At 73.8% G+C, this 55,031-nt stretch carries 54 protein-coding genes (2 of these 54 only partly in view); 37 read left to right on the forward strand and 17 right to left on the reverse strand.

Translation table 11 applies throughout. The annotated features are described in order from the left end of the window. On the reverse strand, positions 1-616 hold the 5' portion of the coding sequence (locus ACIBQ8_RS05290; RefSeq protein ID WP_397191199.1) for an NAD(P)H-binding protein. The gene continues 209 nt to the left of window position 1, outside the view; 616 of the gene's 825 nt are visible here — the first part of the coding sequence; the start codon lies at positions 614-616; the stop codon falls past the left edge of the window. 130 nt (positions 617-746) lie between these two features. On the opposite strand from ACIBQ8_RS05290, the gene ACIBQ8_RS05295 reads away from it, so the two are divergent. After that, positions 747-1,211 (forward strand): MarR family winged helix-turn-helix transcriptional regulator, encoded by a 465-nt coding sequence (locus tag ACIBQ8_RS05295; protein WP_397191200.1) that lies wholly within the window; start codon positions 747-749, stop codon positions 1,209-1,211. Between the two features lie 171 nt (positions 1,212-1,382). After that, a complete protein-coding gene (locus ACIBQ8_RS05300; RefSeq protein WP_397191201.1) occupies positions 1,383-2,369 on the forward strand; it encodes an MBL fold metallo-hydrolase in 987 nt (328 codons plus the stop codon). Positions 2,370-2,418: 49 nt separating this feature from the next. Here the strand turns inward: ACIBQ8_RS05300 and ACIBQ8_RS05305 are convergent, their stop codons facing one another. Both ACIBQ8_RS05305 and ACIBQ8_RS05310 read right to left on the reverse strand, forming a co-directional pair. Then, a complete protein-coding gene (locus ACIBQ8_RS05305) occupies positions 2,419-3,252 on the reverse strand; it encodes an MBL fold metallo-hydrolase (RefSeq protein WP_397177602.1) in 834 nt (277 codons plus the stop codon). Then, a complete protein-coding gene (locus ACIBQ8_RS05310; protein WP_397191202.1) occupies positions 3,246-3,842 on the reverse strand; it encodes a dihydrofolate reductase family protein in 597 nt (198 codons plus the stop codon). Before ACIBQ8_RS05310 ends, ACIBQ8_RS05305 begins: the two co-directional genes overlap by 7 nt. 81 nt (positions 3,843-3,923) lie before the next feature. On the opposite strand from ACIBQ8_RS05310, the gene ACIBQ8_RS05315 reads away from it, so the two are divergent. The 7 genes from ACIBQ8_RS05315 (at position 3,924) to ACIBQ8_RS05345 (ending at position 9,646) form a co-directional block, all read left to right on the forward strand. Next, entirely contained in the window at positions 3,924-4,406 is a 483-nt protein-coding gene (locus tag ACIBQ8_RS05315) for a winged helix-turn-helix transcriptional regulator (RefSeq protein ID WP_397177606.1), read from the forward strand. A 111-nt stretch (positions 4,407-4,517) separates the two neighbouring features. Beyond that, positions 4,518-4,874, forward strand: coding sequence for a hypothetical protein (locus ACIBQ8_RS05320; RefSeq protein WP_397177608.1), 357 nt, complete (start codon positions 4,518-4,520; stop codon positions 4,872-4,874). 165 nt (positions 4,875-5,039) lie between these two features. Further along, entirely contained in the window at positions 5,040-5,369 is a 330-nt protein-coding gene (locus tag ACIBQ8_RS05325) for a hypothetical protein (RefSeq protein ID WP_397191203.1), read from the forward strand. Then, a complete protein-coding gene (locus ACIBQ8_RS05330; RefSeq protein WP_397177611.1) occupies positions 5,366-5,878 on the forward strand; it encodes a DUF402 domain-containing protein in 513 nt (170 codons plus the stop codon). Before ACIBQ8_RS05325 ends, ACIBQ8_RS05330 begins: the two co-directional genes overlap by 4 nt. Before the next feature lie 87 nt (positions 5,879-5,965). Continuing rightward, on the forward strand, positions 5,966-7,489 hold the full coding sequence (locus tag ACIBQ8_RS05335; protein ID WP_397177613.1) for an ABC transporter transmembrane domain-containing protein: 1,524 nt from the start codon (positions 5,966-5,968) through the stop codon (positions 7,487-7,489). Further along, positions 7,486-9,213, forward strand: coding sequence for an ABC transporter ATP-binding protein (locus ACIBQ8_RS05340; RefSeq protein ID WP_397191204.1), 1,728 nt, complete (start codon positions 7,486-7,488; stop codon positions 9,211-9,213). Before ACIBQ8_RS05335 ends, ACIBQ8_RS05340 begins: the two co-directional genes overlap by 4 nt. A 61-nt stretch (positions 9,214-9,274) precedes the next feature. Continuing rightward, positions 9,275-9,646 (forward strand): class I SAM-dependent methyltransferase, encoded by a 372-nt coding sequence (locus ACIBQ8_RS05345; RefSeq protein ID WP_397177617.1) that lies wholly within the window; start codon positions 9,275-9,277, stop codon positions 9,644-9,646. Between the two features lie 15 nt (positions 9,647-9,661). On the opposite strand, the gene ACIBQ8_RS05350 is transcribed toward ACIBQ8_RS05345, so the two are convergent. The 3 genes from ACIBQ8_RS05350 to ACIBQ8_RS05360 all read right to left on the reverse strand — a co-directional run bounded on the left by ACIBQ8_RS05350 (position 9,662) and on the right by ACIBQ8_RS05360 (position 12,461). Then, a complete protein-coding gene (locus tag ACIBQ8_RS05350) occupies positions 9,662-10,159 on the reverse strand; it encodes a flavin reductase family protein (RefSeq protein ID WP_397191205.1) in 498 nt (165 codons plus the stop codon). Then, positions 10,156-11,379, reverse strand: coding sequence for a styrene monooxygenase/indole monooxygenase family protein (locus ACIBQ8_RS05355; RefSeq protein ID WP_397191206.1), 1,224 nt, complete (start codon positions 11,377-11,379; stop codon positions 10,156-10,158). Before ACIBQ8_RS05355 ends, ACIBQ8_RS05350 begins: the two co-directional genes overlap by 4 nt. 98 nt (positions 11,380-11,477) lie before the next feature. Beyond that, on the reverse strand, positions 11,478-12,461 hold the full coding sequence (locus ACIBQ8_RS05360; protein WP_397177622.1) for an AraC family transcriptional regulator: 984 nt from the start codon (positions 12,459-12,461) through the stop codon (positions 11,478-11,480). A 148-nt stretch (positions 12,462-12,609) separates the two neighbouring features. On the opposite strand from ACIBQ8_RS05360, the gene ACIBQ8_RS05365 reads away from it, so the two are divergent. The 3 genes from ACIBQ8_RS05365 to ACIBQ8_RS05375 are packed head-to-tail and all read left to right on the forward strand — an operon-like array spanning position 12,610 to position 14,398. Further along, positions 12,610-12,798, forward strand: coding sequence for a hypothetical protein (locus ACIBQ8_RS05365; protein WP_397191207.1), 189 nt, complete (start codon positions 12,610-12,612; stop codon positions 12,796-12,798). A gap of 41 nt (positions 12,799-12,839) precedes the next feature. Next, positions 12,840-13,163 carry a YciI family protein gene (locus ACIBQ8_RS05370; RefSeq protein WP_397177623.1) on the forward strand — a complete coding sequence of 108 codons (324 nt, stop codon included), beginning with the start codon at positions 12,840-12,842 and terminating at the stop codon, positions 13,161-13,163. Further along, complete coding sequence (locus tag ACIBQ8_RS05375) at positions 13,160-14,398, forward strand: RNA polymerase sigma factor (protein ID WP_397191208.1); 1,239 nt, start codon at positions 13,160-13,162, stop codon at positions 14,396-14,398. The genes ACIBQ8_RS05370 and ACIBQ8_RS05375 overlap by 4 nt, the downstream gene beginning before the upstream one ends. On the opposite strand, the gene ACIBQ8_RS05380 is transcribed toward ACIBQ8_RS05375, so the two are convergent. The 4 genes from ACIBQ8_RS05380 to rsgA all read right to left on the reverse strand — a co-directional run bounded on the left by ACIBQ8_RS05380 (position 14,399) and on the right by rsgA (position 19,088). After that, entirely contained in the window at positions 14,399-15,730 is a 1,332-nt protein-coding gene (locus ACIBQ8_RS05380; RefSeq protein WP_397191209.1) for a tetratricopeptide repeat protein, read from the reverse strand. It lies immediately after the preceding gene. A gap of 772 nt (positions 15,731-16,502) precedes the next feature. Next, the gene (locus ACIBQ8_RS05385) at positions 16,503-17,246 is read right to left on the reverse strand and encodes an SDR family oxidoreductase (protein WP_397191210.1); all 744 of its coding nucleotides are present in this window, start codon (positions 17,244-17,246) and stop codon (positions 16,503-16,505) included. A gap of 163 nt (positions 17,247-17,409) precedes the next feature. Beyond that, positions 17,410-17,922: a GNAT family N-acetyltransferase gene (locus ACIBQ8_RS05390; protein WP_397177633.1), complete on the reverse strand. Its 513-nt coding sequence runs from the start codon at positions 17,920-17,922 to the stop codon at positions 17,410-17,412. An 89-nt stretch (positions 17,923-18,011) separates the two neighbouring features. Continuing rightward, entirely contained in the window at positions 18,012-19,088 is a 1,077-nt protein-coding gene (rsgA, locus tag ACIBQ8_RS05395; protein ID WP_397191211.1) for a ribosome small subunit-dependent GTPase A, read from the reverse strand. Positions 19,089-19,426: 338 nt separating this feature from the next. On the opposite strand from rsgA, the gene ACIBQ8_RS05400 reads away from it, so the two are divergent. Continuing rightward, complete coding sequence (locus ACIBQ8_RS05400; RefSeq protein ID WP_397191212.1) at positions 19,427-20,920, forward strand: FAD-dependent monooxygenase; 1,494 nt, start codon at positions 19,427-19,429, stop codon at positions 20,918-20,920. Here ACIBQ8_RS05400 and ACIBQ8_RS05405 read toward each other — a convergent pair. Both ACIBQ8_RS05405 and ACIBQ8_RS05410 read right to left on the reverse strand, forming a co-directional pair. Next, on the reverse strand, positions 20,865-22,175 hold the full coding sequence (locus ACIBQ8_RS05405; protein ID WP_397191213.1) for an MFS transporter: 1,311 nt from the start codon (positions 22,173-22,175) through the stop codon (positions 20,865-20,867). The genes ACIBQ8_RS05400 and ACIBQ8_RS05405 overlap by 56 nt on opposite strands. 60 nt (positions 22,176-22,235) lie before the next feature. Next, positions 22,236-23,024, reverse strand: a complete 789-nt coding sequence (locus ACIBQ8_RS05410; RefSeq protein WP_397177639.1) for an MBL fold metallo-hydrolase — start codon at positions 23,022-23,024, stop codon at positions 22,236-22,238. A gap of 86 nt (positions 23,025-23,110) precedes the next feature. Between ACIBQ8_RS05410 and ACIBQ8_RS05415 the strand changes: the two genes are divergently transcribed. Further along, positions 23,111-23,710: a CGNR zinc finger domain-containing protein gene (locus tag ACIBQ8_RS05415; RefSeq protein WP_397177641.1), complete on the forward strand. Its 600-nt coding sequence runs from the start codon at positions 23,111-23,113 to the stop codon at positions 23,708-23,710. 99 nt (positions 23,711-23,809) lie between these two features. Beyond that, positions 23,810-24,283, forward strand: a complete 474-nt coding sequence (locus tag ACIBQ8_RS05420; protein ID WP_397177643.1) for a carboxymuconolactone decarboxylase family protein — start codon at positions 23,810-23,812, stop codon at positions 24,281-24,283. A 69-nt stretch (positions 24,284-24,352) separates the two neighbouring features. Here ACIBQ8_RS05420 and ACIBQ8_RS05425 read toward each other — a convergent pair whose 3' ends face one another. Further along, positions 24,353-24,748 carry a RidA family protein gene (locus tag ACIBQ8_RS05425; RefSeq protein WP_397191626.1) on the reverse strand — a complete coding sequence of 132 codons (396 nt, stop codon included), beginning with the start codon at positions 24,746-24,748 and terminating at the stop codon, positions 24,353-24,355. 103 nt (positions 24,749-24,851) lie between these two features. Between ACIBQ8_RS05425 and ACIBQ8_RS05430 the strand changes: the two genes are divergently transcribed. The 12 genes from ACIBQ8_RS05430 (at position 24,852) to ACIBQ8_RS05485 (ending at position 40,400) form a co-directional block, all read left to right on the forward strand. Next, a complete protein-coding gene (locus ACIBQ8_RS05430) occupies positions 24,852-25,859 on the forward strand; it encodes a helix-turn-helix transcriptional regulator (protein WP_397191214.1) in 1,008 nt (335 codons plus the stop codon). Between the two features lie 182 nt (positions 25,860-26,041). Next, positions 26,042-27,496: an FAD-dependent monooxygenase gene (locus ACIBQ8_RS05435; protein WP_397191215.1), complete on the forward strand. Its 1,455-nt coding sequence runs from the start codon at positions 26,042-26,044 to the stop codon at positions 27,494-27,496. A 305-nt stretch (positions 27,497-27,801) separates the two neighbouring features. Further along, positions 27,802-28,308, forward strand: coding sequence for a pyridoxamine 5'-phosphate oxidase family protein (locus tag ACIBQ8_RS05440; protein ID WP_397191216.1), 507 nt, complete (start codon positions 27,802-27,804; stop codon positions 28,306-28,308). 101 nt (positions 28,309-28,409) lie between these two features. Continuing rightward, positions 28,410-30,257, forward strand: coding sequence for a S9 family peptidase (locus tag ACIBQ8_RS05445; protein WP_397191217.1), 1,848 nt, complete (start codon positions 28,410-28,412; stop codon positions 30,255-30,257). Continuing rightward, positions 30,221-31,534, forward strand: a complete 1,314-nt coding sequence (locus tag ACIBQ8_RS05450) for a serine hydrolase domain-containing protein (protein ID WP_397191218.1) — start codon at positions 30,221-30,223, stop codon at positions 31,532-31,534. Before ACIBQ8_RS05445 ends, ACIBQ8_RS05450 begins: the two co-directional genes overlap by 37 nt. A 9-nt stretch (positions 31,535-31,543) precedes the next feature. Continuing rightward, positions 31,544-32,863, forward strand: a complete 1,320-nt coding sequence (locus ACIBQ8_RS05455) for a serine hydrolase domain-containing protein (protein ID WP_397191219.1) — start codon at positions 31,544-31,546, stop codon at positions 32,861-32,863. Then, positions 32,856-33,710, forward strand: a complete 855-nt coding sequence (locus tag ACIBQ8_RS05460) for a serine hydrolase (protein WP_397191220.1) — start codon at positions 32,856-32,858, stop codon at positions 33,708-33,710. The genes ACIBQ8_RS05455 and ACIBQ8_RS05460 overlap by 8 nt, the downstream gene beginning before the upstream one ends. Before the next feature lie 29 nt (positions 33,711-33,739). Then, complete coding sequence (locus tag ACIBQ8_RS05465) at positions 33,740-35,323, forward strand: PucR family transcriptional regulator (protein WP_397177655.1); 1,584 nt, start codon at positions 33,740-33,742, stop codon at positions 35,321-35,323. 96 nt (positions 35,324-35,419) lie between these two features. After that, a complete protein-coding gene (locus ACIBQ8_RS05470; RefSeq protein WP_397191221.1) occupies positions 35,420-36,997 on the forward strand; it encodes an ABC transporter substrate-binding protein in 1,578 nt (525 codons plus the stop codon). Continuing rightward, positions 36,998-37,927, forward strand: a complete 930-nt coding sequence (locus tag ACIBQ8_RS05475; RefSeq protein ID WP_397191222.1) for an ABC transporter permease — start codon at positions 36,998-37,000, stop codon at positions 37,925-37,927. Beyond that, positions 37,927-39,726 carry a dipeptide/oligopeptide/nickel ABC transporter permease/ATP-binding protein gene (locus ACIBQ8_RS05480; RefSeq protein WP_397191223.1) on the forward strand — a complete coding sequence of 600 codons (1,800 nt, stop codon included), beginning with the start codon at positions 37,927-37,929 and terminating at the stop codon, positions 39,724-39,726. The genes ACIBQ8_RS05475 and ACIBQ8_RS05480 overlap by 1 nt, the downstream gene beginning before the upstream one ends. Further along, positions 39,726-40,400 (forward strand): ABC transporter ATP-binding protein, encoded by a 675-nt coding sequence (locus tag ACIBQ8_RS05485; protein WP_397191224.1) that lies wholly within the window; start codon positions 39,726-39,728, stop codon positions 40,398-40,400. Before ACIBQ8_RS05480 ends, ACIBQ8_RS05485 begins: the two co-directional genes overlap by 1 nt. On the opposite strand, the gene ACIBQ8_RS05490 is transcribed toward ACIBQ8_RS05485, so the two are convergent. The 3 genes from ACIBQ8_RS05490 to ACIBQ8_RS05500 all read right to left on the reverse strand — a co-directional run bounded on the left by ACIBQ8_RS05490 (position 40,346) and on the right by ACIBQ8_RS05500 (position 43,564). After that, entirely contained in the window at positions 40,346-41,170 is an 825-nt protein-coding gene (locus ACIBQ8_RS05490) for a GNAT family N-acetyltransferase (protein WP_397191225.1), read from the reverse strand. The genes ACIBQ8_RS05485 and ACIBQ8_RS05490 overlap by 55 nt on opposite strands. 101 nt (positions 41,171-41,271) lie before the next feature. Next, positions 41,272-42,090, reverse strand: a complete 819-nt coding sequence (locus ACIBQ8_RS05495) for an SDR family NAD(P)-dependent oxidoreductase (RefSeq protein ID WP_397177665.1) — start codon at positions 42,088-42,090, stop codon at positions 41,272-41,274. A 253-nt stretch (positions 42,091-42,343) separates the two neighbouring features. After that, positions 42,344-43,564, reverse strand: a complete 1,221-nt coding sequence (locus ACIBQ8_RS05500) for a glycosyltransferase (RefSeq protein WP_397191226.1) — start codon at positions 43,562-43,564, stop codon at positions 42,344-42,346. Between the two features lie 73 nt (positions 43,565-43,637). Between ACIBQ8_RS05500 and ACIBQ8_RS05505 the strand changes: the two genes are divergently transcribed. The 9 genes from ACIBQ8_RS05505 (at position 43,638) to ACIBQ8_RS05545 (ending at position 53,476) form a co-directional block, all read left to right on the forward strand. Beyond that, positions 43,638-44,249: a TetR/AcrR family transcriptional regulator gene (locus tag ACIBQ8_RS05505; protein ID WP_397191227.1), complete on the forward strand. Its 612-nt coding sequence runs from the start codon at positions 43,638-43,640 to the stop codon at positions 44,247-44,249. 528 nt (positions 44,250-44,777) lie between these two features. Then, positions 44,778-46,160, forward strand: a complete 1,383-nt coding sequence (locus tag ACIBQ8_RS05510; protein ID WP_397191228.1) for an exopolysaccharide biosynthesis polyprenyl glycosylphosphotransferase — start codon at positions 44,778-44,780, stop codon at positions 46,158-46,160. After that, a complete protein-coding gene (locus tag ACIBQ8_RS05515) occupies positions 46,142-47,446 on the forward strand; it encodes an O-antigen ligase family protein (RefSeq protein WP_397191229.1) in 1,305 nt (434 codons plus the stop codon). The genes ACIBQ8_RS05510 and ACIBQ8_RS05515 overlap by 19 nt, the downstream gene beginning before the upstream one ends. Next, entirely contained in the window at positions 47,440-48,774 is a 1,335-nt protein-coding gene (locus ACIBQ8_RS05520) for a lipid II flippase MurJ (protein ID WP_397191230.1), read from the forward strand. Before ACIBQ8_RS05515 ends, ACIBQ8_RS05520 begins: the two co-directional genes overlap by 7 nt. After that, positions 48,771-49,484 carry a polysaccharide deacetylase family protein gene (locus ACIBQ8_RS05525; RefSeq protein ID WP_397191231.1) on the forward strand — a complete coding sequence of 238 codons (714 nt, stop codon included), beginning with the start codon at positions 48,771-48,773 and terminating at the stop codon, positions 49,482-49,484. Before ACIBQ8_RS05520 ends, ACIBQ8_RS05525 begins: the two co-directional genes overlap by 4 nt. Beyond that, entirely contained in the window at positions 49,481-50,581 is a 1,101-nt protein-coding gene (locus tag ACIBQ8_RS05530) for a glycosyltransferase (protein ID WP_397191232.1), read from the forward strand. The genes ACIBQ8_RS05525 and ACIBQ8_RS05530 overlap by 4 nt, the downstream gene beginning before the upstream one ends. Then, the gene (locus tag ACIBQ8_RS05535; protein WP_397191233.1) at positions 50,578-51,192 is read left to right on the forward strand and encodes a hypothetical protein; all 615 of its coding nucleotides are present in this window, start codon (positions 50,578-50,580) and stop codon (positions 51,190-51,192) included. The genes ACIBQ8_RS05530 and ACIBQ8_RS05535 overlap by 4 nt, the downstream gene beginning before the upstream one ends. Further along, complete coding sequence (locus ACIBQ8_RS05540) at positions 51,189-52,307, forward strand: GNAT family N-acetyltransferase (protein ID WP_397191234.1); 1,119 nt, start codon at positions 51,189-51,191, stop codon at positions 52,305-52,307. Before ACIBQ8_RS05535 ends, ACIBQ8_RS05540 begins: the two co-directional genes overlap by 4 nt. After that, a complete protein-coding gene (locus tag ACIBQ8_RS05545) occupies positions 52,304-53,476 on the forward strand; it encodes a glycosyltransferase (RefSeq protein WP_397191235.1) in 1,173 nt (390 codons plus the stop codon). Before ACIBQ8_RS05540 ends, ACIBQ8_RS05545 begins: the two co-directional genes overlap by 4 nt. Here ACIBQ8_RS05545 and ACIBQ8_RS05550 read toward each other — a convergent pair. Further along, a complete protein-coding gene (locus tag ACIBQ8_RS05550; RefSeq protein ID WP_397191236.1) occupies positions 53,422-54,591 on the reverse strand; it encodes a glycoside hydrolase family 26 protein in 1,170 nt (389 codons plus the stop codon). The two genes, ACIBQ8_RS05545 and ACIBQ8_RS05550, sit on opposite strands and share 55 nt — an antisense overlap. Positions 54,592-55,002: 411 nt before the next feature. Between ACIBQ8_RS05550 and ACIBQ8_RS05555 the strand changes: the two genes are divergently transcribed. Beyond that, on the forward strand, positions 55,003-55,031 hold the 5' end (the start) of the coding sequence (locus tag ACIBQ8_RS05555) for a DUF1062 domain-containing protein (protein ID WP_397191237.1). 499 nt of this gene lie beyond the right edge of the window; only the first 29 of its 528 coding nucleotides appear in the window; its start codon is at positions 55,003-55,005; its stop codon lies beyond the right edge, outside the window.

The following is a 55,031-nucleotide window of genomic DNA, read 5'->3' on the forward strand; positions in this document are numbered from 1 at the left end:
CGATGTCCCGCCCGGTGACGCGGGAGAGGATCTCGACCTGCTCGGAGAAGGTGAGCGACTGCGGCCCGGTCAGTGTGTACGCTCTGCCGCCGAGGGCGGGGTCGGCCAGCACGGCGGCCGCCACCGCCGCGATGTCCGCTTCGTGGATGGCGTCCACGTGCGCGTGCGGGTAGGGCAGGCTGATCGGCGTCCCCGACTTGATCGCCCATGACCACGCCATCGCGTTGCCGCAGAAGGTGCCGGGCCGCAGCACGGTGCTCGGCACGGACGAGGCGGCCAGGGCGCGTTCCGGTGCGAGATGCGCGGCGGCCAGAGGGCTGCTGTCCGGATCGGGCATGAGCACGGCGGCCGAGGACAGCAGCACGACCTGCTCGACCCCGGCCGCCTCGGCCGCCGCGGCGAACTCCTGCGCGTGCGACGGGTCGGCGTACAGGAACACCGAGGTCACGCCTTCGAGCGCAGGGCCGAAGGTGGACGGGTCGCCCAGGTCGCACCTGACGACGGACGGGTCGGCGGGGGCCTTGGAGGCCGGCTGTACGGGCAGGCCCCGCTCGCGCAGGAGGCCGATGAGGGCGGTCGCGACGGCGCCGCGAGCGCCCGTGACAAGAGTGGTCATGTCGGTGCAGATCCCTTCGCAGGCTCTTCGCGACGTGAGCGCGACGCCTGTCGATAGAATGAAAGCGCGACACAGAAGTTGCGCCACGCAAATATTGCGTGACGACATTATGAGGAGTACGGAGCCGCACGTGTCAAATCGAGCCGAGATGCTCAAGCGCATCAGCGACGAGAGTCAGCGCCACTACGCGGCCTACACTCTGTTCAACCAGGCCATGGCCGACCGGCTCGGCCTCCACCCCACCGACCTGCAGTGCGTGGCCCTGCTCGATCTGGAGCAGGGGCCGATCAGCACCGGCGAGATCGCCCGCCTGGCCGGGCTCACCCCGGGATCGGCCACCCGGCTGGTCGACCGCCTGGACAAGGCCGGTCTGGTCGTCCGGCATGCCGATCCGGCCGACCGCAGGCGCGCCCTGGTCGCCCTGACCCCGGAGGCCCGCGCCCGGATCGGCGCGGCTTGGGACGTTCCAGGCAAGGCGTTCGTCGAGATGCTCGACCACTACGACGACGACGCGCTCGCCCTGATCGCCGACTATCTGGAGCGGGCCGCCTCGGTCGGCCGCGCACAGGCGCAGCGCCTCACGACGTCCGCCTAGAGCGTGCGTTGAGCCCGCCGGACCAGCGGCGATATCCACATCGCCATCGCCCGGCCTGCCATACCGGTATTGGACGCCACAAGATCTGTTCTGATCTGCTGGACCGGCATCGACGTCCCGCCGGGCCGCTCGGATCAGGATCCGTGCCCGGGAAAGAGCAGGTGGCCGACCATGTCCCTCGGGCAGTCCGTACCGTCCCGCCGTGCGCTGCTGGCCGCCGCGGCTCTCCTGCCGCTGGCCGGCCGCCCGGCCTCGGCCGTCACCGCCCCCAGTCGTGCTCGGCGCTACTACGACCGCGCCGCCGCGCTGGCGGGCGACGATCCGGTGCTGCGGGCCCTGGTCAAGGCGCTCGCGCCCGGCCTCACGATGCCGGAGCCGAAGCCGCTCGGGCCGTTGCGCGTCTTCGACGACGTGGCGGTGCTGGGCACCACCTTCGTGCAGGCCACAGCGCTGTTCACGTCCGGCGGCATCGTCCTCCTCGACGCGATGGGATCCCCGGACGACGCCGAGAAGATCATCGTCCCGGGGCTGCGCGCCGTGGGCGCGGACCCCGCACAGATCAAGTACGTGGTGGTCGCCCACGGCCACGCCGATCACTTCGGCGGCGCCCGGTTCCTCGCCGACCGCTACGGCGCCCGCGTCATGATGAGCCGGAAGGACTGGGACCTCATCGCCGCCGAACGTCCGGCGAACGCGCCCGAACGTGACCTGGAGATCGCCGACGGCCGGAAGCTCACCGTCGGCGGCACCACCATCGCCTTCCACCACACGCCGGGGCACACGCCCGGCACCGTATCGTCGATCTTCCCCGTCCACTGGAAGGGACGGCGGCACACCGCGATGTTCTGGGGCGGCACCAACCCGCCCGTCGCGACCGCCGACAAGCGCACCACCCTGGCCTCGGTGCTCGCCTTCGCCGCCACGATGCGGCGCGCGGGGGTGGAGGTCGAGCTGACCAACCACGGCGGCGTCGACGACGGCCTGACCCGCATCGAGCGGCTGCGTGCCGGAACGACGGGCGCGGCCAACCCGTTCGTCATCGGCCGGGCCAGGACGCAGCGCTTCATGAAGGTCATGGAGGTCATGATGCGCGGCCGCATCGCCCAGGACGAGGAGACGTCCGCCGCCCGCGCCCGACCGGCACCCGCCTGCTGCTGACCGGCGCCCGCCCGCACGGATCCCGGGCCGGCGGCTCGCGGGCATCTCGCTAGCGGGACGTCCCGTCGCGTCCGCTCCTGCGGGCGAGGCTTTCCAGCTGCCCTTCGTGCACGCTGCTCACCCACTCCCAGCCCGGCTGGGCCGACGGGCCGATCCGCGGATCGGCGGAGACGTGGCCGCTGCGCAACCCGAGCACGTACGCCCGGTCCTGCTCGATCCGCGCCTTCACCTGGCCCGGCCCGCCGACGGAACCGTGACCGGGGACGACGACGTCCACGCCGTCCGCCACCTCCTCCAGCAGCCGCAGGGCGGTGAGGTAGTCCTCGATCGGGTCGGCGGCGTCCAGGTCGAGCATCGGGACCAGGACGTCGGACAGCATGTCGCCGGCGACGAGCACCCCGCGTTCCTCGATCAGCAACGCCGCGTGGCCCGGGGCATGTGCCCGGTGCTCGATGATCCGGATCTCGGGGCCGTCCCAGGGGATCCGCGTGGTCCCGTCGGGCAGGCCGGTGATGAGGCCGAGCAGGTCCAGCGGCACCTGGCCGGCGATCTCCGTCTCCAGCAGGTGGTCGGCGACGCGGGCCTTCGCGTCCTCGTCCGGCAGTTGCTCGCGGACGGTGGCCGCGCAGCGCGCCGTGCCGTAACGGGGCGCCTCGCCGAGGTCGGCGTGCCAGAGCAGGTGATCCCAGTCCGGATGGGTGGAAAATCCCGCCACCACGGGCTGATTTGACTCGCCGAGGTCGTGCGCGAGGCAGCCGATCTCGGCGCCGGTCACCCCGGGGTCGATGAGCAGCACACCGGCCCGTCCCCGCACCGCAACGGCGTTGCTCTGCACGAACCCGCTCTCGTGGACCCACACGCCCTCCGCGACCTGCCTCAGCACGAGCCCGCCTCCTTCACGTCCCGGACGGCGTAGCGATGCATCGTGACGCCCTGTTGGAACGTCCGCTGCTCCAGCAGGTCGAGATCGATCGGCAGGTCGTAGTCGTCGAACAGCGGCCTGCCGAAGCCGAGGATCGCGGGGTGGGTGAAGAGCAGCAACTCGTCCAGCAGCCCTGCCCGGAGCAGCTGCGTCGCGAGCGTCGCGCCGCCCACGCCGATGCTGCCGCCGGTCGCGGCGCGCAGGGCGGCGAGCTGCTCGATCGCGTCGTCGCCGCCGATGATCCGGGTGTTGTGCGCGGCGCTGCGGCGGGTGCGGGAGACGAGCACCTTGGGCTTGGCGGTCCACATCTCGCCGTACTCACGCATGTAGTCCGGCAGCGACGCGTCCTCGCCCGCCCGTGGCCAGTACTCCTCCATGACCTCGTAGTGGACCCGGCCGTGGACCATGAGCGCGAGCGCCCGCATCTGCGCGTTGGCCTCGCGGTGCAGTTCCTCGTCGACACGCAGCCATTCGCCGGCGCCGGCGTCCCCCGGAACCTGTTCGATCCGCAGGTCGAGGGACACCTGCATCGAGTAGACGAAGCGACCCATCGGCTTCTCCTCGTGAAAAAGTGCTTGCAATTTGCAACTACTATAGGGGGAGCGAGAACCCCGTCAAGGAGGAGAGGAATCGTGGAACCACGGTCCGGATGCCCGATCAACGCCGCCGTCGAGGTGCTCGGAGATCGCTGGACGCTGATCGTGCTGCGCGACGTCATCTTCGGCGACCGCCGCCATTTCCGGGCGCTGCTCACCGGGTCGATCGAGGGCATCGCCTCGAACATCCTCGCCGACCGCCTCGTGCGGCTCGTCGAGGCGGGGATCCTCACCCGCGGCACCGCCGCGCGGGGGCAGCGCGCCCGCTACAGCCTCACCGAAGCCGGCATCCGGACCCTTCCGGTCATCTACGCCCTCGGCAACTGGGGTCTCGACTGGCGTCCGGGCAGCGACGAGCTCCGGAGCCGGCAGCAGGCCATGCGTGACGAGGGCCCGGCGTTCATCGAGGAGCTCATGGACGAGCTGCGCGTCCGCCACCTCGGCGCCCCGCCGAAACCGCACGACGGCCCAGGCCCCTTCGAACGCCTCGCCGCCGCCACCCCGCAAGATCACCTGTGACGGCCCCCGGCAGCCACGTTCTCCGGCGGAGGACAAGATCAGCCGTTCGGTCGAGAGGTTGGGGACCCGTGGCCGATGCCGGCACCGTGCCGGAACCGCAGGATCAGCCCCATGGCACCCGCCATCCCCCGCCCGCCGCGGAGAAGGCCCGTCCTCGTGGCCGCCGTGGCGGGGCTGCTCGCCCTCACGGCCTCCCTCGCCGGGACGCCCGCCGCCGCCGCGCCCGGTACGCCGTCTCTCCCGGAGCCGACCGGCCCGCACGGGGTCGGCACGACGTCCCTGCACCTGGCCGACGCCTCCCGTCCCGATCCGTGGGTCCCCGCGGCCAGGACGAGGGAGCTCATGGTCTCCCTGTGGTACCCGACGGCGGCGCAGGCCGGACGGCGGGCACCGTACGTCACCCCCAAGGAGTCGGAGCTGCTGCTCAAGGGATCAAGGAACTGGAGAACTTCCCGCCGGACGGGCTGAGCCGCACCCGTACGAACGCCCTCCAAGACGCCGAGCCCGCAGGACGGCGGCGCGGCCTGCCGCTCGTGGTGCTGTCGCCCGGCTTCACCTGGCCGCGCAGTTCCCTCACGGGTCTGGCCGAGGACCTGGCGAGCAGGGGGTACGTGGTGGCCGGCATGGCCGTTCATGCTGATGGGCGCCCCCTCGCGCGACGGCACCTGGAAACGCGACCGGGCACGCCTGACCGGGCGGAAACGCTGGCTGGTGGTGAAGGGGGCACTGCACCCGTCGTTCACCGACTACGACATGCCGCTCCAGCAACTCGGCGTCGACCTCGGCAGCGGCCTGAAGGGAACCCGCTCGGTGGACCTCACCCGCGGGTACGTCGCCGCCTTCCTCGACCTGCACCTGCGCGGCCGCCCGCAACCCCTGCTGGACAAGCCCTCCAAGCGCTACCCCGGGGTCCTGTTCTGCGGGCAGGGCCGCGTCCCGGTGCGGTCATACTGCGATTCGTGACTCTCGAAGAGGTACGCGTCCACCACCGCACCGGGCAGTGGTGCTCCGGCGTCCGAACCGGCGACAACATCGTGGCCTACGACGTCGAGATCCTGCCCCCGTGGCGGGTTCCCGGCCGTCCCACGACCGATCGCTGCTTCGTGATCGCCGACGAAGGGGTGCAGATCCGCAGGCCGGTCACCTTCGTGGGCGCGCTCGAAGGCGGCTGGTACATCGACCTGGTCGAGGTGGAGGAGGCGAGCCCGAAGCGGCTGACGGTCCGCGACCTCTACGTGGACATCCTGGTCCCTCCGGCCGCCCGGCGCTACGACGTCCTGGACCTCGACGAGCTCGCCGACGCGCTGCAGGACGGCGTGATCGACGCCGCCACCGCGGTCAGGGTGCTGCGCGACACCCAGCGCTTCATCGACAGGCACCTGCGCGACCTGGACCAGGATCCGCCGACGTTCCCGCCCGCGGCCGTGCTCGACCTGGCCGGCCTGCCGCCCTTCGACGCCGGGCAGGGCTGACCCGACGCCGCCCTCGGAAAGATCGTGCTGAACGCGGACAAAGCCCCCGCCGGGAGGGCGGTGCAGCCATGGTCTAGCGTGATCGTCATGAAGGCGGCTGCTCGGTATTTGTGCTGGTTGGCGTGGGCGCAGAAGGGCCGGGTCGCCTTGGGCGCGACGCTGGGCACCCTGTGGACGGTGGGCCTGACGCTGCCGCCGTACCTGCTGTCCAGGGCGATCGACGACGACCTGGCGCCCGGCTGGGTGCTGGCGCTGCTCGGCGCCGGCCTCGTCAACGCCTGGCTGGCGATGATGCGGCACCGTACGATGACCAAGATCCGGATGGACGCCAACTTCCGCACGGTGCGCGCCCTGGTGCAGCAGATCAACACGCTCGGCGCGGACCTGAACCGGCGCACCTCGGCAGGCGAGGTCGTGACGATCGGCATCGGCGACGTCATCACGATCGCCGCCGCGCTGACGGTGACCGGCCCCGGGGTGGGCGCGGTGATCAGCTACGGGGTGGTGGCGGCGCTGCTGCTCCAGGTCTCGGTCGTGCTGGCCGTGGTGGTGCTGCTCGGCGTGCCGGTGCTGGGGGTCGTGCTCGGGCCGCTGCTCGGGCGGTTGATGAAGGTGCAGAACGGCTACCGCGAGAGCCAGGGCCGGCTGACCGCCCGGCTGGTGGACCTGATCGAGGGGCTGCGGGTGCTCAACGCGTTCGGCGGCAAGGACGCCTACGCCGAGCGGCACCTCGCCGACTCGGCGCGCCTGCGCGAGCAGGGATACCGCGTGGCGTCGTTGACGAGCTGGATCGGCGCGCTGGGCGTCGGGCTGCCGGCGCTGTTCCTGGCCGCGGTGACCTGGCTGGGCGCCAGGCTGGCCGCGGAGGGCACGATCACGGTGGGCGAGCTGGTCGGCGTGTACGGGTACATCGCCATGCTGGTGGTCCCGGTGTCCTTCTTCATCGAGGGCAGCTTCCAGATCAGCCACGGCCTGGTCTCCGCCCGCCAGGTCACCCGCTTCCTCGCGCTGCGGCCCGGCGACCGGCCCCGCTCCACCGAACCGGAGATCACCCCGGGCAGCTTCGTGGCGCTGGTCAGCGCCCGTCCCGAGGAGAGCACGGCGCTGCTGGAGAGCCTCGGCGGGTTCGACGGCACGTCGTTGATCGCCGACCACGACGCCGCGCTGTTCACCGGCACGCTGCGCGAGGTCCTGCAGGGCCGGGGCGAGGCGGACGACGAGACCATCCGCCGCGCGGTCGCCGTCGCCGCCGCCCAGGACGTGGTCGCCGGGCTGCGCCACGGCCTGGACTCCGTGATCGAGCCGGGCGGCCGCAACCTGTCGGGCGGCCAGCGTCAGCGGGTGCGCCTGGCCAGGGCGCTGGTGGCCGATCCCGAGGTGCTGCTCGCGGCGGACCCCACCTCCGCGCTGGACGCGCACACCGAATCGCTGCTCGCCCAGCGCCTTCGCACGGCGCGCGCCGGCCGCACGACGGTCGTCGCCACCACCTCGCCGCTGCTGCTCGCCCAGGCCGACGAAGTCCTGCTGATCGAGGACGGCCGGGTGACCGCGACCGGCACCCACCGCGACCTGCTGGAATCCAGCGACGAGTACCGGACGGTGGTGTCGTGACCCGCGACCTTCCCGTCGCCGACCGCAGGCGCGTACGGCAGGCGGCCCTGCGCCTGATCCGCCGCGACCTGCCCGGGTTCACCGCCACCCTGGTCCTCAACGGCCTGGCGGCGGCCGCGGCCCTGGTCAGCCCGTGGCTGCTGGGCCGCATCATCGACACCATCTCCACCGGCGGGACGATCGACCTCCTCGCCGCGGCCGCCGTGGGCGGGGCGCTGCTCCAGCTCGTCCTGTCCCGATACGCCGAGCGGACCGGCACCCGCTTCAGCGAGCGCGTCCAGGAGCACATCCGCAAGGAGTTCCTCGACCGGGTGCTCGCCCTGCCCGCCGCCACCGTCGAGCACATCCGCACCGGAGACCTGACCGCCCGCGGCACCACGGACGTCGGCGTGGTCGGGCGCACGCTGCGCGACGCCGCCCCGGCCGTGCTGATCTCCACCCTGCAGGCGATCTTCCTCGTCGCGGCCGTCTTCCTGGTCGACCCGCTGCTGGGAGCCTGCGGACTCGTCGCGCTCGCCGGCGTCGCGGCCGCCTCCCGGTGGTACCTGCGCCGCGCCCGCGACGCCTACCTGGAGGAGGGGGCCGCCCGCTCGGAACTGGCCGAACACCTGGCCGCCAACTCCTCCGGCGCCCGTACGATCGAAGCCCTCGGCCTGCAGGACCGGCGCACCCGCGCCGCCGAGCGGGTGATCGAGCGCAGCCGGGCGGCCCAGCTGCGAACCCTGTTCCTGCGCGGTGTCCTGTGGCCGTCGGTGGAGGTCTCCGCCCTCCTCCCGCCGGTGCTGGTCCTGCTGCTCGGCGGCATTCTGCTGGACGGCGGCCAGGTCACCCTCGGCGCCGTCGTCTCGTGCGTGCTCTACCTGCGCCAGCTCCAGCAGCCCGTCGAGACCGTCCTCATGTGGATGGAACAGCTGCAGAGCAGCGGCGCCGCCTTCGCCCGGATCGAAGGTCTCCGGCTCCCGGCGGCGCGGGCCGACGCCGCGGCCCCCGAACCCCGGGACGACCACATCGTGGCGGCCGGCGTGCACTTCGCCTACGAGTCCACCGGCGACGTCGTCACCGGCGTGGACCTGGCGGTGCGGCCCGGCGAGCGCCTGGCCGTCGTCGGCCCTTCGGGAGCCGGCAAGTCCACGCTCGGCAAGTTGCTGGCCGGCATCGACCGGCCCCGGCTCGGCACGGTCACCGTCGGCTCGGTCCCGGTCGCCGACCTGTCTCCCGCCCAGCTCCGCAAGCACGTCGTGCTGGTCACCCAGGAGCAGCACCTGTTCCTGGGCACCGTCCGCGACAACCTCCGCCTGGCCGACCCCGCGGCCGACGACAACCGGATGGAGAAGGCCCTCGCGGCGGTCGGCGCCGACTGGGTGGCCTCGCTGGACGACGAGCTCGGCCCGCATTCGGCCGGCGCCGAGCTCGGGCCCGACCGGGTGCAGCAGCTCGCCCTGGCCCGGGTCGTCCTGGCCGACCCGCACACCGTCATCCTCGACGAGGCCACCGCCATGCTCGACCCGCGTACGGCCCGGCGCGCCGAACGGTCGCTGGCGGCGGTGCTGGACGGCCGCACGGTGATCGCGATCGCGCACCGGCTGCACACGGCACGGGACGCCGATCGGGTGGTGGTGATGGAGGGCGGCCGCGTCGTGGAGGTCGGCGCGCATGACGAGCTGGTCGCGGCCGGCGGGGTCTACCGGGCGTTGTGGAACTCCTGGCACGGCTCGCGCTCCTAGCGGGTGGCCGGCCGGACGTGCCGGGTCCTCCGGGTGGAGGACCGGTCCGGCTGGTCGCGCGATGGTCGACCATCTGGCGCAGACCCGTCCGTGGCTGGAGGTGCTGCACATGGACGCCGCCGACCTGGGGTCACGCATCGGCGCGGGCGAGGTGGACGCCGTGGTGAGCGCGCTGCCGTGGACGCTCATCCCGGAACGGGCCCAGGAGCGCATCCTCGACGCCGTCTCCCGCGTCCTGGCGCCCGGCGGCAGCTTCACCACGATCGCCTACCTGACCGGCACGCGGTCCGGTGCGCGCAGGCGGTTCCGCGGACGGCTGGAGGCCGCCTTCGACGAGGTGCTGACCACCAGAACCGTCTGGCGCAACCTGCCGCCCGCGTGCACGTACGTCTGCCGGCGCCCGACCGTGGCCGCGGCGGCCGGGCAGGAGTGACACCCCGGGCGGCCGTCACGCGTGGCTGGCCACGCGGCCCTCGCCGGCGCTCAGCTCGGGCCAGAACTCCCGGTACCGGCCGGAGTGGAAGACCAGCGGCTCGCCCGCGGCCCACTGGTGACGCTCCACCGCCCCGACGAGGATGTGGTGGTCGCCGCCGTCGTGGACGCGCTCGGTGCGGCAGACGAAGCTGGCCAGCGTCCCGGCGAGTATCGGCAGCGGCGTGCCGAGCAGCTCCACCCCGGCGAACTTGTCGGCCGCGGGCGTGGCGAAGCGCCTGGACAGGTGGCCCTGGTCGGCGGCCAGGACGTTGACGGCGAACCGCCCGGCCCGCAGGAAGAGCGGCGCGCTGGGCGCCCGGTCCGACAGGCACCACAGCAGCAGCGCCGGATCGAGCGAGACCGAGGTGAGGGAGTTGACGGTCACGCCGGCTCGCTCCCCGTCGGCGGTCACCGTCGTGATCACCGCCACCCCGGTCGCGAACTGCCCGAAGGCGTCCCGGAGCGATCTCATGCCGTCACCCTGCCGAGATAGGTCTCGGCGCGGCCCGCGTCCATGAACCACTCGGCGTAGTCGGCCGGGTCGTCGAAGCCGTTGACGAACCGGGAGGCGATCTCCGGGCGCTGACCGGCGGCGCCCAGCAGCGCCAGGTGGTGGGGCTCGGCCGGCGCGAGCAGGGCGTTGGTCCAGTTCGTGACGTGCTGGGCCTGCGTCCAGAACAGGTCGAAGGTCTGCCGCATCCAGCCGGCGTCGAACGGCCGGTCGCCGCGTTCCACGATGGCCCGCAGGTAGGTGGCGGCGCACTTGGCGGCGTTGTTGCTGCCCTGCCCGGTGATCGGGTCGTTGAGCACCACGACGTCGGCGACGCCGAGCACCGGCGCGCCGGAGGGCAGCACCGCCACCGGACGCCGGACGGTGGGGGCGAAGCGGCCGGTCAGCACCGCGTTGGCGTCGGTGAGCTCGATCCCGGCGCAGCGCTCGGCCTCCCACGGGAAGAACGTCTCCAGGATCCGGCGGCTGCGGGCCAGGTGCTCGGCGGGCCCGCGGACGTCGCCCCAGCAGTCCATGGGGCCGCCCGGCACGCCCTCGAACACCATGATCTCGCAGGGGCCGGTGTGCGTGAGCGCGGGGAAGACGAAGTACTCGCCCACGCCGGGCAGCAGGTTGAAGCAGACCGCCGAGTGACCGGGACGGGGGGCGAGGCCGTTGACGTAGGTGACGGCCAGCGCGCGCTGCGGGGTGGCGTAGGGGGAGCGGGCGGGATCCCGTTCGAAGAGCGAGGCGATCTGGCCCTTGCCCGCGGCCACCAGGACCAGGTCGTACCGGGCCGCGTAGCTCTCCAGGTCGTCGGGGGTGGCGTCGTGCAGGACGAGCTTGCCGCCGAGCCGCTCGAACTCGCCCAGCCAGGCCGGCATCTTCAGCCGCTGGTCGACCGAGCGGGCGGGGACGTCCAGCCGCGCCGCCCAGTCGAGGGCCTTGCCGCCCTCCGGGCCCGGGACCGTGAGCGCGATGCCCTCGATGGGCGGGCAGACGTCGGCCCACCAGTCGAGGCCGAGCTCGCGCTCGTGGGCCTGCGCGGTGCCGAACATGGCCTGGCCGGACATCACCCGGCCGTCGCGGATGGACTCGGGGGTGCGGTTGGAGACCACGGTCACGTCGTAGCTGTGCTGGAGCAGGCCGATGGCCAGGTGGAGACCGGCCTGGCCGGCGCCGACGATGAGGATGTCGCGCATGGTGGTGTCCTTCTGGTGTGGTGTGGAGGATCTGATCGGCGCCTGACAAGAACGGTACGGGCGGCGCGGACGCCCGTGCCATCCGCTGAGCGCGGATCTCATCCGCCTGACGCGGGACCTCTGCGCAACGTCTCCGACGGCGGCTGCCCGTACCTCTCGCGGTACTGGGCGGCGAATCGTCCCTGGTGCAGGAATCCCCAGCGGGCGGCCACCGTGGTCACCGTGGCCCTGGCGGGGTCGGCCGTCCTGAGCTCGTCGTGCACGCGCGTCAGCCGTACCTGCCTGAGGTGGGCCATCGGGGACAGCCCGAGATGCGCGCGGAACCCCTCCTGGAGGGAGCGGCTGCTGACCGCGACGGCGCCCGCGATGTCCGTGGTGCTCAGGGGCAGGTGGGCGTGGCCTTCGATGAACTCCATCGCCCGGCGCACCACCTTCGGCAGCGCGGGCGGCCTGGGGGCGGTCAGCCGGTCCAGGTAGTTGGAGGGCTGCATGGTCAGCAGCAGGGTGATCAGGGCGTTCTCCAGGTGGGCGACGGCCAGCGGGTGGCCGGCCAGCCCGTCGTCCCGCTCGGCCTCCCTGACCAGCAGGTCGGCCATGTCGCGCCAGGAGCGGGTCCAGCCCGTCGTCAGGTCCATGCCGAGGTCGAAGACGACCGGGCCGTCGAGCGGCTCGCCGAGCATCTGCTCCAGCGCGCGTTCGATCGTCGTGCGCTCGAACTTGACCAGCAACTGCGGGCAGCCGGCGGCCCAGCGCATGTCGAGGTGGCGGGTCGGCGAGGGCAGCGAGGCCAGGGACGGGGAGGTGACGATCTCCTCGTCCCCGGCACGGATCAGGCTGCGCCCGGCGAGCGGGATCATGACCAGGAAGAACGTGTCGAGGTCGCCCGGCTCGATGTGCACGTCGGCGCCGTAGTCGAGATAGCTCACGCGGACCGAGCCGAGCTGCACGGAGTTGAACCGGGCCGACAGCAGGTCCGCGTCCCCGGCCAGGTCCAGCCGGTGCGGGCAGAACACCTTGGCGACCTCGCCGCGGACCTCGTCGAGGTCGGAGCTGGCGAAGACGGCACGGTTGCTGAGGAGCACACCAGATGATCGGGCGGCCCGCGGTCGGCGTTCCAGGTAAAAGTACGTACAACAATGCGGTGGGCGGTGTCGGATCGCGGCGGTGGCGTTCGTAGCAGAGGTGAGGCCGCCCGCAGGGGGCGGCGCCACAGGCGGAGGAAGCGCGACCATGAAGCTGACGACCATGAAGCTGACGACCATGACCCAGGTGACCCTCGACGGAGTGATGCAGGGCGACGGCGGCGCGTCGCAGGAGGACCGCGCGAACGGGTTCGAGCGCGGCGGATGGGCCCGGGGCAGGGGCGTGACGATCCAGGTCTACCGGCCGGCCGGGCGCCCGCAGTACGCCACGGCCTGACCGCTGCCCGCCGCCTCGACCTCACAGGAGATGATCTTCACATGCGATACCTGATCTCAGTGATCGACGACAGGACCAACTCGGCCACCCAGGAGGAGCACGCGGCGATCGACGTGTTCAACGAGCGCCTGCAGACCCAGGGCCACTGGGTCTTCGCCGGCGGCCTGGCCGCGCCCGCCACGGCCACCGTCATCGACAACCGTGGCGCGGAGGCGATGGTCACCGACGGGCCCTTTCTGGAGTCCAAGGAGTACCTCGCCGGGTTCTGGATCATCGAGGCCCCCGACCTCGACGTGGCGCTCCGGCTCGCCGCCGACGGGTCGAGGCACTGCAACCGCAGGGTCGAGGTGCGACCGTTCCTGTGACCGACGCCCGCCAGGCGGTCGCCCGGGCCCACCGCGAGGAGTGGGCCCGGGTGGTCGCCGCCCTGACCAGGCGCTTCGGTGACCTCGACCTCGCCGAGGAGGCGGCCGCCGAGGCGTTCGCGACCGCCGTCGAGCGATGGCCGGCCGACGGCGTGCCGCCCAACCCGGGCGCCTGGCTGACCACCACCGCCAACCGCAAGGCCATCGACCGGATCCGGCGCGAGAGCAAGCGCGACGACAAGCACAGGAAGGCTCAGATGTCCTGCGACGACCCGCCCGAGCCTGCCGGCGCCATCGACGACGACCGGCTCCGGCTGATCTTCACCTGCTGCCATCCGGCGCTGGCGATGGAGGCCCGCGTGGCGCTGACCCTGCGCCTGGTCGCCGGCCTGACCATGCCCGAGATCGCCCGCGCCTTCCTGGCCCAGGAGAGCGCCGTGGGGCAGCGGATCACCCGCGCGAAGGCCAAGATCAAGGCGGCGCGCATCCCCTATCGGGTGCCGTCCGCCGAAGATCTCCCGGCGCGCGTCTCCGGCGTGCTCGCCGTGCTGTTCCTGGTCTTCAACGAGGGCTACCTGGCCACCGGCCCCGGCACCGACCCCGTACGGCACGAGCTGACCGCCGAGGCGATCCGGCTCACCCGCCTGATCCGGGCCCTGCTGCCGGACGACGGCGAGGTGACCGGGCTGCTGGCGCTGATGCTGCTCACCGAGGCCCGCCGCCCCGCCCGGGTGTCGGCCGGCGGCGAGCTGGTCGCGCTCGACGAGCAGGACCGCGGCGCCTGGGACGCGGCAATGATCGCCGAGGGGCACCGGCTGGTGCGCGAGCGCCTGGCCGCGGCCGCCGCCGGGGTGGCGCCGGGCCGCTACCAGATCCTCGCGGCGATCAACGCCGTGCACACCTCCGCCCGCGACATGCGCGACACCGACTGGTCGCAGGTGCTCGCCCTGTACGACCAGCTCGTGCGCCTGGACCCCTCGCCGATCGTCGCGCTCAACCGGGCCGTCGCGCTCGCCGAGCTCGACGGGCCCGCGGTGGCGCTGGCGGCCGTCGACCGGCTCGGCGACCGGCTGGCCGGATACCACGCCTACCACGCCACCCGCGCCGACCTGCTGCGCCGCCTTGACCGCGGTCAGGAGGCGCGCGCCGCCTACGACAGGGCCATCGAGCTGGCCGGCAACACCGCCGAGACCGCCTCGCTGGCCCGCCGCCGCGACCGGCTGCGGCCGGAGTGATCAGGCCGCCTTGCCGCGGGCGATGTAGAGCTTCATGTCGGTGAAGTCGAGCGTGACGTTGTAGGGCTTGAAGAAGCAGTGGGCGAAATGGGCGATCCCGTCGATGCCCGTCCCGTAGGGCCAGGGCACGTTGACCGGCATGTTCGGGTCCGCCTCGCAGTAGACCCGCTGCGCGACGGCGTCGCCGAGGCGGATCTCCTCCGGATAGCAGGGGTGGGTGACGGTCGGGTGGCTGTGGGCGAACGTCTCGATCGGGCGGTCGAGGTCGATCCGGACCCCCAGGCGCCTGGCCACCTCTCCCGGCATGCCCGCGGCGATCTCGCCGACCCCGCCGAGGTTCACGCCCACCACCCGCGGGCCGGACCCCGCGACGCTGCCCACGCTGTGCACGTCGTGGTCGCGGGCCAGCCACATCGGCAGCGGCTCGGCGCCCGCCCGCGCGGCGGCGGCGCGCGCCTTCCTGGCCGTCTCGGGGGTGCGGCGGCGCAGGACGAGGTGCCGGCCCGCGTAGTCGAACGTCGTCAGCAGGTGGTAGAAGACCCACGTGCCGATCAGGCCGTCGCTGTCGGCGCCGACGTCCGCGCCCGACTCCGTCGACGACCAGCCGACGGGGACGTTGCGCAGCTCGATGCCGTCCAGCCTGAAGGAGTCCAGCACCCCGTAGTGCACCCAGATGGGCGTGCCCTCGAAGTCGGTCCTCTGGCTGACGACGGCCTTCAGCCCGGCCTCCTTGGCCGCCGACGCGGTCAGGCTCAGGTTCGGGGCGCCGGTGTAGAACGTGAAGCGCTTGGCCGGTCCGCCGTTGACCGAGGCCTCCACCAGCGGCCGCGGGTCCATCTGCAGGAACCGCACCCGGCCGACGTCACCCTTGATCTGGTAGGCGTCCCCGCTGATCGCCGCGAACCACTGGGCGTAGTCCTCCGCGCCGGCCGCCTTCCAGCACGGCACGGAGAGGGCGAACTTGTCCTGCCGGATGTAGCAGTCGCCCAGGAGCTCGTTGGCCTCCTTGTCGCCGGGCGCCAGGCGGACGGCCGCCTTCAGGTATTTCTCGGCCTCGGGGAAGCGGTTGGACAGCAGCCCGACATGACCGCGCCGGCGGGCGGCGTGCAGGTTGCCGGGGTCCTTCTTCAGGATCTCCTCGTACGCGCGGCCGGCCTGCTCGAACTTCCCGGCCCTGAACAGCGCGTCGGCGTCGCCGCCATCGGCCAGCGCCGTGGCGGCCCCGTCCAGCAGCGGCGCCGCCGCGGCGGCGCCGGCCAGCACGGCGGCCCCCCGGAGCAGCGAACGCCGGTCCCATCTCCCGTCATCGGCCGAAGCCTTCTCCGTTTCCATGCCTCCCAGTGAAGGGGGACGGCCGTTGCCGCGAGGTATGCGTTTTTCGATACGCCCGCGATAACCGAGATCCCGGCGGCCCACTCCTTGACGCTTGGCGTCCAGTACTTCGGAGGTGGGCATGAGCGAGGAGCTCCCGTCCTGGGGGGACTGGCGTCCCAGCTGATCGGCCTGGTGGAGGCCCGCCTGCTCGATCCGCTGGAGATCCTGCTGGAGTCGCGCTCGGACCTGTCGCGGGTGCGCGGCAGGGTGGTCGAGCGGGCGGGCGCGGCGGCGTGACGACCGCCTCGGTGCAGCGACGCATCACTTCGTCGTCCGCGCGGGGAGAGCCGCCCGCCCGTCCCACGAGAAGAGGTCACAGGTGAGACAGGAACATGAGCCCGCCGCCGCTGCCGCCGGGAGGCTGCGGCCGGTCCCGGACCTGAGCGTCAGCAGGATCGGCTACGGCGCCATGCAGCTCCCCGCCCCGGCGATCTGGGGCCCGCCCGCGGACGAGGACGCCGCGCTCGCCGTGCTGCGCCGGGCGGTCGAGCTGGGCGTCGACCACATCGACACCGGCGCGGCCGCGCTGGTCCGGCCCCGGGAGCAGGGCCTGATCCGCCACCTGGAGCTGAGCGGTGTGACCGTGGAGCAGGTGGACAGGGCCCGGCGGAAACGGTCGCCCAGCTGGCGGAGAACATCGGCGCGGGGCGCGTCCGGCTCACCGGCGACGACCTCGCCCCACTGGACGGGTTCGCCTCCTGACCGGGGCGGAACCGCCCGCTGCCGCCGGTCAGACCACCAGGCCGCCGGATGCGCGCAGGTTCTGGCCGGTGACCCATCGGGCGTCGGGCCCGGCCAGGAAGGCGACGACGTCGGCGATGTCATCCGGACGTCCCAGCCGTCGCAGCGGCGTCATGGCCACGGTGTGCTCGACGGCCTGCTCCAGGTGCTCACCGGCGGCGGCGCGCATCATGTCCGTGTCGGTGGCGCCGGGGGTGACCGTGTTGACCGTGATGCCCCTGGGGCCGAACTCGCGGGCCGCGACCGCGGTGATCGACTCCAGCGCCGCCTTGCTGGCGAAGTAGAGGGCCAGGCCCGGCACCGCGCCGCTGGAGGAGATGTTGACGATCCGTCCGCCCTCGCCGAGCCTTTCGGCGGCGGCCTGCATGACGAAGAACGGGCCCTTGGCGTTGACCGCCATCACCTCGTCGAAGTCGCTCTCGACGGCGTCGCGGATGTCTCCCATCGGATTGATCGCCGCGTTGTTGACCACCACGTCCAGACCGCCCAGGCACCGGTCGACCTCACCGAAGAGGTGCTTGAGGTCCTCCAGCCGCCCCTGGTCCGCCCGTACGGCGATGGCCCGCCCGCCGAAGGCCGTCACCTCGGCCACCACCGACTCGGCCGCCGCCCGGTCGCGGTTGTAGGTGAACAGCACCGCCGCGCCCTCGCGGGCCAGCCGCGTCACGATCGCCCGCCCGATTCCCCGCGATCCGCCGGTCACCAGGGCGTTCTTGTTCTCCAGCATCCCCATGTCGGTTCCTTGCCGTCGGCGGCTCCCCTGATGGGAGCCGGTCACAGCGGAGTCGGAGCAGCGGCGCCGGTTTCGACGTCCGTACCGGAAAAATCATGACCTGTCCGGCCGTACGGCCCCCAGCCGGGCTGAGGGCCGTACGACGCGGGCGCGAAGCGGGGGATCAGACGCCGAACGCCTCCGCGTAGCGGATGACGCCGGTCGGGACCGGCCGCTCGGGGTCCAGGGCCAGCGCCATCATGTACTGGTCCTCGACCTCGAACGACGGCCGGATGCCGAACCCGGAGGCCGGGGTGAAGCCGAAGCGCGGGTAGTACTCGGCGTGACCGAGCACGACCACCAGGTTCTCGCCCTGCTCGCGGGCCGCGTGCAGGGCGGCGCGGATGGCGGCGGCGCCCGCCCCGTGTCGCTGGTGTGCGGGCCGGACGGCGCACGGGCCCAGCGCGACGGCGGGGGAGTCGCCGACGTGGCAGCGGGTGAGCAGCGCGTACCCGGCCGGCTCGCCGCCGGGCGTCTCGGCCAGCCAGGCCAGGCCGGGCAGCCACGCCTGCGGGTCGGCCCGCAGCGCCTCGACGAGGTCGGCCTCGTACGGGCCGGGGAAGGCCGAGAGGTTGATCTCGCGGACGGCGGCGGCGTCGGCGGCGTTCTCGGGACGGGTGATCCAGGAAGAAGTCATGATCGGGTTCGTCTCCTTGTCCTTCTGCGGATGCGGGACCTGGCCGGTGTTCGTGGCGGACGGAATGGACGGACGGGGGAGGCGGCCGGTCATGGCTGCCGGTCCCGGAACCTGTAGGTGGCGCGCAGGTGGCTGGTGATGGCCTTCTTGTGGTTGACCCGCTCGTCGCGCAGCCGGGCGTCGGTCCGCGAGGCCGCCCAGGCGTTCTCCCGCTGCAACTTGCGGTAGCTGCGCAGGCGGCGTCCGGACAGCTCACCCGACCCGATGGCGGCCTGGACCGCGCATCCCGGCTCGGTGTCGTGGGCGCAGTCGGCGAAACGGCAGGACGCGGCGAGCTCTTCGATCTCGGCGAAGACCTGCTCCAGGCCGTCGGCGGCGTCGTGCAGGCTGATCCCGCGCAGACCGGGCGTGTCGATGAGGACCCCGCCGCCCGGCAGGGGGAGCAGCTCGCGGCGGACCGTGGTGTGGCGGCCCTTGCCGTCCTGCGCGCGCACCGTGCCGGTGGCCAGCAGCTCCGCGCCGAGCAGCGCGTTGCCGAGGCTGGACTTGCCCGCCCCCGAGGGGCCGAGCAGCACAGTGGTGCCGCGCGTCAATGCGGCGAGCACGTCGATGTCACGACCGGTGGCGACGCTGGTGACGAGGACGTCCACGCCGGGCGCCAGGGCCTCGGCCTCGGCGCGGACGGCCCCGGCGTCGTGCGCCAGGTCCGCCTTGGTCAGGACGATCACCGGCTGCGCCCCGCTCTCCCAGGCCAGGGCGAGCAGCCGCTCCAGCTTGGCCGCGTCCAGGGACGTGGCCAGGGACAGGGCGATGAGCACCGTGTCGATGTTGGCGGCGAGCACCTGTCCGTGGGAGGACCTGGACGCCGACGAACGCACGATCGCGCTGTGCCGCGGCAGCAGCGCCACCAGATGCGGCTCGGCACCCGGGCGCAGCGCGGCCCAGTCGCCGGTGCACGGCGTCAGGAGCGGGTCGGGCGGGTGCGGCGCGGCGAACGTGGCCCGCACCGGGCCCTCGGCGGTGACCGCCGTGCACAGGCCGCGGTCGACCCGGGAGATCCGGGCCGGGACGAGGCCCGCTTCGTAGTGTTCGGTGAAGGTTCGGTCGAGTGCGCCGGTCCACCCGTACCGGGACAGGCCGGATGGATCGGTGTAGGTGTGTGACAACGTGAGACCCTTGCGAAGAAGGGGCCCCGACGAGACGTGGGCGTCACCCCGCCTGGCTCAAGGCAGGGAGCGGAAGTGGGTCAGACCGGGGCCCGGGACGTGAGGTTGGTCCGGGCGCTGCGCGCGGCAGCGGTCTTCACCGCGGTCACCAAGCCTCACCTCCCTTCCACACAGATCCAGTACCGAACTTCACGGGCAGCCTAGCACCTCGGCCGGTGCTCGCAGGGATCGGCCTCAGCGCCGGTGACTATCGTTGCGGGAACCGGCACCCTCGCCGTTACCGTCGGCGCAGCGGTCGGCGACGTCATCGCCGATCCCTGTCGAACGGAGCATCCGTGATGAACGTCGATGTGATCGTCGTCGGAGCCGGGCCGACCGGGCTCATGCTCGCCGCAGAGCTGGGCCTCGCAGGGGTGGCGGCCGTGGTCGTCGAACGGCTTCCCCGGCGCAGCGGGCAGTCCAAGGCGCTCGGCATCCAGCCCCGCTCCGCGGAGGCGCTGGAGTTACGCGGTCTCCTCGAACCCCTCATGGACCGGGCGATCCAGCGGGTGCCCGGCGGGCATTTCGCCGGGCTGCGACTGGACTACACCGCCTGGGACACCCGGCATCCGTACTCGATCGGCATCCCCCAAGGGCGCGTCGAGGCGCTGCTGGAGGAGCGGCTCGGCGAGCTGGGCGTCCGGGTCCTGCGCGGGCACGAGGTGACCGCGCTGTCGCAGGACGCCGACGGCGTCGAGGCGACCCTGCGCGGGCCAGAGGGCGGCGGGTCGCGGCTGACCGCGCGTTACCTGGTGGGCTGCGACGGCGGCCGCAGCACCGTCCGCGAGCTGCTGGGCGTCGGCTTTCCCGGCCTGGACGGCAAGCTGCTCTCGGTGGTCGCCGACATCACGATCTCCGACCCGGACGGCGCCGTGCCGGAGACCTGGACCCTGCCCGTCATGACGCCCGACAAGACCGGCAAGGGCTACATCGCGCCCATCGGCGATGGCGTGCACCGGTTCCTGTTCTACGGAGCCGAGCAGCAGGCGCTGTCCCGCGACACCCCGATCACCGAGGAGGAGGTGCAGCGGGCGCTGCGCAACGAGTTCGGCCCGGGGGTCCGGCTGACGGGCGTCCGGTGGGCGTCCCGGTTCACCGATGCCTCGCGCCAGGTCGAGCGGTACCGCCACGGCCGGGTCCTGCTCGCCGGGGACGCCGCGCACATCCACTCGCCCATGGGCGGGCAGGGGCTCAACCTCGGGCTGCAGGACGCGTTCAACCTGGGATGGAAGCTGGCGGCCGAGATCGGCGGGTGGGCGCACGAGGGGCTGCTCGACAGCTACCACGCCGAACGGCATCCGGTCGCCGCCCGCGTGCTGGCCAACACCCGGGCGCAGGCGGTGCTGATCGTGCCCGAGGAGGAGAACCTGGCCCTGCGCGACATCGTCGAGCAGCTCGTGCGGGTGCCCGAGGCCAACCGGATCGTCGCCGGCATGATCTCAGGGCTGGACGTCCGCTACGACCTGCCCGGCCGCCGCCACCACCTGCTGGGACGCCGCGTCCCCGACCTCGACCTGGTGACCGCGTCCGGGCCCGGCCGGGTGGCCCGGCTGCTGCGCGACGGTCGCGGCCTGCTGCTGACGACCGCCGACGAGGCGGCGTGCGCCCGGGCCGCCGGGCCGTGGTCGGCCAGGATCGGCCGGGTGCACGCCAAGGCGGAGCTCGGGGCGGACGCCGTCCTGGTGCGGCCCGACGGCTACGTCTGCTGGGCCGGTTCCGTCGCCGACGTCTCCGGTCTCACCGACGCCCTGACGCGGTGGGCGGGCGCTCCCGCCGCCGGCGGACGTCCCTGAACGAGCCACGCGCGAGCGCGATGCTCACCGGCACGACGGCCAGCGCCAGAACGCCTCCGCCGACGGCGAGGAGCGGGTAACCGGCGACCTCGACGACGAGGCCCGAGGCCATGCCGCCGACGGCGCCGGCGACCGCGATGGAGACGTCGACCCAGCCCTGCGTCCTGGCGCGGGTGGCCGGCGGGACGGCGTCGGTGATGATCGCGGTGCCGGCGACGAGACCGAGGTTCCAGCCCAGCCCCAGCAGCGCGAGCGCCACCGCGTACGCGGCGACGGAGTCGTCGGGGGCGACGGCGGCGAGCGTCCCGGCGGCCGGCAGGACCAGCCCGGCGGCGGCGGCGACCGCCAGGGGGCCGTGACGGTCGACGAGCCGGCCGGTCAGCGGCGAGGGCAGGTACATCGCGCCGATGTGGATCGCGATGACCAGGCCGGACGCGGCGGCGCCGGAGCCGCTGTCGTGCATGTGGACGGGCGTCATGGTCATGATCGCGACCATGACGACCTGGGTGAGCACCATGACCAGCGCACCGGCCGGCACGCCGGGGCGGCGCCCCGCGGCGTCCGGACGCGGCCGACCGGCGGCGTCGTCCGGCGCTGCTGCGGGATCGGCTTCGAGCGCGCGCGCCAGCAGCAGCGGATCGGGACGCAGCCACCCGGCCAGGACCAGGGCGGCCAGCGCGTAGGCGACCCCGGCGAGCAGGAACGGCCCGGCCAGGTACGGGATGCCGAGGACGGCCGCGAGGCCGCCGGTGGGCGCGGCGAGGTTGGGCCCCGCCACGCCGCCCAGGGTGGTGGCGACCAGCACGGTGGACACCGCGCCCGCCCGGCGTGCGGGGGCGGCCAGGTCGGCTCCGGCGTAGCGGGCCTGGAGGTTCGTGGCGGTGCCGGCGCCGTACAGGAAGAGCGAGAGGAACAGCAGGACGGGGTGGCCGGCGACGGCGGCGACGATGACGCCGCCGCTGCCGGCGGCGCCGGCGAGATACCCCAGGGCCAGGCCGGGGCGGCGGCCGCGGGCCTGCGAGAGGCGCCCGACGGCGACGGCCGCCACGGCGGAGCCGGCGGTGCCCACGGCACTGGGCAGGCCGGCCAGGCCGGTGGAGCCGAGCATGTCCTGGGCGAGCAGGGCGCCGACGGTCACGCCGGCCGCCAGCCCGACGCCGCTGAGGACCTGGGCGATGACCAGGACGATCAGGGAGCGGCGCTGCGCCTGGACGCGCGGGAGGTCATCCGCCCGGACGGGCGCGTTGGTCGTCACGAGAGAGCTCTTTCGAAGAGGGGTTGCCATCGACGGCGTGACCCAGGCCCATGGGCGTGGTCAGGCTCGCTCGCCCAGGTCCAGGCGGTCGAGCAGGCCGCCGGCGGTGAAGGCGGCCACGAGTTCGTCGCGGCCCTCGGTGAAGTGGGCCCAGCCGTCGTAGTGCACGGGCACCACCCGGCGGGCGCCGAGGATCCCGGCCGCCTCCACGGCCTGCGCGCTGTCGAGCACGATCAGCCGCCCGTCGAACAGGACGGAGAACCGGGGCCCGCCGGCGAAGAGCACGGCGGTGTCCACCGGGCCGAACCGGCCGGCGATCTCGCGGACCGCATCCAGCGAGGCGTTGTCGCCGCTGACGTAGACCGTGGGCAGGCCCTCCCCGGTCAGGACGAACCCGACGACCTGGCCGGTGATCGGCTCGACCTCCTCGCGCGGGCCGGGGCCGTGCACGGCGGGCACGCCGGTGACGGTGATCGTGCCGCCGTCGCGGCGGTCCAGCTCGATCGACTCCCAGTCGGCCAGGCCCCTGGCCCCGCCGCCCAGGCGCCGCCCGCCCCCGGGCGTGGTGAGCGTGAGCGGGACGTCGGCCAGCAGGGCCCGGCCCGCCTGGTCCAGGTTGTCGGGGTGCTCGTCGTGGGAGAGCAGGACGACGTCGATGCGGCCGAGGCCGGCGGGCGTGGCGGACGGGGGAGCCGTCTTGGTCAGCCGGCCGCCCGGCACGTGATAGTCGCCGGGGGCGTCGAAGGTCGGGTCGGTCAGGAAGCGCAGGCCGCCGTACTCGAAGAGGGCGGTGGGACCGCCCAGGACGCGGACGGGGATCTGCTCGACGGGCGCGCCGGAACTGGCCATGCGAATACCTCACGGATGGGAAGTTGTTTATCCGTGATGACGGTAACGGTGTCTCACGGACGAGCGCAAGCCGTACCATGAGACACATGAGCGAGACGCCGACCGCCGAGTCCGTGCTGCCGCCCGCGCCGGGGGCCGAGGACTACCTCGCCCTCGACTTCGTCAACAGCGCCGTCGCGCTGCCCGGAGGCCAGTTCGTCGACCTCCTCGGCACGCCCGCGGCGACGAATCGCTGGCTCACCGAACGCGGCCTCGCGCCGGCCGACGCCGGGGTGCAGGAGATGTGCGCGACGCAGTTGCGCTCGCTGCGCGAGCACGTCAGGGCGTTGTTCAGCGCGCGGGTCGCGGGGCTGCCCGTCCTGCCCGCGGCCCTGTCCGCCGTCAACGACGCGCTGAGCAAGGCCCCCACCGCCGCCCTGCTGTACTGGGACGAGAAGAACGGCCCCTACCGCGCGACGCCGTGCCCCACCAACGAGATCCTCGACCGCGCGCTCGCCACGCTGGCCGCCAACACGGCCGACCTGCTCACCGGCCCCGACGCCGAACGCCTCACCAGCTGCGGATCCCCGCCCTGCAACCGCTACCTGCTGCGGCACGGCCGCCGCCACTGGTGCTCCACGCGGTGCGGCGACCGCGCCCGCGCCGCCCGCGCCTACGCCCGGCGCACCCAGCCCGCCCCCGGCTGACGGCCCGCGCCGATGTGGCGCACGTCACGCATTCGGCTGTCACAGGACGCGGGTCTCCGGCATCTCTTGGTCGAACCACCGAGACGCAAGGAGCACATCATGGAAACCCGCCTCAACCTCTTCGGCAGCCCGGTCGTCGCCAAGGCCATGGGCCACTACGGCGCAGTGGCCCCGGTGCTCATCCAGGAGTCGGCGTTGCCGATCGCGACCCAGAACCTGGTGATGCTGCGCGCCAGCCAGATCAACGGCGACGGCTATGCCACCGACGTCCACGGCAAGAACGCCGCGCAGGCCGGTGAGACCCTCGCGCGCCTGAACCTGGTCGCCACGTGGCGCGAGTCGACGGTGTTCACCGACGCCGAGCGGGCCGCCCTGGAGCTGACCGAGCAGGGCACCCGCATCGCCGACGGCGCCGGCGGCGTCACCGACGAGGCCTGGGCGAACGCCGCCGAGCACTACGACGACGACCAGCTCGCCGCCCTGGTGGCGTTCATCGCGCTCATCAACGCCACCAACCGCTTCGCCGTCATCAACCGGCAGCGCGGCGGCGCCTACCAGCCCGCCGCCCGCTGAAGCTCCGCTACCGCCGGGCGGGTTCGTGCCCGGCGGCCCGGGAAATGAAGGAGCGCGGGGCGGGTCGCGTCAGGCGACCGCGGTGCCCTCCAGCTCGACCATCAAGGTGGGGATCGCCAGCCGGGTCACGCCGAGCATCGTGGTGGCCGGCGCCGCCCCGGCGGCCCCGAGCCGCGCCGCCAGCACGCCGTAGTGCTGGAAGAGCAGGTCCACGTTCGTGGTGTAGACGTTGAGCCGGACGAGGCTCGTCAACGACATGCCGGCCTTCCCGAGGACGGCCTCCAGATTGTCCAGGCTCAGCGCCAGCTGCGCCGCCATGTCGCCGTCATGCCGGGGCGTGCCGTCGTCGCCCATCGCGGTCTGTCCCGAGCAGTACAGGGTGCGGGTCTGCCCGGAGACCAGCTCGCCCTGGTTGAATCCCATCTCGACCGACCAGGTGACCGGGTTGATCGCCGTTCGTTCCAGTGTCATGCCGGCTCCGTTCGAGGTCATGTTGTTCGACGTCATGGTGATCAGCCTGCCAACGAATCACGACATCCTGTGTCGTGTATCTCGATAGGGTTTTCGCATGCGCGCCGACCGGCTGGTCTCCCTGGTGCTGCTGCTGCGGCAGCACGGACGGCTGTCCGCGACCACCCTCGCCCGCGAGCTGGAGGTGTCCACCCGCACGGTGCTGCGCGACATCGAGGCGCTGTCCGCGGCGGGCGTCCCGGTCTACGCCGAACGCGGCCGGCACGGCGGTTTCGCGCTGTTGCCCGGCTTCCGGACCGAGCTCACCGGCCTCAACCCCGACGAGGCGCTCGCCCTGCTGGTCGCCGGGTCGCGGCGCGGCGCCCAGGCGTTCGGCCTCGGCTCGGCGCTCGCCTCGGCGATGCTCAAGGTGGTCGACGCGCTCCCCGACAGCTACCGGGACACCGCGGCCGGCGCGGCCGAGCGGCTGCTCATCGACCCGGAGACCGACCTGCTGTCCCGCCGGCTGGCCGCCGAGGAGGTTCCCGACGCCGTGTCGGCCGAGGTCCTGCGCGCGGTCTTCGCCGGACGCAAGCTGGAGATCCACTACGCGCCCTTCGGCGGGGCGCCCGAGTGGCGGACGGTCGACCCGATCGGCCTGGTCACCATCCGCGACCGGGGCTATCTGCTGGCCACGAGGTCCGGGGCCGACCGCACCTACCGGCTGTCGCGCGTCCAGGCCGCCAGGGCGCTTCCCGAGCCCGCCCAGCGGCCCGACCGGGTCGACCTGGACCGGGCCTGGCGGGAGCGCGGCACCCGGTTCCGCACCGGCGGCGACCAGGTCACCGTGCTGGCGCGGGTGGCCCCGAGGCGGCGGGAGGAGCTGCTGGGCACCGCGCTGGCCGTCCTCGCCGAGGAGGCCGACGCCGACGGCCTGCTGCGCCTGGAGGTGACCTTCCAGGACGACAGGCACGCCGTCTGGGCGTTGTGGCAGCTCGGCACGGACGCCGAGGCCCTGTCCCCGCAGTGGTTGCGCGACTCCCTGCACGCCCGCGCGACCGCGCTCGCCACCCGCTACCGGGCGCCGTCCGCGGAACCGGCCGCCAGCAGCGAGGACCGGGCGTGAAAACCCGTTGGCGGACGGCGGCGGCCGCTGCTACGTTGCCGGTGGCCGTGCGAGAGATCGAGGAGGTGGTACCCGTGCACAAGACAACGACATGGGTGCTCCCCTTGGGGGTCACGGTCGGCGACTGAGGCAGATGTCGCCGGGAGCGCCGCGCCAACTGGCACTCCCGAAAGGCAACAGCCATGCATTCTCCGCAGCCCACCGCCGCGCCCCTCGACTACGACGTGGTCATCGCCGGATGCGGGCCGACCGGCGCGATGCTCGCCGCCGAACTGCGGCTGCACGACGTACGGGTCCTCGTCCTGGAGAAGGAGACCGAGCCCAAGTCGTTCGTCCGCATCGTCGGCCTGCACATCCGCAGCCTCGAACTGATGGCGATGCGCGGCCTGCTGGAGCGCGTGCTCCGGCAGGGACGACAGCGTCCGGCCGCCGGTTTCTTCGCCGCCATCGACAAGCCCGCGCCCAGGAGCCTCGATTCCGCGCACGCCTACATGGTGGGCATCCCGCAACCGGTCATCGAGCGGCTGCTCGAAGAGCACGCCGTCGAACTGGGCGCGCACGTCCGGCGCGGCCAGGAGGTGACCGGGCTCGCCCAGGACGACGCGGGCGTGACCGTCGAACTGGCCGACGGGGAACAGGTGCGCGCCCGCCATCTCGTCGGCTGCGACGGCGCGCGCAGCACCGTGCGCAAGCTGCTCGGCGTCGGCTTCCCCGGCGAGCCCTCGCGCAACGGGACGCTGATGGGCGAGATGGAGGCGGGCGTGCCGCAGGAGGAGATCGCCGCCACGGTGGCCGGGATGCGCGAGAAGCCCCAGCCGTTCTGGGTCCGGCCCTTCGGCCAGGGGATCTACAGCGTCGTCGTGCCCGCCGCCGAGCCCGGCGACCGCGCCGAGCCGCCCACCCTCGACGAGTTCCGGCGACAGCTTCGCGCCGTCGCCGGAACCGACTTCGGCGTGCACTCCCCGCGCTGGTTGTCCCGCTTCGGGGACGCCACCCGCCTGGCCGAGCACTACCGGGTCGGGCGGGTGCTGCTGGCCGGCGACGCGGCGCACATCCACCCGCCCATCGGCGGACAGGGCCTGAACCTGGGCGTCCAGGACGCCGTCAACCTCGGCTGGAAGCTGGCCGCGCAGATCCGCGGCTGGGCGCCGGGCCCGCTGCTGGACAGCTACCAGGCCGAACGCCGCCCGGTCGCGGCGGACGTGCTGGACAACACCCGCGCCCAGGCGGAACTGCTGTCCGACGGGCCGGGCCCGCGGGCCGTGCGCAGGCTGCTCACCGAGCTGATGGACTTCGACGAGGTGAACCGCCGCCTGATCGAGAAGATCACCGCGATCGGCGTCCGCTACGACTTCGGCGCGGGCCCCGACCTGGTCGGCCGCCGCCTGCGCGACATCGACGTGCAGCAGGGCCGCCTCTACGATCTGCTGCGCCGCGGCCGCGGCCTGCTGCTGGACCGCACGGAACGCCTGACGCCGGGCGGCTGGTCGGACCGGGTCGACCATCTCGCGGATCCGACCGCGGCCCTCGACGTCCCGTGCCTCCTGCTGCGTCCGGACGGCCACGTCGCCTGGATCGGCGACGACCAGCGTGACCTGGACGTCCACCTGTCCCGCTGGTTCGGCAGCCCCGCCTGAGCGGGGTCAGGTAGTGAGGGAGGCCACCGGCGTCACGCCGCAGGTGCGGGCGTAGCCGTTCTCGGCGCCCGCAGGCAGGACCAGGCCATGCCGAATGCCGCCGGCCATCGGCATGGCCTGGCACCCGCGCCGCACCGCCGACGGGGCCCACCGCTGGTCGCGTGACGCCGTGCGCCGGGTGCTCCCTAAGGGCCGGCGGGGGTAGCCATCGGGAGACCGGAAAAATTCTCGCCGGCGGATGTCGAGAACCGCGCGGCGGCTCCGTCCCTGGGGCGGAACACGAAGACGACCCTGGAGGGACGACCATGCGAACGAACGAGATCATCGAGATCCTGGACCGGCCGCTCAGCCGGGAGCTGCTGGCCCGCGACCTGACCCGGCTGGCGTACGTGGCCAAGGACGGCACGCCGCGGAACGTCCCGATCGCGTTCACCTGGAACGGTTCCGAGATCGTCATGTGCACGACGAAGAACGCCCCCAAGCTCGCGGCCCTGCGCGCGAACCCGATGGTCGCCCTGACGATCGACACCGAGGTGCACCCGCCCAAGATCCTGCTGATCCGCGGCCGCGCCGAACTGGACGTCGTGGACGGCATCCCGGAGGAGTACCTCCAGATGAACGGCTCGTACGAGATGACGCCCGAGCAGCGGGTCGAGTGGGAGGCCGAGGTCCGCTCGCTCTACGACGGCATGGTCCGGATCGTCGTCACCCCGACGTGGGTGAAGCTGATCGACTTCGAGACGACCCTGCCCAGCGCGGTCGAGGAGCTGATGAGGGAGCGGGCAGAGCGCGAGAACGCCACGACACGGTAGAAGGGCGGCCCGGGAGCGCTTTGGCCCCGGGCACAAGGTCTCAGACGCTATTCGTCGTGCACGATGAAGAGGACGGCGTCGGCCTGGCCTAGCGTTCGGTCATGCGCCGCCTCTCCCTCGACGACCTGTACGGCCTGGCCGTACCCGGTGATCCACAGCTGCGTCCGGACGGCTCCGCCGTCGCCTACACCCTGACGACGGCGGACCGCGAGTCCGACGCCAACGTGACCGAGATCTGGCTGGCCGCCCCGGGCGCCGCCCCGCGCCGGCTGGCGACCGGCGCGGCCCCCCGCTGGTCGCCCGACGGTCGCACCCTCGCCTTCCTGCGCCCGGCCGGCGGGCCGCCGCAGATCCACCTGCTGCCCATGGACGGCGGCGAGCCGCGCGTCCTCACCTCGGCGCCGCTGGGCGCCGGCGTGCCCGTCTGGTCGCCCGACGGCGCCCGCATCGCCTACGCCGGGCCGTCCGGCGAGGTGGACCCGAACGCGCCGATCGTCATCGACACGCTGGAGTACAAGGCCGACGGCGCCGGGCTGCTGTGCGGCCTGACCACGCACCTGTTCGTCGTGGACGTCGAGGACGGCGCCTCGGCACAGGTGACCTCGGGCGACTTCCACGCCGGCGCGCCCGCCTGGGCCCCGGACGGCGACCTGCTGGCCTTCACCGCCGGCCTGGACCCCGACCGCGACCTGGACATCTGCGGCGGCCTCTACCTGGTCGAGCCCAAGCAGGACGGCGCGCTCGAACGCGCGGGCGGCGACGGCGTGATCTGCGCGGGCGTCTGGTGGCTGGGCGGCCGCTGGATCGTGGCCGGTTACCGCGGCGCGCCCGAGGGCCACACCCGCCTGTTCGCCCTGGACGGCGACGACCTCGCCGAGATCGAGACCGGCCTCGACCGCAACGTGATGATCGGCGCGCCCGGCTACCCGGGGGCGACGCCCGCGATGAACGGCGACGACCTGCTGTTCTGCGTCCGCGACGGCGGATTCACCCACCTGTACCGGCTGCCGCCCGGCGGCGTCGCCGAGCGCGTGGTCGAGGCCGACCGCAACGTGGCCGGCGTCAGCGTCGCCGCCGGGCGGGTGGCCTACGTGGCCTCCACGCCGCGCAGCGCCGGTGACGTCTACCTCGACGGCCAGGCCCTCACCGATCACGCCCCCGAGGGCGTCGAGCTGTTCCAGGCGCGCAGCCGCACCTTCACCGCCCCCGACGGCACGCCGGTCGAGGCGTTCGTGCTGCGCGACGAGACGCTGACCGAGCCCGGCCCGCTGCTGCTGGACATCCACGGCGGCCCGCACAACGCCTGGGCGCCCGTCTTCGACGGCGTGCACCTCTACCACCAGGCGCTGGCCGCCCAGGGCTGGACCGTGCTGCTGGTGAACCCCCGGGCCAGCGACGGGTACGGCGAGGCGTTCTACACCGCCACGGCCGGCGCCTGGGGCCTGTCGGACGAGGACGACTTCCTCACCCCGCTGGACGTCCTGGTCGAGGAGGGCGTCGCCGACCCCGCCCGGCTGGCGGTCACCGGCTACAGCTACGGCGGCTACATGACCTGCTGGCTCACCGCCAGGACCCGGCGGTTCGCCGCGGCCGTCCCCGGCGGGGTCGTGGTCGACCTGCGCAGCATGCTCGGCACCGCCGACCTCGGCTACTTCCTGGCCAAGTACGAGGTCAGGGACGAGTTCGTCGAGCAGTCGCCGATCACGTACGCCGGCGACGTCGTCACCCCGACCCTGATCCTGCACGGCGGGTCGGACGACCGCTGCCCGATCGGCCAGGCCGAGCAGTGGTTCGAGGCGCTGCGCGAGCGCCGGGTGCCGGTCCGCCTGGTCCGGTATCCCGGTGGTTCACACCTTTTCATCCTCAACGGACGGCCTTCACACCGCTTCGACTACAACGAAAGGATCCTCGCGTGGCTGGATCAATGGGTCAGCGTCTCGCCGAACTGATCGAGAAGTACGAGGTCCCGGGCGCGGCGCTCGCCTACCTGCACAACGGGGAACTGCACGAGTTCGCCGCGGGCGTGCTCAACGTCGACACCGGCGTGGAGGCGACCCCCGACTCCCTGTTCCAGATCGGCTCGGTCTCCAAGGTCTGGACGGCCACCCTGCTCATGCAGCAGATCGAGCGCGGCCGGCTGACCCTGGACACCCCGGTCGCCGAGCTGCTGCCCGGCTTCCGGGTGGCCGACGCCGAGGTGACCAAGACCGTCACGGTCCGGCACCTGCTGTCGCACACCAGCGGCATCGACGGCGACCTGTTCCTCGACACCGGCCGCGGCGACGACTGCATCGAGAAGTACGTCGAGGCCTGCGCCGACCTGGCGCAGAACCACCCGCTCGGCGCCACCCAGTCCTACTGCAACTCCGGCTTCGTCATCGCCGGGCGCATCCTGGAGGTGCTGGAGGGCAAGACCTGGGACGCGGTGCTGCGCGAGAACATCTGCGAGCCGCTCGGCCTGACCCACACCTGGACGCTGCCGGAGGACGTGCTGCGCTTCCGCGCCGCGCACGGCCACGTCGAGGACGGCAAGGCGGCTCCCGTGTGGGGCCTCATGCGCTCGTGCGGCCCGGCCGGCCTCATCTGCGCCCGTCCGCGGGACGTGGTCGCCTTCGGCCGCGCCCACCTGGAGGGCGGCCTGCTGGAGAACCCGCGGGCGATGTGGGAGCCGCAGGTCGACATCCCCAACCCGCACACCCTGGGCAGGCAGTGGGGCATCGGCTGGATCCTGGACGAGTGGTCCGGCCACCGCGTCATCTCGCACGGCGGCAACACCATCGGCCAGCACGCCATGCTCTGGGTCGTGCCCGACACCGGCACCGTCGTGTGCGTGACCACCAACGGCGGCCACAGCGGCGCCCTCACCCACGCCGTGGCCACCGAGCTGTTCGCCGAGCTCGACGGCCTGGCCGTGCCGCCGGTGCTCGGCCCGCCGGACAGCCCCGTGCAGGTGGACGTCGAGCGTTACGCCGGCGTCTACGAGCGGGTCGGCGCCCGCATGACCGCCAGCGTGCACGACGGCGCGCTCAGGTTGCGCGTCGAGTCGACGGGCGCGCTCGCCGCCCTGCAGGAGCCGTTCGACCTCGACCTCGTCGCCGTCGACGACGTCACCTTCGTCGGCCGCCGCGAGGGCGACCCCGACTGGGTCTCGGGCGTGTTCTACCAGCTCGACGACGGCTCGCCCTACTTCCACCTCGGCGTCCGCGCCACCCCCAAGATCGCCTGAGGAGACCGGATGGATCTGCAGAAGCGCCTGGACGAAGCGGCCGCGGCGCACGACGTGCCGGGCGCGGCCATCGCCGTGTGGACCGGCGGCCAGTTGCATGAGGCGGCCACGGGCGTGGTCAACCGCAACACCGGCGTCGAGACCACCACCGACAGCGTCTTCCAGGTCGGCTCGACCACCAAGGTGTGGACGGCCGCCCTGATCATGCAGCTCGCCGAGGAGGGCCTGCTCGACCTGGACGAGGAGGTCGGGCACTACCTGCCCGAGTTCGCCCTGTCCTACGACGCCGTGATCACCGTCAGGCACCTGCTGTCGCACACCGGCGGCTTCGACGGCGACCTGTTCGAGGACACCGGCCGCGGCGACGACAGCCTCGACAAGTTCGTGGCCTACCTGCACGGCGCGGGCAAGGTGCACGAGCCGGGCGAGCTGTTCTCGTACTGCAACGCCGGCTACTGCGTGCTCGGCGCCATCGTGGCCAGGCTGCGCGGCACGACCTGGGAGCAGGCCATGCGGGAGCACCTGCTGAAGCCGCTCGGCGCCACCCACGCGGCGCTGCTGGCCGAGGAGGCCGTGCTGTTCCGCGTGGCGGCCGGGCACATCGGGCCGGGCAACGACGTCTGCCCCCAGTGGCAGATGCCCCGCTCCAACGCGCCCGCCGGGGCCACCATGTGCCTGGCCCCGCGCGAGCTGGTGCGGTTCGGCCGCATGTTCGCCGCGGGCGGCGTGGCCGAGGACGGCACCCAGGTGCTGTCGGCGGAGAGCGTCGCCGCGATGCGCACCCCGCAGGCCGCGGTGCCGGGCGTGCCCGGCCTGATGGCCGCCAACTGGGGGCTCGGCTTCGAGCTGTTCACCTGGGGCGCCTACGGCCACGACGGCGGGACCCCGGGCCAGAGCACGTTCTGGCGGGTGGCCGACGACGGCTCGTACGCGATCGCGATGAGCATCAACGGCGGCAACTTCGTCGGCGTCATTAACGACCTGCTCCTGCCGCTGCTCAGGGAGGCCGGGCTGGCCGCCCCCGACCTGCCCGCCCCGCCGGAGCAGCCGCGGGCCGTGGACCCCGCGGCGTACACCGGCCGGTACGAGGGACCCCAGCTCGCCTACGAGGTCTCGGCGGCCGACGGCGGCCTCCAGGTCGCCCTGATCCCCGGCGCGTTCATGGCCAGCATGGGCCAGGAGGGCACCACCGCCAGGTACGTCCACCTCGCCGAGGACACCTTCATCGCCGAGCAGCCCGAGGAGGGCAGGCACGACACCGTCACGTTCGTCGTGCGGGACGGGGCCGCCACGCACCTGCACAACGGCCGGGCGGTCCCGCGTGTTTGACCGGGAGGCCAGGAACGTCTTCGCGGCGGCGGGCGTGCGCGGCTTCGTGCACGCCCGCGACCTGGACGGCGAGGCCGAGATCGGCCTCGACCCGGACGCCCCGGTCGTCCTGGCCTCGGTGTTCAAGCTGCCGATCCTGCTGGAGTACGCCAGGCAGGCCGCGGCGGGCGAGGTGGACCGCACCGAGCGGCTCACCGTCACCGCGGCGGACAAGGACGGCGGCATCGGCACCTCGGGCTGCGCCGACGACGTGTCGCTGACGCTGCGCGACCTGGCCCACTTCATGATGTCGATGAGCGACAACGCGGCCACCGACGTGCTGCTGCGCCGGGTGGGCCTCGACCGCGTCAACGCCACGCTGGAGGACCTCGGGCTCAGGCGCACCCGCCTGATCGGCGGCTGCGCGACGCTGTTCGAGTCCGTGGTCGAGGAGCTGGGCACCATCGACGTGGCCGGCATCCCCGAGGAGCGGATCAGGGCGCTGGCCGTACGCGATCCGGAACGGACCACCGCGGGCACGCCCCGGGAGATCACCACCCTGCTCGGCCTCGTCTGGCGCGACGAGGCGGGGCCCGCCGAGGCGTGCGCGGAGGTGCGCGACATCATGGGCAGGCAGATCTGGCCGCACCGCCTCTCCTCGGGCTTCCCGGACGAGGTGCGGGTGTCGGCCAAGACCGGCACCCTGTGGGGCGTGCGCAACGAGGCGGGCGTCGTGGAGTACCCCGACGGCGGCCGGTACGCCGTCGCGGTGTTCCTGCACGGCGACGACCTGTCCTTCCGCATCCCGGCCGCGGACGCCGCCATCGGCCGGGCCGCCCGTCTGGCCGTCGATCACCTGCACGGCTGATGACGGTCTACGTCGACTATCGTGAGCGGATGAACAGCCGTCCGCGCGCCAGCCTTGAGCGGATCCTGTTCGATCTCGGCAGCACGGTCCTCGACGTGGCCGCCTCACCCGGTGACCTCGACACCGAGGTCACCGGGGTGCACATCTACGACCCGCTCGACGAGCTCTACGTGCCGCCGGGCGGGCTGCTGCTGGCCGTCGGCGTGCAGGGCGCCACCGCCATCTGCGCCCTGCTCGACGCCGCCCGCGAGGCCAGCGGCATCGTCGTCAAGCTGCCGGTCGACGTCGACGAGCAGGTGCGCAGCAAGGTCCTGGAGACCGGCGTCGCCGTGCTCGGGCTGACCAGGGCCGCGTCCTGGTCGCAGGTCGCCGCGCTGCTGCGCTCCCTGCTGGCCGAGGGCGACCTGGCCATGCCGGAGAAGGGGCCGCAGGGCGACCTGTTCGCGCTGGCCAACGCCGTCTGCGCGCTGCTCGACGCGCCCGTCACCATCGAAGACCGCTCGACCCGCGTCCTGGCCTTCTCCGGCAGGCAGGACGAAGCCGACCCCGGCCGGGTCGAGACCGTGCTCGGCCGCCAGGTGCCCGAGCGGTTCCAGCGCATGCTCGACGAGCGCGGCTTCTTCAAGAAGCTCTACCAGAGCCGCGAGCCGATCTACATCGAGCTCGACGGCGACAGCATCAACCGGGCGGCCGTGGCCGTCCGGATCGGCGACGAGATCCTCGGCTCCATCTGGGTCGCCGTGCGCGAGCCGCTCACGCCGCAGCGCGAGCGCGCCCTGGCCGACGCGGCCAAGATCGTCGCGCTGCAGCTGCTGCGCGAGCGCGCCGGCGCCGACACCCAGCGGCGGCTGCGCGCCGACCTGCTGTCCACGGTCCTGGCCGGCGGTTCAGACGCGGCCGACGCCGCGGGCCGGCTCGGCATCGCCACCGAGCGCCTGTGCGTGCTCGCCGCCCAGCTCGCCGACGGCGACGCGGCCGACCCGGCGCGCGCCGAGAGCGACCGGCAACGCTTCTGCGACGCCCTGGCGCTGCACGTCGGCGCGATCCATCCCAAGGCGGCCGCCGCGATGATCGGCTCGGTGGCCTACGCCGTCCTGCCGCTGAGCTCGGGCGGCGACGAGGAGACGCGGGCCGTGCGCGTCGCCGAGTCGTTCCTGGCCAGGGTCGGGCCGCGGCACGCGGCCAACATCGGGGTCGGCCGGCTGGCCGCCAACCTCTCCCAGGTCGCGCGGGCCCGCGCCGACGCCGATCGGGCGCTGCGCGTGCTGCGCGCCCGCGGCCTGGCCGGTCAGGTCGCCGGCTACACGGCCGTGCACTTCGAGTCGCTGCTGCTCCAGGTCTCCGACGTGGTCGCCGCCGAGGAGCAGGTGCCCACCGGCCCGTACGAGCGGCTGCTCGCGCACGACGCCGAGCACGGCAGCGAGCTGGTGGCCACCCTGCGGGCGTATCTCGACGCGTTCGGCGACGTCAACGCCGCCTGCGCGAAGGTCCACGTGCACGCCAACACCTTCCGCTACCGGCTCAAGCGGCTCACCGAGATCAGCGGGCTCGACCTGTCCGATCCCGACGCGCGACTCACGGTGATGCTGCAGATGCGGATCTTCGGGCGCTAGCACGAGGTCGTCCGCGCTTTTTGTGAAGGGCGACGAAGAAGGACGGGCCGAGAGGGACGAATGTGGGTCACCACCCCACGCTCTCCTGGAGTCGCCATGAAGAAGACAGCGGTGCTCACCGCGTTGGCCCTGCTAGCGGCCGCGTGCGGCAGCGGCGGAGGTACGGCGGGCAGCACGGGCAAGCCTGTCACGGGCGGCACGTTCACCGCCGCCATCAGCGCGGACCCCGGGGTGCTCGACCCCGCCACGGGCGTGCTCTCGGTCACCAACGAGGTCCTGTCGGTGGCCTACGACACCCTGGTGTCCGTCTCGGCGGACGGCAAGACCGTGCCCGCCCTGGCCGAGAAGTGGGACGTCAAGCCCGACAGGGTGACCTTCACCCTGCGCAAGAACGTCACCTGCTCCGACGGCTCCAAGCTCACCCCGGCCGACGTCGCCGAGAACATCAACCACATCGCCGACCCCGCCGTCAAGTCGCCCATCTACGGGGTGCTCGTACCGGCCGGCATGAAGGCCGAGGCCGACGAGTCCGCCGGCACCGTGACGCTGTCGACGCCCGAGCCGTTCAGCTTCATCCTGGAGAGCTCACGGCTGCTGTTCATCGTCTGCGGCAAGGCCGTCAAGGACCGTTCGCTCATCGCGCGGGCCACCTCCGGGACCGGCCCGTACCAGCTCACCGAGGCCGTCCCCGGCGACCACTACACGTTCAAGGCGCGCCGGGAGTACACCTGGGGCCCGGAGGGCGGCACCGCCAAGGACATCCCCGAGACGCTCGTCCTCAAGGTGGTGCCGAACGAGCAGACGGCGGCCAACCTGCTGCTGGCCGGCTCGCTCAACGCCGCCACCTTCTTCGGCCCCGACCGCACCCGGCTGGAGGCCAACCCCGCCCTCGGCAAGATCATCGAGGTGCAGGGCAACGGCCAGTTCTTCTACCACCAGGGCGAGGACAGGCCCGGCCACGATCCCGCCGTCCGCAAGGCGCTGACCCAGGCGCTCGACCTGAAGGAGCTGGGCGGCATCGCCTCGGGCGGCACCGGCAAGCCGGCCACCGGGCTCGTGGCGCCGCCCCGCCCGTGCCAGGGCGACACCGTCACCGGTCACGTGCCCGCCTTCGACACGGCGGCCGCCACCGCCGCCCTGGACGCGGCCGGCTGGAAGGCCGGGGCCGACGGCATCAGGGAGAAGGACGGCAAGAAGCTCTCCCTGCGCGTCATGTACGCCACCACCAAGGGCCCCGGCATCGTGGCCGCCGCCGAGTACATGGCGGCGGCGTGGAAGAAGATCGGCGTCGACGTGAAGCTCAACGGCGTCATCGACACCAAGCTGTCGGAGTCGCTCAACGCCACCCAGGACTGGGACGTCGTGTGGCTGCCCATCGGCGTCACGCTGCCCTCGCAGCTGGTCGGCTTCCTGTCCGGCCCCGCCGCCCCCAAGGGCGCCAACTTCGCCCACCTGAAGAACGCCGAGTACGAGCGGCTGGTTGCCGAGGCCGCCAAGCTGACCGGCCCCGAGGGCTGCGCCAAGTGGGAGGCGTCGGAGTCGGCCCTGTTCGACAACGCCGACCTGGTGCCCGTGGTGGAGATGAACACGCTGACCGCCACCAAGGGCGCCACCTTCCGGACGATGGCCGGCCTGTTCCTGCCCTCGACGATCCGCCTCACCCAGGGAGGCTGAGTGACCGTACGGCGCCTCGTGCGCTTCGTCGTGTCGCTGGCGGTGCTGCTCGTGGCGTCGTTCGCGATGATCCATCTCATCCCCGGCGACCCGGTGCGGGCCTCGCTCGGCCCGGCCGCGCCGATCGAGCTGATCAACGCCCGCAAGCAGCTGCTCGGGCTGGACAAGTCGCTGCCCGAGCAGTTCGCCGCCTACGTCGGGCACATCCTCACCGGCGACTTCGGCACCTCGTTCCTGACGGGCGAGCCGGTCGGCGACGTCATCGCCGCCCGGCTGCCCAACACGCTGGGCCTGGCGCTGCTGGCCACCGTGGTGGCGCTGCTGCTGGCCGTGCCGCTCGGCATGTGGGCGGCCATCCGCACGGAGAACGGCCGGAACCGGGGCACCGAGATCACCTTCAGCTCGGTCACCGGCACCGCCGTCGCCGTCCCGGAGTTCCTCTACTCCATCGCGCTGGTGGCGGTCCTGTCGATCGGGCTCGGCCTGTTCCCGCCGGCCGGCAAGGAGGGGGTGATGTCGTACGTCCTGCCGGTGGCCGCGCTGGCGATCGGCCCGATCGCGATGATCGCCCGCATCTCCCGGGTGGAGACCCTGCGCGAGCTCGCCACCGACTACGTGCGGCTGGCCCGGTCGAAACGGCTGCCCGCCGCCCGCCTGCACCTGCGGCACGTGCTGCCCAACACGCTGACCGCGACGCTGACCGTGGGCGGGCTGCTGCTCACCTCGCTGATCGCCGGCAGCGTGCTGGTGGAGTACGTCTTCGCCTGGCCGGGGCTCGGCCTGAAGATCGTCGAGTCGATCACGCAGAAGGACTATCCCGTCGCCCAGGGCGTCATCCTCGTCTACGGCGCGATCGTGCTCGTCGTGAACCTCGCCGTCGATCTGATCCTGGGCGCGCTCGACCCCACCTCCAAGATCAAGGAAAACTGATGCGTTTGCGCACCCCGGCCGCCGTCGCCGGAGCCGTGCTGGTCACGCTCATGGTGGTCCTGGCCGTCGTCGGGCCGCCGATCTGGGGCGCGGCGGCGGAGAAGATCGACGCCGGCGCCATCCTGCAGGGCTCCTCGGCCGCCCATCCGCTCGGCACCGACAACCTGGGACGCGACCTGCTGGCCAGGGTCCTGGTCGCGGGCCGGTTCTCCCTCCTGCTGGCGCTGGCGGCCACGCTCTTCGGCGCGGTCATCGGCACCGTGCTCGGCGCGCTGCCCTCGGTGCTGCCGCCGCGCGGCGCCCGTTTCGTCACCGGCGCCGTCAACGCGCTGGTCGCCTTCCCCGGCCTGCTGCTGGCCATGTTCACCGCGGTGGTCGCCGGGCTGGGGGCCAAGGGCGCGGTGCTCGGCATCGGCGTGGCCATCGCCCCGGGCTTCGCCCGGCTCACCCAGACGCTGGCCGCGACCGTCGCGGGCGCCGACTACGTCGCGGCCGCCCGGATGCTCGGCGTGCCGCGCATACGCGTCCTGACCAGGCACGTGCTGCCCAACATCGCCGAGCCGCTCATCCTCAACCTCACCCAGGCGCTCGGCGGCGCGCTGCTGGGCCTGGCCGGGATGTCGTTCCTGGGCCTCGGCGTGCAGCCGCCCGCCTTCGACTGGGGACGGCTGCTGTTCGACGGGTTCGGCCGCATCTACGTCACGCCCGAGGTGGCGCTGGGGCCCGCCCTGGCGGTCGCGCTGGCCGGCATCGGCTTCAACCTGCTGGGGGACGCCCTGGCCAAGGCCGCCTCCCGCACCGCCGTGCACACGCGCGAGGCCAGGCCGGCCGCGCCGCCCGCCCCCGGCGAGCCGGACCCCGAGGCGGTGCTGGAGGTCAAGGACCTGACGGTGACCTTCCCCGGCGGCGTCACGCCGGTCCGCGAGGTGTCGCTGACCGTCGCCCCTGGGCAGATCGCCGGGCTGGTCGGGGAGTCGGGCAGCGGCAAGAGCCTCACCGCCGCCGCGATCGGCGGGCTGGTGCCGTACCCGGGCGTGGTGACGGCGGGCAGGCTGGCGCTGGCCGGCCAGGAGATCTCCGAGATGTCGCCCAAGGAACTCGGAACCGCGCTCGCCATGGTCTTCCAGGACCCGATGGCCTCGCTCAACCCCGCGCTGAAGGTCGGCGGCCAGCTCGCCGAGGTCGCGATCGTGCACCAGGGCGCCGGCAAGGCCGAGGCCCACCGGCGCGCCGTCGACCGGCTCGGCCACGTCCACCTGCCCGCGCCCGAACGGGTGGCGCGCCGGCACCCGCACGAGCTGTCCGGCGGCATGCGGCAGCGCGCCGTCATCGCCATGGGCCTCATGGGCGCCCCCAGGCTGCTCATCGCCGACGAGCCCACCACCGCGCTCGACGTGACGGTGCAGCGGCAGATCCTCAAGCTGCTGCGCGAGGTCACCGACGAGACCGGCGCGGCGGCCCTGTTCATCTCCCACGACATCGCCGTCGTCGGCGAGCTGTGCGACGTGGTCGTCGTCATGTACGCCGGCCGCGTCGTCGAGCAGCTCCCGGTCGAACTGCTGGCCGACGGCGCCGCGCACCCCTACACGCGGGCGCTCATCGACTCGCTGCCCGACATGGACACCGACCGGTCGCTGCCGCTGGCCAGCATCCCCGGCCGCCAGCCCGCCCCCTCCGACGTGGGCGACGGCTGCGCCTTCGCCGCCCGCTGCGCGCTGGCCACGGCCCGCTGCGCCGGCGAGCGTCCCCCTTTGACGTCGTACGGCAAGGCGCACCAGGTCGCCTGCTGGGAGGTCTGATGATCATCGAGAACCTGACCGTGCGGTTCGGCTCGTTCACCGCCGTCGACGACATCACCCTGGAGGTGCCGAGCGGGTCCATCGTCGGGCTCGTCGGCGAGTCGGGGTCGGGCAAGTCGTCGGTGGCCAGGGCGGTGAGCGGCCTGGTGCCGCACACCGGCACCATCACCGGCGCCAGCCGCGTCCAGATGGTCTTCCAGGACCCCTACGCCTCGCTCGACCCCCGGATGAGGGTCGGGGCGTCCATCGCCGAGGGCTGCGGCAAGGGCTCGGTCGAGCGGCTGCTGTCGCTGGTCTCCCTGCCGCCCGAGGTGGCCACGCGCTACCCGCGCGAGCTGTCAGGCGGCATGCGTCAGCGCGTGGCCATCGCCAGGGCGCTGGGCGCCGAGCCCGACCTGCTGGTCGCCGACGAGATCACCAGCGCCCTGGACGTGTCCGTCCAGGGCTCGGTGCTGAACCTCGTGCGCAGGCTCCGCGACGAGCTGGGCCTGTCGATGTTGTTCATCTCGCACAACCTGGCCGTGGTGCGCTACGTCTCCGACGTGGTCGCGGTGCTGCACCAGGGGCGCATCGTGGAGCTGGGGCCGACCGAGGAAGTGGTCGGCGCCCCCGCCCACGACTACACCCGGTCGCTGCTGGAGGCCGTGCCCCGGCTGGGCCGCTCCACCACGTAGAACGCCTTGTCGTGGAAGGCGGTCACCACGCCGCCTTCCACGAGCAGGCCGCCCAGGACCTCCCGGACGGCCAGCCGCCACGCCTTGGCGGCCCCGGGGTCCGTGACGCGCAGCGCCTCGATGTCCTCCGGCAGGGCCACGAGCAGGGTGGCGGCGTCGCTGTCGCGCGTCACCGGCCGTCCGTCCTCGTCGGCCAGCACGATCGCGGCGTCCGCCGGGAGGGGCCGCCGGGCGGGCTCGCCCCGTACGAGGGCCGCCACGTGCGGCGCCGACAACGACCATGAGGCCAGCACGCGGTCGGAGTCGCTGCCCTGGTTGATGGCGTCGGTCATGACGCCGTAGAAGCTCGGCAGGTACTCCTCGGGGCGGGCGCCCAGCTTGGCCAGGTTGAAGTGGGCGTTCCTGCGCACCAGCGGATCGTAGGTCCAGGTGATGCGGTCGATGCCGCGCTCCAGGGCCCAGCGGCGCTGGTGCAGCTTCAGCTCGAAGCCGATGCCGTGGCCGCCGGTCGCGCCGGTGATGTGGGAGTGCAGCGTGTTGCCGGCCCCGAAGAAGCCGACGGAGGCGCCCACCAGGCGGCCCGCGTCGTCGTAGGCGCCGGCCACGTAGTTGCCCGCGTGCGACATCGCCCGCATCAGCTCGACCGTGATCGGCCGGCCGTCCGGGTCGAAGTGCCAGATCCCGTCGAACAGTTCACTGACCTGCTCGAACTCCGCGATCCCATGGAGTTCCCTGATCGCGATCAACGTGCCGGCCCTCCGAATGCTCAAGTGTCACGGTGACGCTACGGCACCGTGCGGCGGGACCGAATCGTGCGGGACACCAAAGAGCACCCGGGGCTTCGTGGGATCAGACAGCGGCCGGACGCCTTTCAGTGGGCGGTCCAGCCTCCGTCGACCGGCAGCACGGCGCCGGTGAGGTAGGAGGCCGCCGGACCGGCCAGCAGGACCGCCGCGCCGACGAGCTCGCCCGGGTCGGCCCAGCGCCGCATGGGGACCTGGTGGTCGAGGAACTCCCGCACGTGCGGGTCGTCCTCGACGCCCTCGTTCAGCGGGGTGCGGAACGGGCCGGGGGCCAGGGCGTTGACGCAGATGCCGGTGCCCGCGAGCTCGACGGCCAGGCTGCGGGTGAGCTGGACGACCGCGCCCTTGCTGGCCGCGTAGCCCGCCCGGCCCGCGGCGCCGACGAGCCCGAGAGCGCTGGCCAGGGTGACGATGCGGCCGTACCCGGCTTCGCGCATCACCGGCACGGCGGCCTGGCAGGCGAGGAAGGTGCCGACGACGTTGACGTCGAGGCAGCGGCGCAGCGTGGCGGCGTCGAGGGCGTCCAGTTCGCCGCGGGCCTGGATGCCGGCGCTGGTGACGAGCACGTCCAGGCGGCCGTGCGCGGCGACGACGTCCCGCACGAGAGCCTGGACCTGCTCCTCGTCGGTGACGTCGCAGGCCATGCCCGAGGCGGCGACGCCGGTCGCGGCGGTGATCTCGGCCGCCGCCTCCCGGCACGCCGACAACCGCCGGCCGGCCGGCACCACCGTGCAGCCGGCCGAGGCCAGACCCTGCGCGATGGCCCGGCCGAGCCCCGCCGAGCCGCCCGTGACGATGGCCACCTGCCCGGCCAGGGGCGCCTCCGTACCGGCGGACCCCGCGCTCACGGTCCGGCCGTGGGCGGCCGTGTCTTCCTGGGACGTCATGTGGCTCCTCCTCGCCAACAGGTTCCGTTTGCGGAACATTAGCGGCCGTCGGGCTGGCTGCGGAAACGGCCCTCGCGGCTGCAGAGGCAGTTGAAGCAGGCCGGGGCGGGTTCCAGCCGTCGTCGTGTACAGGTCGCCGCGCCGGAGCGGACCGCGCTCGCCGGGGGACGGCGACGTCGGGCGGGGTGACCTCCAGACAGGTCTCCAGGAGGGTGTCCTCGTGTCACCGACAGCCCGGTCGTCTAGGCCATGGTCACGCCAGCCTGCCCACGGCCGCCATCACGGCCGCGCTCCCGTCCTCCGCCCCGATCCGCTCCGACAGTTCCGCGGCCCGCCGCCGGTACGAAGGCTCGCTCACGGCGGCGCGCAGGGCGTCGGCGAGCCGTTCGGGAGACAGCCTGCGGAAGGGGACGGCGGCCGGGCCCACCCCGAGCGCGGCGAGCCGGGACGCCCACAACGGCTGGTCGTTCAGCGCGGGCAGGCCGACGGCGGGCACGCCCGCGCGCAGCCCGGCGCCCGTGGTCCCGCTGCCGCAGTGGTGGGCGACGGCGGCCATGCGCGGGAACAGCCAGTCGTGCGGCACGTCCCCGACGCCGAGCGCGTCGTCGTCCAGCGCCCCGGGCACGCCCGTCTGCAGCACGCCGCGCAGCCCGGCCCGCCGCAGGGCGCGAAGGGCCAGGTCGGTGTAGTGCTCGGCGCGCGGGCCCGCCTGGCTGCCGAGGCCGACGAACACCGGAGCAGGGCCCGCGGCCAGGAAGTCGCTCAGCCGGGCGTCGGGCCGCCATCCGGCCGGACGCGCCGGCCACCAGTAGCCCGTCACCTCCAGCCCGTCCCGCCAGTCGGCGGGCCGGGGCAGCACCGCCGGGCTGAACCCGTGAAGGACCGGCCACCGGGCGGCCTCCCGCCGCCGGTACGCCTCCCGCGAGCTGATCGGCGGCAGCCCGAGCCGGGCCCGTAACGCCTTGGCCGACCCGGCGTGCGCGGGCGAGGGCACGGCGAAGAGCAGCCGGGCCGCCGTCCGGTTGCCCCACCGGCCGAGCGAGCGGCGCAGGACGCTCATGACCGGCGGGAAGTCCCCCGTCGGCGCCACCGGCTGCAGGTGCACGCCCATGCTCGGCAGGCCCATCGCCTCGGCCACGTGCTCTCCGGCGGAGGCGGCCACGTTGAGCAGCAGGACGTCGGCCCCCGCCGCCGCGGCCCGCACGATGCCGTCGGAGACCTGCCCGGCGTACTCGGCGAACATGGCGAGCTTCGCGGAGGGGGAGACCCGCGCGCCGCCCTTGCCCGCGGGCAGCAGGGGCAGCGGGTCGCCCGGGATGTCGCGGTGTTCCAGGCCCGCGCCGGTCACCAGGGCGGCGTGCGGCCGGTGGCAGGCGATCGCGACCTCGTGCCCGGCGTCCCGCAGCCGCACGCCCAGCCCCGTGTACGGGGCCACGTCCCCCCGCGTGCCCACGCCGACGATCAGTACGCGCATGAGCTCTCCCCGCCCGCCGTTTATCATGCACTCGCATGGTAAACGGCGGGCCCGCGCTTCACAATGCGACCGCATGACAAAAACCTGGGAACCGATGCCGAAGATCGTCGACCACGAGACCCGCCGGCGGCACATCGCCGACGCCGTGCACCGCGTCATCGACGCCAAGGGCATGCACAGTGTCAGCCTGCGCGAGGTCGCGGCCGAGGCCGGCATGTCCATGGGCGCGGTGCAGCACTACTTCGCCGGCAAGGACGAGATGCTCACGCTGGCCCTGCAGCACCTCAACACCCGGATCAGCGCCCGGGTCGCCGCCGCCGCGCATGACGGCACCCCGTTCGGCCTGCTGCGCGTGGCGCTCCTGGCACTCCTGCCCCTCGACGACGAGCGCCGCTTCGAGGCGCGCGTCGGGCTGGCCTTCCTCGCCCGTTCCGTGGTGAGCGAGCCGCTGGCCGAGTTGCTGCGCGCGGGCCTGCCGATCGTCCTCGACTTCTACGCCGGTCAGCTCAGGGCGGCCCAGGCGGCCGGGCAGGTGGCCGCCGACGTCGACGCGGCCAAGGAGGCCGACATGCTGTTCGCCCTCGCCCAAGGGCTGGTGAACCCCGTCCTCATCGGCCACTACAGCGCCGAGGACGCCGAGGCGATCGTCGACCACCAGCTCGGACGGCTGTTCGGCCGGGGTTAGCCGTACCGGCCGCGAAAACGTCCGGAAATCGACGGACGGAATGTCTCCATCGCCCGGTTCAGCGGGTGCGGCGATAATGCCAATTCAGACTATGTCCGCCGTTCGCGGCTTGACAGCCGGCGCCGGGCGGCGAGCCCCGGCCCCCGGCTGATCTCCCACGACGTCCTGCGGCGTCATACCGCCGCCATGGCCCGGCAAAGATCTTCATCGCTACCTGAACGGCGAACCGGGACAAATAGCGGAGCTTCGCGACACCCGAAAATTCGCAATCTTTGTGGGACGCCATCCCGTCCGCACGGCCGTACCCGTGAACCCTCCAAGTAAGTTGGTCGCTGCCCGCGAATCGGGGCGATTATCAGAATGGAGGCCAAAGATGAGCGAATTTTCGCGATAAGCAAGACAGGCATATCCACCCCCTGTTCGTGGATATCACGCTCTGAATTGATCGCCGTTGTTTTCCGCAGTGGAGCAGATATGGTCACACCCCTTCGGGAAGAGGAACCCTTCCCGCACTCCCCGTCAAAGGGCATGCCGCTGTCGCAGCGAGGCGCTCCCCGCCACGCCCCCGGCCGGCGGCGTCCGGTGACCTGCTGGACCATCTGCTCCCTCGCCGACGCGAGCGTGGACGCCGCCGCGCTGGCCGCGCCCGTGCTCGACGCCGGGTACGGCGCGCTGCTCGCCGGCCTGGCGGCGGGGCTGCTCGTGCTGCTGAACCTGGCGGGCGGCACGTACCGGATCCGGCTGTCGCCGTCCGTGATGGACGGATGGATGTGGCGCGGCGGATGCGCCGCCGCCATCGCCGGGGCGCTGACCGTCGCCGCCCTCGACCACCAGACGACGCTGGCCGTCTGGACGGGCGAGTCGGCCCGGATCGTCGCCGTCTACCTCGGGCTGACGCTGGTGGGGCGGGGGCTGGTCTGCGCGGTGCTGCGCCAGGCCCGCCGCCGCGGCGCCCGCGTGCCCACGCTGGTCGCCGGGTCCGGCGCGCACGCCAGGAACCTCGCGCTGACCCTGCTGCGGCACACCGAGTACGGCCTGCTGCCCGTCGGCGGCGCCTGCGACGTGCTGGGCCAGGCCCCGTACGCGCCCATCGTGGACGATCCGGAGACCCTGCTCACCATGGCCCGCCGGCACCGGGCCCGCGTGGTCGTCCTGGCCCCGCCGCCGGGCGGCGAGGAGCAGACCCACCGGCTCGCGCAACAGGCCCGGCAGGCGGGGTACCCGGTGTACCTGGCGCCGCAACCCGGCGGCGTGCTGGTCGACTTCGTCCCCGCCGGCGAGCACGTCCGGGGGTTCCCGATGTTGCGCATGCGGCCGTTGCCGCAGCGGCGCGCGTCCTGGCCGCTCAAGCGCGCCCTGGACGTCGTGCTGGCGGCGGCCGGGCTGGTCGTCAGCGCGCCGGTGCTGGCCGCCTGCATGCTGCTGCTGCGCGGGCAGGGAGGGCCCGGCGTGCTGTTCCGCCAGGTCCGGGTAGGGATGGCCGGGACGCCCATCGAGATCATCAAGCTCCGCACGTTCGCCCCGCTGCGCGCCGGCGAGTCCGACACCCGCTGGAGCATCGACGACGACCCCCGCCTGACCCGCGCGGCGCGGCTGCTGCGCTCCTGCTCCCTGGACGAGCTGCCGCAGCTGTGGAACGTGCTGCGCGGCGACATGAGCCTGGTCGGCCCCCGGCCCGAGCGGCCGCACTTCGTGGAGCTGTTCTCCCGCGGCGACCACCACTACGGGCGACGCCACCGGCTGCCCGTCGGCCTCACCGGCTGGGCCCAGACGCACGGCCTGCGCGGCGACACCTCGATCGAGGACCGGGCGCGGCTGGACAACCACTACATCGACACCTGGTCCCTGCGCCGCGACATCAAGATCATGATCCGGACGGTCGGTTGCCTGCTGTGGCCGGGACGATCGTGATCAGGGCGTTCCTGCCGTCCCTGTGCCGCCTGCCGGCCCGTCCCAGCCTGTGGGCCGCGCTGACCGTGATCGCGGTGTGCGTGCCCGACGGACCGCGCGCCGCCGACGTCGTCCAGCCGCGGGTCGCCGACCTGATGTCGCTGGCGCTGCTGGCGTCCGTCGCGGTGAGCCTGGCGCGCGGCGGCGCGCGGCCCGGCCGGTGGGCGCTGCTGGCCGCGCCCGCGGCGCTCGCGGCGACGGCGGCCGCGCTCGCGGCGCCCGACTTCCTGCTGACGCTGCCCGGCCTGGCCCGGTTCCTCCAGGTGTTCGTCCTGGTCCCGGTCGCCGTGACGGTGGCGGTGCGGCAGCGGTCCGACCTGCTGCTGGTGGGCGGGGCCGTCGCGGCCGTGTCGATCGTCCAGGCCGGGCTCGGCTGCTGGCAGGCGCTCACGGGCAGCGGCGCCTCCTACGCCGGCCTGCCGATCCGGGCGGTCGGCACGTTCGGCGCCGGCGAGGTCATGGCGCTGGCCGGCGTGGTCAGCTTCGGGCTGATCATCGCCCTGGCGGTCGCGCTCACCGGCGGCCCGGCCCGGCGCGCCGCCGCCCTGGTCGCGGCGACGGCGCTGTGCCCGCCGCTGGTCATGTCGCTCAGCCGCGGCACCTGGCTCGCGGTGGCCTGCGCCGTCGCGGTGATGCTCGTGCTGCGCGGCGCGCGGCTGGCCGCGCGGGCCGCCATCGCCGCCGTGGCCGCCGCCGGGCTCCTGACGCTCCTGGTCGGGCCCGCCGGCGGGGTCATCGCCGAGCGCGCCGCCTCCATCACCACCTCGGTGGACCAGCCCGACCGGTCGGTGGCCGACCGGTACCAGCTCTGGCAGGCGGCGGCCGGCATGTGGCGGGACCACCCGGTCACCGGCGTCGGCCCCAAGGGGTTCGCCGCCTGGCGGGACACCTACGCGCCGCTGGCCCTGTCCTCGGGCAGCGACGTCGAGGACCCGGCCGGCGGATACCGCCGCGAGCCGCTGCTGTCCCCGCACAACATGTACCTGCTGGTGCTCAGCGAGCAGGGGCTCCTCGGCCTGGCGGCGTTCGCGCTGCTCGTGGGCGGGGCCCTCGTGCGCACCCTGACCCGGCCCGGCCGATCCGGTCCGGCGGGGCTGGCCGCCGCGGGCTTCGTGACGTGGCTGGCGGTGGACTTCGCCTACGCCGACATCGGCGGCGCGACGAGCCTGGTCATGTCGGTCATGCTCGGCCTGGCGACAGGCTGGACGGGCGCCGCCGCGCTCCCGTCGCGGCGGCCCGCGTGCTGAGCCGGGGCGCGGCCGACCTGCGCGCCGCGGCCCTCACCACGATGCTCGTCGGCGCCGGCTCGGCGCTCGGCTACGTCCGCGACCTGCTGATGGCCGCGCTGTTCGGCGCCAACGCCGACACCGACGCCTTCCTGGTCGCCTGGACCGTGCCCGAGACCGCGGCGCCGCTGCTCATCGAAGGGGCGATGGCCCTGTGGCTGGTCCCGCTGTTCAGCACGGCGGCCGGGGCACGGCAGCGGGCGGCGCTGGTGGAGCGGACGTTGCCCGCCCTGACCGCCGCGCTGGCCGCCGTCGCCGTCTGCGCCGCGGCCGGCGCGCCCTGGCTGGTGGCGGCGCTGGCCCCCGGGCTGCCCCAGGGCGGGCTGGCCGTCCAGTGCTGGCGGATCTGCTGCGGCTGCATCGTGCCGTTCGCGCTGGCCGGGTACGCCAGCGCGGCCCTGCGTGCCCACCACGTCTTCGGCCCGCCCGCCGCCACCGGCCTGGCCTACAACCTGGCGCTCGTCGGCTCCCTGGCGCTCTGGCACGACGCGCTCGGCGTACGGGCCGCCGCGTGGGGCGTCGCCGCCGGCGCCGTCCTCATGGTGGCCATGCAGGCGCCGGCGTACCTGCGGCGGGTCGGCCTGCCCCGGCGGCTGCCCCGGCGCCTGGTGCTGCCGGTCGCCGCGCTGCTGCCCATCATCGCCTTCACGCTGCTGCGGCAGGGCCAGGTGCTGGTCGAGCGGGTGCTCGCCGCCGACCTGCCCGCGGGCGCGATCTCCCATCTCAACTACGCCCAGAAGATCGCCCAGGTGCCGATGGTGGTCTCGCTGATGCTGGCCACCGTCACCTATCCGCACCTGGCCCGCAGCATCGCCGCGGGCGACACCCGCCGGGCCTGGCGACTGCTGGCCCGCGACCTGGCGACGGCGGCGGCCGTCACGGTCACCGCCGCCGCGCTGCTGGTCGCCTTCGCGCCCGCGATCGTGGGCGTGCTGCTGCGCCGCGGCGCCTTCGACGACGCCGCCGCCACCGCCACCGAGCACGTCCTGCGGCTCTACACGATCGGCCTGCTGGGCCACACCGTCGTGGGCGTGGTCTGCCGGGCCTACTTCTGCGCCGGAGGGTGGCGCGGGCTGTGGTACCCGGCCCTGGCGATGGCCGCCGGGCTGGCCCTCACCGCGGTGCTGGCCGCGGCGCTCGTCCCCGGCATGGCGCAGGGCGGCATCGCGCTGGCCAACGCCGCCGGGATCACCGTGACCGCCGCGCTCATGCTGGCCGGTCTCCAACGCCTCGGCCTGTCGCCGCTCCGGAGGGCCGCCACGACCGTCAGGGAAGGAGAGCGCGTATGAGCACGCGCATCGGCGCGCTGCCGCTCATCTGGATGTACCACTCCGTCGCCGAGCGCGGCGAGGACCCCTTCGACATCGTCGTCACCCCCGAGCGCTTCGCCGCGCACATACGCTGGCTCGCCCGGCGCGGGCTGCGCGGCGTGTCGGTGCGCGAACTGCTGAACCATCCCGGCGACCGGCGCGGGCTCGTCGGGCTCACCTTCGACGACGGCTACGCCGACTTCGCCACCGACGTCGTCCCGGTGCTGTCGGGATACGGCTTCACCGCGACCGTGTACGTCGTCGCCGGCCGGATCGGCGGCCACAACGCCTGGGACCGCGGCGTCAGCCCCCGCCCCCTGATGGACGCCGGCACGCTGCGCCGGGTGGCCGCCGCCGGCATGGAGATCGGTTCCCACACCCGCAGCCACCTCCACCTGCCGGCCGCCGGCCCCGGCGAGCTGGCCGACGAGCTCACCACGAGCAAGCTCATGCTCCAGGACGTGCTCGGCGCCCCCGTCACCGGCTTCGCCTACCCCTACGGCGAGCTGACCGCCCGCGAGATCGCCGCCGTCCGGCAGGCCGGCTACGAGCACGCCTGCGCCGTCCGCCCCGGCCGGCTCGCCGGGCCGCACGCCCTGCCCCGCCGCTACGTCGGCGACCGCGACACCGCCGCCCGGCTGCTGGCCAAGACCGCCTGCCACCGGCTGCGCTGGGGGCGGCCCCGATGAAGGTCCTGCACGTCATCACCGGGCTGGCCGCCGGCGGGGCCGAGCAGCAGCTGCGCACGCTCCTGCCGCACATGGACTGCGCCAGCGAGGTCGCCGTCCTGACCCGGCCCGGCGCCCTGGCCGACGCCATCAGCGCCGCCGGCACGCCCGTGCGCGCCGTCGGCATGGGCGGCAACAGGGACCTGCGGGCGCTGCCCCGGCTCACCGGCCTCATGCGCGCCGGCCGCTACCAGGTCGTGCACGCCCACCTGTACCGCGCCTGCGTCTACGCGCCGCTCGCCGCCCGGCTGGCCGCCGTGCCGGTCGTCGTCAGCACCGAGCACTCGGCGGGAGCCCGGCACATCGAGGGACGGCCGGTCACGGCGCCCGTCCGCACGCTGTACCGGGCGAGCGCCCGGCTGACGGACGCCGTCGTCGCCGTCTCGCCCACCGTGGCCGACCGGCTGCACGGCTGGGGCCTGCCGCCGGCGCGCGTCGTCACCATCCCCAACGGCGTGGACCTGGCCGCCTTCCGCCACGATCCGCGGGCCGCGAGCCGGGCCCGGCTGAGCCTGGGCATCCCGCCGGAGTCGTTCGTCGTCGGCGGGGTCGGCCGCCTGGTGGCGGGCAAGAACTTCCATCTGCTCGTCGAGGCGCTGCCGCGGCTGGACGGCGCGGTGCTGCTGCTCGTCGGCGCAGGCCCGGAACAATCCCGGCTGCGCTCGCTGGCCGAGCGGCTCGGCGTCGGGCGGCGCGTCGTCTTCGCCGGGGAGAGCATGCACGTGCCCGCCCTGCTGTCGGCCATGGACGTGCTGGCCGCCCCCTCGCAGGAGGAGACGTTCGGCCTGGCCGTCGTCGAGGCGCTCGCCGCCGGGCTGCCCGTGCTGTACGGCGCCTGCCCGGCGATCGACGACCTGCCCCCCGGGACGGTGCCCGGCGCCCGCCGGGTGCCGCCCGACCGGCTGGCCGCCGAGCTGGCCGCGCTCCTCGCCGGACCTCGCACCCGCCTGCCGCCGCCTCCGGCCCTTGACCGCTACGACGTGCGCCGGCAAGCCCGGCGCCTGCACGACCTCTACGACCGCCTGCTCACCAGGCGCCACCAGGAAAGGCTGTCATGACTCACCCGGTCCAGCGCGCCGCCGGCGCGCTCCGCACCTGGTCCCTGCTCGCGCTCCCGCTGATCGGCATGGGGGCGGGGCTGGCGTACTCGCTGACCCAGGAGCCCGTCTACACCGCCGACGCCTACGCGGTCGTCAGCTCGGTACGGCCCGGCGTGCCCACCCAGGAGGCCGACTTCGCGCAGGCCTACGCCAGGGTGACCGTCCACCCCGGCCTGCTCGCCGGGACCGGCGACGCCTACCTGGCCGACGGCGAGCTGCTGCGGACCACGCTGCAGGCGTCGGCCTCGCCGGACGCGCCGCTGATCCGGCTGGCCGCCCTGGCCGCCACCCCGGACGAGGCCGCCCGGCGGGCCAACAGCGCCACGGCCGCGCTCACCGCCTACGCCAACCGGCACAGCGCCGACACCGGCGTCCGGCTGTCCAGCTTCGCGCCCGCCGTGCCGCCCGCCACGCCCAGCTCGCCCCGCCCCCTGCTCGCCACCGCCGTCAGCACGGCCGCCGGCCTGCTGCTGGCCGCCCTGGTGTGGCTGGCGGCCCCCGCCGGGCGACGGCCGGACGACCGGCGGGTCCCGCCCGCGCGCCGGCCGGCCGAGACGGCGTCGGCATGACCACCGCGATCCGCCAAACCCCGGACCTGGCCACCGAGGTCGTGACCGGCGCGGAACGCCTGCGCGCCCTGGCGGGGGAGTGGGCCGGCCTGCACGACCGCTCCCCGGCGGCGACGCCGTTCCAGTCGCACGCCTGGCTGTCGTCCTGGTGGGAGACCTACGGCGACGACCCGGGCCTGAACGCGGTGCTGCTGCGCCGGCGCGGACGGCTGGTGGCCGCCGCCCCCGTCATGACCGTCCGCCGCGCGGGGCTGCGCGTCCTGCGGCCGCTCGGCGGCGACCAGTCCGACTACACGGACGTGCTGATCGAGGACGGCGACCCCGACCTGCCGGCGGCTCTCGGCCGGGCCCTGGCCGAGCTGCCCGGATGGGACGTGCTCGACCTGCCGGAGGTACGCCCCGGGGCCGACGCCGAGCGGCTGGCGGCGGCCTGGCCTGGACGCTCCTGGCGGCTGCCCGCCTCGACCTGCGTCGAACTGCCCGGCGTCCCCCTTCATGAACTGCTCGCCGGGCTGCCCGGCAGGCACGGCACCAAGCTGCGCCGCGAGCTCAGACGCGTGGACGAGGCCCCCATCCAGGTCCGCGACGTGCCGGCCGCCGAGGCCGAGAACGCCGTCGCGCGCCTGCTCGACCTGCACGCCCTCCAGTGGCAGGGCCGCGGCATCAACGTCGAGCACACCCGGCCGCGCTTCCACGCCCACCTGGCGCGGGCCGCCCGGCGGCTGGTGGCCGACCGGCAGGCGAAGCTGACCGAATACCACCTGGACGGCCGGGTCGTCGCGGTGGACCTGCTGGTCGTGGGCAAGGACTTCGTCGGCGGCTACCTCTACGGCACCCATCCCGACCTGCGGGGCCGGCTGGACGTCGTGACCCTGCTGCTGCGCACCGACCTCGGCCTCGCGCACCGGCTGGGCCGGCCGACGATGTCGCTGCTGCGCGGAGCCGAGTCCCACAAGACCAAGTGGGGCGGCCGGCCGGCGGTCAGCAACCGGCTCCTGCTGGCCAGGACGCCGGCCGCGACGCTCTACGCCCTCGCCGCCCGCGCCCGGGTGGGCGGCCGGACGCTCCGCGGCCGCTGGGCGGCGCTCGACCGGGCCCTGCGCAGGCCGCGATGACGACCTTCATCCCGCACGCCCCGCGCGTGCTGCACGTCACCCAGCCCACCGAGGGCGGCGTGGCGGCCTACGTCGAGAGCGCCTGCGCCGACCAGCGCCGGCGGGGCTGGACGGTCGCCGTCGCCGCGCCGCCGCGCGGGCCGCTCGGCGAGCGGCTGGCCGCCCTCGGGCTGCCGCGGCTGCCCTGGCCCGCCGTACGGGCGCCGCATCCGGCGGATCTGGCCGCCGCCGCCGTCCTCGGCCGCATCGTGCGCCGGTTCCGTCCCGACGTGGTGCATCTGCACTCCTCCAAGGCCGGGCTGGTCGGCCGGGCGGTGTTGCGTGGCCGCGTGCCGACGCTGTTCCAGCCGCACGGCTGGTCCTGGCTGGCCGGCGGGGGTGCGCTGGCCGCCGCGGCCGCCTCCTGGGAGCGTGCCGCCACCCGGTGGACGCATCTGGTGCTCTGCGTCGGCCAGGGGGAGCACCGGCAGGCCGGGGACGCGGGCGTGGGGGGCCCGCTGGCCGTCGTCCGCAACGGCGTGGACCTGGCCCGGTTCCGTCCCGCCACGCCGGACGAGCGCGTCGCCGCCCGCCGGGGCCTCGGCCTGCCTCCGCGCGGGCCGCTGGTCGTCTGCGTCGGCCGGGTCACCCGGCAGAAGGGCCAGGACCTGCTGGTGGAATCGTGGCCGCAGGTCGCGGCTCGGGTGCCGGACGCCCGCCTGGCACTCGTCGGCGACGGGGACGACGCCGCCCGCCTGCGCCGCGAGGCGCCGCCCGGCGTCCTCATGCCGGGGGCCAGCGCCGATCCGCGGTCCTGGTACGCCGCCGCCGACCTGGTCGTGCTGCCCTCCCGCTGGGAAGGGCTGCCGCTGACCGTGCTGGAGGCCATGGCCTGCGGGCGGTCCGTGGTGGCGGCCGCCGTCCCAGGCCTGACGGAGGTGGTCACCCCGGCCACCGGGGCGCTGGTCGAGCCGCAGGACCCGCGGGCGCTGGCCGCGGCGATCGTGGCCCGGCTGGCCGATCCGGCCGTGCGGCTGGCGGAGGAACGGGCGGCGCCGTCGCGGGCGGCCGAGTTCGACCTCGGCGTCACCCTCGACCGGCTGGCGGCGCACACGCTGCGCCTGGCCCGGCCGGGTCAGCCAGCGGCCGGTGCCGCCACGGGCGCGGAGGTGACGGCCGGGCGCGGCTGAGCCGGCGGCGAAGCGCTCCCGCCCGGCTCGGGCCCGCTCCCGCCCGGCTCAGGGGAGGGCGCGGGCGGGGACGTCGGGGCGGGGGACGTGGCGGGCGGGGAGGTCGGCGGCGCCGACGGGCCGCGCCGGAAGCCGGGGTCGTGCATGAGCTGCCGGAAGACCCGCGACGACCGCGGGTTGGCCGGGCACTGCCAGACGCCGTGCGGGCAGTAGTCCACGATCGAGTGGTAGGCCACGTCGTGCCGGGCGATCCAGTCGAGCATGTCGCGCACGAACTCCGGCCGGTCCCCGTACCGGAACAGGCCCCACTCGGGGAAGGAGATCGGCTTGCGGTGCGCGGCGGCGAAGTCGGCCTGCGCCTCCAGCCCGTACGGCTGGTCGACGTAGTCGGCGAACCGGTTGCCGGGGCCCTGGTCGTAGCTGTCCATGCCGATGATGTCGACCACGTCGTCACCGGGGTAGCACTCGGTCCAGCCGATGGCGTCCGGGCCCCGGTTGGGGCTGAAGTCGAAGCGGAACCGCTGCCCGGGCACCGCCCGCATCACGGTGACGATCCGCCGCCAGTACGCCTGCCACGCCTCCGGGTCGGCCGAGCAGCGGCTGGAGTAGGTCAGGCCGTTCATCTCCCAGCCCGGGACGATCACCGTGTCCGGCGCGCGCCCGGCCACCAGCGTCCGGGCCAGCCGGTCGAAGTACGGGTCGAACGCGCCGTCCGCGCCGGCGTTCAGCAGCACCGCGACCGCCTCGTCCGGCAGGCCGCCCTCGTTCGGCATGACCATCGGCACGTTGAGCACGAGCATGCGCCCCGGCTTGGCCGCCCGCCACCGCATCCACGGCTGCAGCACGAAGTCCGGCCCGCCCAGGGCGTTCCACGCCTCGCCCGGCACGTACGTCCGGCCCACCCGGACCTCCGCGCCCAGCCACGACTCGAACGCGCCCAGCAGGTGCGGCCCGCGCCAGTCGGAGGCGAGGAACACCCCGAACGGCACGGACGACAGGTCGGCGCGGGCCCCGGCGGACGGCTGCTGCTTGGCGCGCTTCGCGCTCAGCGCCGGCGGGATCACCGCGGCGACCACGGCCAGCAGCGCGCAGACCCATGCCATCCTCACGGTCATCGCCCGCCCCCTCCCTTACAGGGTGTATCAGCTCACGTACCCGGAGAGAGAACGATCGTGATCAAGCCACTGCAAAGTGATCGCCGCGGACGCCGGGGCCGCACGCCGCCGGGGGGCCGTAAAGCATTGGAGGGCGGCGGCCGGCGGCCGGTAGGGTGCCGATCATGGCCTGCCGCGTCTCCGAACCGATCGTCCCCGGCCGGGACGCCTCCTGGTTCTGCCTGCTGCGCGCCCGCCTGAGCTGACAGCCGCCCCCCTGACCCCCTTCGTGAGGACTTCGCGCGCATGACGCCGCCTGCTCTCTAGACCTGACACCTTCCCGCGCATCGGTCGCCGACGGACGCCGTCGGCTCTGTTCTCCGTGCTCTTCGTCAGGTCTTCAGAGAGATCATGTCTTCACATCCTCATATCGTGCTGCCCTGGGTGGTGCGGCGCACCCG

Source organism: Nonomuraea sp. NPDC049646 (assembly GCF_044465525.1).
Taxonomy (GTDB): Bacteria; Actinomycetota; Actinomycetes; order Streptosporangiales; family Streptosporangiaceae; genus Nonomuraea.

What these genes read in the sequence shown, in the direction of transcription:
- ACIBQ8_RS05435 (WP_397191215.1), top strand. Translation starts at nt 26,042, where the DNA reads ATGCATTCTCCGCAGCCCACCGCCGCGCCCCTCGACTACGACGTGGTC.
- ACIBQ8_RS05470 (WP_397191221.1), top strand. Translation starts at nt 35,420, where the DNA reads ATGAAGAAGACAGCGGTGCTCACCGCGTTGGCCCTGCTAGCGGCCGCG.
- ACIBQ8_RS05485 (WP_397191224.1), top strand. Translation starts at nt 39,726, where the DNA reads ATGATCATCGAGAACCTGACCGTGCGGTTCGGCTCGTTCACCGCCGTC.
- ACIBQ8_RS05540 (WP_397191234.1), top strand. Translation starts at nt 51,189, where the DNA reads ATGACCACCGCGATCCGCCAAACCCCGGACCTGGCCACCGAGGTCGTG.
- ACIBQ8_RS05525 (WP_397191231.1), top strand. Translation starts at nt 48,771, where the DNA reads ATGAGCACGCGCATCGGCGCGCTGCCGCTCATCTGGATGTACCACTCC.
- ACIBQ8_RS05310 (WP_397191202.1), bottom strand. Translation starts at nt 3,842, where the DNA reads ATGGGTCGCTTCGTCTACTCGATGCAGGTGTCCCTCGACCTGCGGATC.
- ACIBQ8_RS05325 (WP_397191203.1), top strand. Translation starts at nt 5,040, where the DNA reads ATGCTGATGGGCGCCCCCTCGCGCGACGGCACCTGGAAACGCGACCGG.
- ACIBQ8_RS05350 (WP_397191205.1), bottom strand. Translation starts at nt 10,159, where the DNA reads ATGAGATCGCTCCGGGACGCCTTCGGGCAGTTCGCGACCGGGGTGGCG.
- ACIBQ8_RS05320 (WP_397177608.1), top strand. Translation starts at nt 4,518, where the DNA reads ATGGCACCCGCCATCCCCCGCCCGCCGCGGAGAAGGCCCGTCCTCGTG.
- ACIBQ8_RS05510 (WP_397191228.1), top strand. Translation starts at nt 44,778, where the DNA reads ATGCCGCTGTCGCAGCGAGGCGCTCCCCGCCACGCCCCCGGCCGGCGG.
- ACIBQ8_RS05500 (WP_397191226.1), bottom strand. Translation starts at nt 43,564, where the DNA reads ATGCGCGTACTGATCGTCGGCGTGGGCACGCGGGGGGACGTGGCCCCG.
- ACIBQ8_RS05355 (WP_397191206.1), bottom strand. Translation starts at nt 11,379, where the DNA reads ATGCGCGACATCCTCATCGTCGGCGCCGGCCAGGCCGGTCTCCACCTG.
- ACIBQ8_RS05455 (WP_397191219.1), top strand. Translation starts at nt 31,544, where the DNA reads ATGGATCTGCAGAAGCGCCTGGACGAAGCGGCCGCGGCGCACGACGTG.
- ACIBQ8_RS05480 (WP_397191223.1), top strand. Translation starts at nt 37,927, where the DNA reads ATGCGTTTGCGCACCCCGGCCGCCGTCGCCGGAGCCGTGCTGGTCACG.
- ACIBQ8_RS05300 (WP_397191201.1), top strand. Translation starts at nt 1,383, where the DNA reads ATGTCCCTCGGGCAGTCCGTACCGTCCCGCCGTGCGCTGCTGGCCGCC.
- ACIBQ8_RS05445 (WP_397191217.1), top strand. Translation starts at nt 28,410, where the DNA reads ATGCGCCGCCTCTCCCTCGACGACCTGTACGGCCTGGCCGTACCCGGT.
- ACIBQ8_RS05495 (WP_397177665.1), bottom strand. Translation starts at nt 42,090, where the DNA reads ATGACGTCCCAGGAAGACACGGCCGCCCACGGCCGGACCGTGAGCGCG.
- ACIBQ8_RS05390 (WP_397177633.1), bottom strand. Translation starts at nt 17,922, where the DNA reads ATGACTTCTTCCTGGATCACCCGTCCCGAGAACGCCGCCGACGCCGCC.
- ACIBQ8_RS05530 (WP_397191232.1), top strand. Translation starts at nt 49,481, where the DNA reads ATGAAGGTCCTGCACGTCATCACCGGGCTGGCCGCCGGCGGGGCCGAG.
- ACIBQ8_RS05415 (WP_397177641.1), top strand. Translation starts at nt 23,111, where the DNA reads ATGAGCGAGACGCCGACCGCCGAGTCCGTGCTGCCGCCCGCGCCGGGG.
- ACIBQ8_RS05420 (WP_397177643.1), top strand. Translation starts at nt 23,810, where the DNA reads ATGGAAACCCGCCTCAACCTCTTCGGCAGCCCGGTCGTCGCCAAGGCC.
- ACIBQ8_RS05380 (WP_397191209.1), bottom strand. Translation starts at nt 15,730, where the DNA reads ATGGAAACGGAGAAGGCTTCGGCCGATGACGGGAGATGGGACCGGCGT.
- ACIBQ8_RS05545 (WP_397191235.1), top strand. Translation starts at nt 52,304, where the DNA reads ATGACGACCTTCATCCCGCACGCCCCGCGCGTGCTGCACGTCACCCAG.
- ACIBQ8_RS05345 (WP_397177617.1), top strand. Translation starts at nt 9,275, where the DNA reads ATGGTCGACCATCTGGCGCAGACCCGTCCGTGGCTGGAGGTGCTGCAC.
- ACIBQ8_RS05385 (WP_397191210.1), bottom strand. Translation starts at nt 17,246, where the DNA reads ATGGGGATGCTGGAGAACAAGAACGCCCTGGTGACCGGCGGATCGCGG.
- ACIBQ8_RS05370 (WP_397177623.1), top strand. Translation starts at nt 12,840, where the DNA reads ATGCGATACCTGATCTCAGTGATCGACGACAGGACCAACTCGGCCACC.
- ACIBQ8_RS05335 (WP_397177613.1), top strand. Translation starts at nt 5,966, where the DNA reads ATGAAGGCGGCTGCTCGGTATTTGTGCTGGTTGGCGTGGGCGCAGAAG.
- ACIBQ8_RS05400 (WP_397191212.1), top strand. Translation starts at nt 19,427, where the DNA reads ATGAACGTCGATGTGATCGTCGTCGGAGCCGGGCCGACCGGGCTCATG.
- ACIBQ8_RS05430 (WP_397191214.1), top strand. Translation starts at nt 24,852, where the DNA reads ATGCGCGCCGACCGGCTGGTCTCCCTGGTGCTGCTGCTGCGGCAGCAC.
- ACIBQ8_RS05410 (WP_397177639.1), bottom strand. Translation starts at nt 23,024, where the DNA reads ATGGCCAGTTCCGGCGCGCCCGTCGAGCAGATCCCCGTCCGCGTCCTG.
- ACIBQ8_RS05365 (WP_397191207.1), top strand. Translation starts at nt 12,610, where the DNA reads ATGAAGCTGACGACCATGAAGCTGACGACCATGACCCAGGTGACCCTC.
- ACIBQ8_RS05535 (WP_397191233.1), top strand. Translation starts at nt 50,578, where the DNA reads ATGACTCACCCGGTCCAGCGCGCCGCCGGCGCGCTCCGCACCTGGTCC.
- ACIBQ8_RS05465 (WP_397177655.1), top strand. Translation starts at nt 33,740, where the DNA reads ATGAACAGCCGTCCGCGCGCCAGCCTTGAGCGGATCCTGTTCGATCTC.
- ACIBQ8_RS05440 (WP_397191216.1), top strand. Translation starts at nt 27,802, where the DNA reads ATGCGAACGAACGAGATCATCGAGATCCTGGACCGGCCGCTCAGCCGG.
- ACIBQ8_RS05505 (WP_397191227.1), top strand. Translation starts at nt 43,638, where the DNA reads ATGACAAAAACCTGGGAACCGATGCCGAAGATCGTCGACCACGAGACC.
- ACIBQ8_RS05550 (WP_397191236.1), bottom strand. Translation starts at nt 54,591, where the DNA reads ATGACCGTGAGGATGGCATGGGTCTGCGCGCTGCTGGCCGTGGTCGCC.